The sequence below is a fragment of the Mesorhizobium sp. M0058 genome, assembly GCF_040323095.1.
Taxonomy (GTDB): domain Bacteria; phylum Pseudomonadota; class Alphaproteobacteria; order Rhizobiales; family Rhizobiaceae; genus Mesorhizobium.
Genome location: NZ_JAMYUQ010000010.1, coordinates 1 through 55,139, shown reverse-complemented (window position 1 = coordinate 55,139; position 55,139 = coordinate 1). Strand labels below are relative to the sequence as shown.

Annotated in this window: 62 protein-coding genes; 17 read left to right on the top strand and 45 right to left on the bottom strand. The window is 61.8% G+C overall.

Annotation, left to right across the window (positions count from 1 at the left end; all coding sequences use genetic code 11):
* Positions 1–318 precede the first annotated feature (318 nt).
* From NKJ75_RS18340 to NKJ75_RS18330, 3 genes are all read left to right on the top strand, one after another.
* Positions 319–666 carry a winged helix-turn-helix domain-containing protein gene (locus tag NKJ75_RS18340; RefSeq protein WP_352500020.1) on the top strand — a complete coding sequence of 116 codons (348 nt, stop codon included), beginning with the start codon at positions 319–321 and terminating at the stop codon, positions 664–666.
* A 2-nt stretch (positions 667–668) separates the two neighbouring features.
* Entirely contained in the window at positions 669–1,832 is a 1,164-nt protein-coding gene (locus NKJ75_RS18335) for a transcriptional regulator (protein ID WP_352500019.1), read from the top strand.
* A gap of 195 nt (positions 1,833–2,027) precedes the next feature.
* Positions 2,028–2,150 (top strand): hypothetical protein, encoded by a 123-nt coding sequence (locus NKJ75_RS18330; RefSeq protein ID WP_023825152.1) that lies wholly within the window; start codon positions 2,028–2,030, stop codon positions 2,148–2,150.
* 297 nt (positions 2,151–2,447) lie between these two features.
* Here NKJ75_RS18330 and NKJ75_RS18325 read toward each other — a convergent pair whose 3' ends face one another.
* Positions 2,448–3,452, bottom strand: coding sequence for a GlxA family transcriptional regulator (locus NKJ75_RS18325; RefSeq protein WP_245260153.1), 1,005 nt, complete (start codon positions 3,450–3,452; stop codon positions 2,448–2,450).
* Positions 3,453–3,565: 113 nt separating this feature from the next.
* On the opposite strand from NKJ75_RS18325, the gene NKJ75_RS18320 reads away from it, so the two are divergent.
* Entirely contained in the window at positions 3,566–4,972 is a 1,407-nt protein-coding gene (locus NKJ75_RS18320; protein WP_023716192.1) for an FAD-binding oxidoreductase, read from the top strand.
* Between the two features lie 263 nt (positions 4,973–5,235).
* Here NKJ75_RS18320 and NKJ75_RS18315 read toward each other — a convergent pair whose 3' ends face one another.
* On the bottom strand, positions 5,236–5,622 hold the full coding sequence (locus NKJ75_RS18315) for a hypothetical protein (RefSeq protein WP_023699225.1): 387 nt from the start codon (positions 5,620–5,622) through the stop codon (positions 5,236–5,238).
* 34 nt (positions 5,623–5,656) lie between these two features.
* Positions 5,657–5,986 carry a MoaF-related domain-containing protein gene (locus NKJ75_RS18310; protein WP_023699226.1) on the bottom strand — a complete coding sequence of 110 codons (330 nt, stop codon included), beginning with the start codon at positions 5,984–5,986 and terminating at the stop codon, positions 5,657–5,659.
* A 166-nt stretch (positions 5,987–6,152) separates the two neighbouring features.
* Between NKJ75_RS18310 and NKJ75_RS18305 the strand changes: the two genes are divergently transcribed.
* Positions 6,153–7,208 carry a LacI family DNA-binding transcriptional regulator gene (locus tag NKJ75_RS18305; RefSeq protein WP_023825156.1) on the top strand — a complete coding sequence of 352 codons (1,056 nt, stop codon included), beginning with the start codon at positions 6,153–6,155 and terminating at the stop codon, positions 7,206–7,208.
* 372 nt (positions 7,209–7,580) lie between these two features.
* Complete coding sequence (locus NKJ75_RS18300) at positions 7,581–9,761, top strand: adenylate/guanylate cyclase domain-containing protein (RefSeq protein ID WP_023716195.1); 2,181 nt, start codon at positions 7,581–7,583, stop codon at positions 9,759–9,761.
* 15 nt (positions 9,762–9,776) lie between these two features.
* Here the strand turns inward: NKJ75_RS18300 and NKJ75_RS18295 are convergent, their stop codons facing one another.
* The 5 genes from NKJ75_RS18295 to NKJ75_RS18275 form a co-directional block, all read right to left on the bottom strand.
* Entirely contained in the window at positions 9,777–10,280 is a 504-nt protein-coding gene (locus tag NKJ75_RS18295) for a YHS domain-containing (seleno)protein (protein WP_023716196.1), read from the bottom strand.
* Between the two features lie 12 nt (positions 10,281–10,292).
* Entirely contained in the window at positions 10,293–10,883 is a 591-nt protein-coding gene (locus NKJ75_RS18290) for an ankyrin repeat domain-containing protein (RefSeq protein WP_352463670.1), read from the bottom strand.
* Positions 10,884–11,244: 361 nt separating this feature from the next.
* The gene (locus tag NKJ75_RS18285; protein ID WP_155923635.1) at positions 11,245–12,657 is read right to left on the bottom strand and encodes a hypothetical protein; all 1,413 of its coding nucleotides are present in this window, start codon (positions 12,655–12,657) and stop codon (positions 11,245–11,247) included.
* Positions 12,647–13,852 (bottom strand): MFS transporter, encoded by a 1,206-nt coding sequence (locus NKJ75_RS18280; protein ID WP_352500018.1) that lies wholly within the window; start codon positions 13,850–13,852, stop codon positions 12,647–12,649. Before NKJ75_RS18280 ends, NKJ75_RS18285 begins: the two co-directional genes overlap by 11 nt.
* Before the next feature lie 106 nt (positions 13,853–13,958).
* Complete coding sequence (locus tag NKJ75_RS18275; protein WP_023829990.1) at positions 13,959–14,846, bottom strand: helix-turn-helix transcriptional regulator; 888 nt, start codon at positions 14,844–14,846, stop codon at positions 13,959–13,961.
* Between the two features lie 278 nt (positions 14,847–15,124).
* On the opposite strand from NKJ75_RS18275, the gene NKJ75_RS18270 reads away from it, so the two are divergent.
* Positions 15,125–16,120, top strand: coding sequence for a class I SAM-dependent methyltransferase (locus tag NKJ75_RS18270; protein WP_023694972.1), 996 nt, complete (start codon positions 15,125–15,127; stop codon positions 16,118–16,120).
* A gap of 11 nt (positions 16,121–16,131) precedes the next feature.
* Positions 16,132–17,067 carry a LysR family transcriptional regulator gene (locus tag NKJ75_RS18265; protein ID WP_023716199.1) on the top strand — a complete coding sequence of 312 codons (936 nt, stop codon included), beginning with the start codon at positions 16,132–16,134 and terminating at the stop codon, positions 17,065–17,067.
* A 56-nt stretch (positions 17,068–17,123) separates the two neighbouring features.
* Here NKJ75_RS18265 and NKJ75_RS18260 read toward each other — a convergent pair whose 3' ends face one another.
* The 13 genes from NKJ75_RS18260 to NKJ75_RS18200 all read right to left on the bottom strand — a co-directional run bounded on the left by NKJ75_RS18260 (position 17,124) and on the right by NKJ75_RS18200 (position 28,030).
* A complete protein-coding gene (locus NKJ75_RS18260) occupies positions 17,124–17,351 on the bottom strand; it encodes a DUF2274 domain-containing protein (protein WP_023716200.1) in 228 nt (75 codons plus the stop codon).
* 1 nt (position 17,352) lies between these two features.
* Entirely contained in the window at positions 17,353–18,597 is a 1,245-nt protein-coding gene (locus tag NKJ75_RS18255; protein ID WP_023694970.1) for a TraB/TrbI/VirB10 family type IV secretion system protein, read from the bottom strand.
* Positions 18,594–19,733, bottom strand: a complete 1,140-nt coding sequence (trbG, locus tag NKJ75_RS18250; protein WP_023829991.1) for a P-type conjugative transfer protein TrbG — start codon at positions 19,731–19,733, stop codon at positions 18,594–18,596. Before trbG ends, NKJ75_RS18255 begins: the two co-directional genes overlap by 4 nt.
* Complete coding sequence (gene trbF, locus NKJ75_RS18245) at positions 19,730–20,413, bottom strand: conjugal transfer protein TrbF (RefSeq protein WP_352463671.1); 684 nt, start codon at positions 20,411–20,413, stop codon at positions 19,730–19,732. The genes trbG and trbF overlap by 4 nt, the downstream gene beginning before the upstream one ends.
* A 2-nt stretch (positions 20,414–20,415) precedes the next feature.
* Complete coding sequence (trbL, locus tag NKJ75_RS18240; protein ID WP_286487420.1) at positions 20,416–21,777, bottom strand: P-type conjugative transfer protein TrbL; 1,362 nt, start codon at positions 21,775–21,777, stop codon at positions 20,416–20,418.
* A gap of 1 nt (position 21,778) precedes the next feature.
* Complete coding sequence (trbK-alt, locus tag NKJ75_RS18235; protein ID WP_023731538.1) at positions 21,779–22,174, bottom strand: putative entry exclusion protein TrbK-alt; 396 nt, start codon at positions 22,172–22,174, stop codon at positions 21,779–21,781.
* Positions 22,175–22,184: 10 nt separating this feature from the next.
* Positions 22,185–22,943 carry a P-type conjugative transfer protein TrbJ gene (gene trbJ / locus NKJ75_RS18230; protein WP_023825257.1) on the bottom strand — a complete coding sequence of 253 codons (759 nt, stop codon included), beginning with the start codon at positions 22,941–22,943 and terminating at the stop codon, positions 22,185–22,187.
* The gene (gene trbE / locus NKJ75_RS18225; protein ID WP_352463672.1) at positions 22,940–25,393 is read right to left on the bottom strand and encodes a conjugal transfer protein TrbE; all 2,454 of its coding nucleotides are present in this window, start codon (positions 25,391–25,393) and stop codon (positions 22,940–22,942) included. Before trbE ends, trbJ begins: the two co-directional genes overlap by 4 nt.
* Before the next feature lie 14 nt (positions 25,394–25,407).
* On the bottom strand, positions 25,408–25,674 hold the full coding sequence (locus NKJ75_RS18220; RefSeq protein ID WP_352500017.1) for a VirB3 family type IV secretion system protein: 267 nt from the start codon (positions 25,672–25,674) through the stop codon (positions 25,408–25,410).
* 29 nt (positions 25,675–25,703) lie between these two features.
* Positions 25,704–25,997, bottom strand: a complete 294-nt coding sequence (locus NKJ75_RS18215) for a TrbC/VirB2 family type IV secretion system protein (protein ID WP_352463697.1) — start codon at positions 25,995–25,997, stop codon at positions 25,704–25,706.
* A 35-nt stretch (positions 25,998–26,032) separates the two neighbouring features.
* Positions 26,033–27,049, bottom strand: coding sequence for a P-type conjugative transfer ATPase TrbB (gene trbB, locus NKJ75_RS18210; RefSeq protein ID WP_352463674.1), 1,017 nt, complete (start codon positions 27,047–27,049; stop codon positions 26,033–26,035).
* A 439-nt stretch (positions 27,050–27,488) separates the two neighbouring features.
* Complete coding sequence (locus tag NKJ75_RS18205) at positions 27,489–27,764, bottom strand: phosphatase PAP2 family protein (protein WP_352463675.1); 276 nt, start codon at positions 27,762–27,764, stop codon at positions 27,489–27,491.
* The gene (locus tag NKJ75_RS18200) at positions 27,761–28,030 is read right to left on the bottom strand and encodes a phosphatase PAP2 family protein (RefSeq protein ID WP_352463676.1); all 270 of its coding nucleotides are present in this window, start codon (positions 28,028–28,030) and stop codon (positions 27,761–27,763) included. Before NKJ75_RS18200 ends, NKJ75_RS18205 begins: the two co-directional genes overlap by 4 nt.
* A 2-nt stretch (positions 28,031–28,032) precedes the next feature.
* Here NKJ75_RS18200 and NKJ75_RS18195 point away from each other — a divergent pair, with 2 nt between their 5' ends.
* Positions 28,033–28,545 (top strand): DUF2127 domain-containing protein, encoded by a 513-nt coding sequence (locus tag NKJ75_RS18195; protein WP_352463677.1) that lies wholly within the window; start codon positions 28,033–28,035, stop codon positions 28,543–28,545.
* A gap of 140 nt (positions 28,546–28,685) precedes the next feature.
* On the opposite strand, the gene NKJ75_RS18190 is transcribed toward NKJ75_RS18195, so the two are convergent.
* The 17 genes from NKJ75_RS18190 to NKJ75_RS18110 all read right to left on the bottom strand — a co-directional run bounded on the left by NKJ75_RS18190 (position 28,686) and on the right by NKJ75_RS18110 (position 40,483).
* Positions 28,686–29,003 carry a helix-turn-helix domain-containing protein gene (locus NKJ75_RS18190; RefSeq protein ID WP_023707464.1) on the bottom strand — a complete coding sequence of 106 codons (318 nt, stop codon included), beginning with the start codon at positions 29,001–29,003 and terminating at the stop codon, positions 28,686–28,688.
* Positions 29,000–29,347, bottom strand: a complete 348-nt coding sequence (locus tag NKJ75_RS18185; RefSeq protein WP_502902893.1) for a type II toxin-antitoxin system RelE/ParE family toxin — start codon at positions 29,345–29,347, stop codon at positions 29,000–29,002. The genes NKJ75_RS18190 and NKJ75_RS18185 overlap by 4 nt, the downstream gene beginning before the upstream one ends.
* Positions 29,348–29,459: 112 nt before the next feature.
* Entirely contained in the window at positions 29,460–29,915 is a 456-nt protein-coding gene (locus NKJ75_RS18180) for a ribbon-helix-helix protein, CopG family (RefSeq protein ID WP_352463679.1), read from the bottom strand.
* Between the two features lie 7 nt (positions 29,916–29,922).
* The gene (locus tag NKJ75_RS18175; RefSeq protein WP_352463680.1) at positions 29,923–31,899 is read right to left on the bottom strand and encodes a conjugal transfer protein TraG; all 1,977 of its coding nucleotides are present in this window, start codon (positions 31,897–31,899) and stop codon (positions 29,923–29,925) included.
* A gap of 27 nt (positions 31,900–31,926) precedes the next feature.
* Positions 31,927–33,666: a relaxase/mobilization nuclease domain-containing protein gene (locus NKJ75_RS18170; RefSeq protein ID WP_352463681.1), complete on the bottom strand. Its 1,740-nt coding sequence runs from the start codon at positions 33,664–33,666 to the stop codon at positions 31,927–31,929.
* 243 nt (positions 33,667–33,909) lie between these two features.
* Positions 33,910–34,680 carry a lytic transglycosylase domain-containing protein gene (locus tag NKJ75_RS18165; RefSeq protein WP_031214327.1) on the bottom strand — a complete coding sequence of 257 codons (771 nt, stop codon included), beginning with the start codon at positions 34,678–34,680 and terminating at the stop codon, positions 33,910–33,912.
* A gap of 3 nt (positions 34,681–34,683) precedes the next feature.
* Positions 34,684–35,019 (bottom strand): DUF736 domain-containing protein, encoded by a 336-nt coding sequence (locus NKJ75_RS18160; RefSeq protein WP_352463682.1) that lies wholly within the window; start codon positions 35,017–35,019, stop codon positions 34,684–34,686.
* A 69-nt stretch (positions 35,020–35,088) separates the two neighbouring features.
* Positions 35,089–35,634, bottom strand: a complete 546-nt coding sequence (locus NKJ75_RS18155; protein WP_023715503.1) for a S26 family signal peptidase — start codon at positions 35,632–35,634, stop codon at positions 35,089–35,091.
* A complete protein-coding gene (locus NKJ75_RS18150) occupies positions 35,631–36,152 on the bottom strand; it encodes a DUF2840 domain-containing protein (protein WP_352463683.1) in 522 nt (173 codons plus the stop codon). The genes NKJ75_RS18155 and NKJ75_RS18150 overlap by 4 nt, the downstream gene beginning before the upstream one ends.
* Positions 36,149–36,391, bottom strand: a complete 243-nt coding sequence (locus NKJ75_RS18145; protein WP_023715501.1) for a hypothetical protein — start codon at positions 36,389–36,391, stop codon at positions 36,149–36,151. The genes NKJ75_RS18150 and NKJ75_RS18145 overlap by 4 nt, the downstream gene beginning before the upstream one ends.
* A complete protein-coding gene (locus NKJ75_RS18140; RefSeq protein WP_352463684.1) occupies positions 36,388–37,548 on the bottom strand; it encodes a replication initiator protein A in 1,161 nt (386 codons plus the stop codon). Before NKJ75_RS18140 ends, NKJ75_RS18145 begins: the two co-directional genes overlap by 4 nt.
* A gap of 18 nt (positions 37,549–37,566) precedes the next feature.
* The gene (locus NKJ75_RS18135) at positions 37,567–37,848 is read right to left on the bottom strand and encodes a helix-turn-helix transcriptional regulator (protein ID WP_023808373.1); all 282 of its coding nucleotides are present in this window, start codon (positions 37,846–37,848) and stop codon (positions 37,567–37,569) included.
* Between the two features lie 140 nt (positions 37,849–37,988).
* Positions 37,989–38,534, bottom strand: a complete 546-nt coding sequence (locus tag NKJ75_RS18130) for a DUF2285 domain-containing protein (RefSeq protein ID WP_352463685.1) — start codon at positions 38,532–38,534, stop codon at positions 37,989–37,991.
* On the bottom strand, positions 38,506–38,754 hold the full coding sequence (locus NKJ75_RS18125; protein WP_352463686.1) for a transcriptional regulator domain-containing protein: 249 nt from the start codon (positions 38,752–38,754) through the stop codon (positions 38,506–38,508). The genes NKJ75_RS18130 and NKJ75_RS18125 overlap by 29 nt, the downstream gene beginning before the upstream one ends.
* 134 nt (positions 38,755–38,888) lie before the next feature.
* Positions 38,889–39,149, bottom strand: a complete 261-nt coding sequence (locus NKJ75_RS18120) for a DNA -binding domain-containing protein (RefSeq protein ID WP_352463687.1) — start codon at positions 39,147–39,149, stop codon at positions 38,889–38,891.
* A gap of 175 nt (positions 39,150–39,324) precedes the next feature.
* Positions 39,325–39,651, bottom strand: coding sequence for a DUF736 domain-containing protein (locus NKJ75_RS18115; protein WP_023731557.1), 327 nt, complete (start codon positions 39,649–39,651; stop codon positions 39,325–39,327).
* Between the two features lie 610 nt (positions 39,652–40,261).
* Entirely contained in the window at positions 40,262–40,483 is a 222-nt protein-coding gene (locus NKJ75_RS18110; protein WP_352500016.1) for a hypothetical protein, read from the bottom strand.
* Positions 40,484–40,506: 23 nt separating this feature from the next.
* Here NKJ75_RS18110 and NKJ75_RS18105 point away from each other — a divergent pair, with 23 nt between their 5' ends.
* Entirely contained in the window at positions 40,507–40,776 is a 270-nt protein-coding gene (locus tag NKJ75_RS18105) for a hypothetical protein (protein ID WP_352500015.1), read from the top strand.
* A gap of 657 nt (positions 40,777–41,433) precedes the next feature.
* On the opposite strand, the gene NKJ75_RS18100 is transcribed toward NKJ75_RS18105, so the two are convergent.
* From NKJ75_RS18100 to NKJ75_RS18090, 3 genes are read right to left on the bottom strand one after another with little or no spacing between them, the layout of a single operon-like run.
* On the bottom strand, positions 41,434–42,747 hold the full coding sequence (locus NKJ75_RS18100) for a four-carbon acid sugar kinase family protein (protein WP_352463689.1): 1,314 nt from the start codon (positions 42,745–42,747) through the stop codon (positions 41,434–41,436).
* Positions 42,740–44,023 carry a RuBisCO large subunit C-terminal-like domain-containing protein gene (locus tag NKJ75_RS18095; protein WP_352463690.1) on the bottom strand — a complete coding sequence of 428 codons (1,284 nt, stop codon included), beginning with the start codon at positions 44,021–44,023 and terminating at the stop codon, positions 42,740–42,742. Before NKJ75_RS18095 ends, NKJ75_RS18100 begins: the two co-directional genes overlap by 8 nt.
* Before the next feature lie 45 nt (positions 44,024–44,068).
* The gene (locus NKJ75_RS18090) at positions 44,069–44,638 is read right to left on the bottom strand and encodes a putative glycolipid-binding domain-containing protein (RefSeq protein WP_352463691.1); all 570 of its coding nucleotides are present in this window, start codon (positions 44,636–44,638) and stop codon (positions 44,069–44,071) included.
* 135 nt (positions 44,639–44,773) lie between these two features.
* Here NKJ75_RS18090 and NKJ75_RS18085 point away from each other — a divergent pair, with 135 nt between their 5' ends.
* The 6 genes from NKJ75_RS18085 (at position 44,774) to NKJ75_RS18060 (ending at position 50,198) form a co-directional block, all read left to right on the top strand.
* Positions 44,774–46,132 (top strand): aminotransferase family protein, encoded by a 1,359-nt coding sequence (locus tag NKJ75_RS18085; RefSeq protein WP_023807799.1) that lies wholly within the window; start codon positions 44,774–44,776, stop codon positions 46,130–46,132.
* Positions 46,125–46,529, top strand: coding sequence for a hypothetical protein (locus NKJ75_RS18080; protein WP_352500014.1), 405 nt, complete (start codon positions 46,125–46,127; stop codon positions 46,527–46,529). Before NKJ75_RS18085 ends, NKJ75_RS18080 begins: the two co-directional genes overlap by 8 nt.
* A gap of 73 nt (positions 46,530–46,602) precedes the next feature.
* The gene (locus tag NKJ75_RS18075; protein ID WP_196814118.1) at positions 46,603–47,568 is read left to right on the top strand and encodes a TRAP transporter substrate-binding protein; all 966 of its coding nucleotides are present in this window, start codon (positions 46,603–46,605) and stop codon (positions 47,566–47,568) included.
* A 53-nt stretch (positions 47,569–47,621) separates the two neighbouring features.
* Entirely contained in the window at positions 47,622–48,143 is a 522-nt protein-coding gene (locus tag NKJ75_RS18070) for a TRAP transporter small permease (protein ID WP_023807797.1), read from the top strand.
* Positions 48,144–48,145: 2 nt separating this feature from the next.
* Entirely contained in the window at positions 48,146–49,429 is a 1,284-nt protein-coding gene (locus tag NKJ75_RS18065) for a TRAP transporter large permease (RefSeq protein ID WP_352463692.1), read from the top strand.
* 16 nt (positions 49,430–49,445) lie between these two features.
* Positions 49,446–50,198: a GntR family transcriptional regulator gene (locus tag NKJ75_RS18060; protein WP_081725514.1), complete on the top strand. Its 753-nt coding sequence runs from the start codon at positions 49,446–49,448 to the stop codon at positions 50,196–50,198.
* A gap of 393 nt (positions 50,199–50,591) precedes the next feature.
* Here the strand turns inward: NKJ75_RS18060 and NKJ75_RS18055 are convergent, their stop codons facing one another.
* Complete coding sequence (locus NKJ75_RS18055) at positions 50,592–50,981, bottom strand: universal stress protein (RefSeq protein WP_352463693.1); 390 nt, start codon at positions 50,979–50,981, stop codon at positions 50,592–50,594.
* A 42-nt stretch (positions 50,982–51,023) separates the two neighbouring features.
* On the opposite strand from NKJ75_RS18055, the gene NKJ75_RS18050 reads away from it, so the two are divergent.
* On the top strand, positions 51,024–51,296 hold the full coding sequence (locus NKJ75_RS18050; protein WP_352463694.1) for a hypothetical protein: 273 nt from the start codon (positions 51,024–51,026) through the stop codon (positions 51,294–51,296).
* A 660-nt stretch (positions 51,297–51,956) separates the two neighbouring features.
* Here the strand turns inward: NKJ75_RS18050 and NKJ75_RS18045 are convergent.
* The 3 genes from NKJ75_RS18045 to NKJ75_RS18035 form a co-directional block, all read right to left on the bottom strand.
* Complete coding sequence (locus tag NKJ75_RS18045) at positions 51,957–52,304, bottom strand: VanZ family protein (RefSeq protein ID WP_352500013.1); 348 nt, start codon at positions 52,302–52,304, stop codon at positions 51,957–51,959.
* A gap of 750 nt (positions 52,305–53,054) precedes the next feature.
* Positions 53,055–53,297, bottom strand: coding sequence for a hypothetical protein (locus tag NKJ75_RS18040; protein WP_352500012.1), 243 nt, complete (start codon positions 53,295–53,297; stop codon positions 53,055–53,057).
* 1,427 nt (positions 53,298–54,724) lie between these two features.
* Positions 54,725–55,135: a TadE/TadG family type IV pilus assembly protein gene (locus tag NKJ75_RS18035; RefSeq protein WP_023708223.1), complete on the bottom strand. Its 411-nt coding sequence runs from the start codon at positions 55,133–55,135 to the stop codon at positions 54,725–54,727.
* Positions 55,136–55,139: the final 4 nt, after the last annotated feature.

The window sequence follows — 55,139 nt, the reverse complement described above, 5'->3', positions numbered from 1 at the left end:
TTCAGAATTTCGCCGGTACGCACCGCTCCACATGCGCCATGATCCCTACAATCTAGGGAGTGGCCATCATGGAAAACGACGTCGAAAGGCTCCGCATACGGCAAGAGCTTTACGAGTTGTACTTCAGTGGGGTCAACAGCTTGGCCTGCGCGCCAATGCCCGGCACCTTCTTCGAACTTCTAGAGTTGGGCGCCCTGGCTCGCCATGAACCCGTGCCTGAGGGGGCAGAACCTGCGGCTGCGGCAAAGGTCTTGACCGTAAGCGCGGATGGCCCCTGTATGTCGACGAGCCCGGCTCGGTTTGGCAGAGCGCTTCTGAATGTCGCATACAGAATCAGGGAGCATAGCAATCGGCGAGTGCGTGTTTGACACTTCGCGCGGCTTGCTGTTGCGCCAGGGTCATCCCGTCAAACTTCGTCCCAAGACATTTGCACTCCTGAGCCATCTCGTTGGAAAAACAGGGCACGTCGTCAGCAAGTCGGAGCTGATGGAGTCCGTCTGGCCTGGGCTGTTTGTAACCGAAGACTCGCTCACCCAAGGCGTGCGCGAGTTGCGCAAGGCGCTGCGCGATGACTCACAAAGTATAATCGCACCGTCTCAGGCCGCGGCTACCTCCTTTCACCGCTTGGCGCGCCGGCGAGGCCGCCGTCCGACCTGCCTTCTGTAGCGGTGCTGCGCTTCACTAATGAAGGCGATGCGACCGACACGCCTCTGGTCGATGGTTTTGCCGAGGACATTGTCAACGCTCTGGCGCGATTTCGCACTGCTGTTGTCCTGGCGCGCAACTCAAGCTTTTCCTTTGCGTCGGAGGACCCCGGCAACTGGACCGAGGTCGGCAGGAGACTCGGGGCAACCTTCCTGGTTCGGGGACGCATGGGCCTTCGCGACGGCACCGTACGGGTGGCGATCAACCTCATCGAAGCGGCAAACGGCGCGGTCTTGTGGGGCGAGAAGTTCACAGCATCGGGCTCAGCTGTTTTCGACATGCAGGAAGAGATCGCGCTGCGTGTGACGAACCGTCTTGTCGCACGGCTCGACGATGCGGGCTTGACGCGCGCCCGTCCAAAGCCTCCAGCAAGCCTGGCGGCTTATGAGCTTCTTCTCAAGGGGCTGGTGCATTTGCGTGGCTACGGCGCCGACGATAATCAGGCAGCACGGAACTACTTTGCTGCGGCCGTCACCAAGGATACGCATTATGCGCTCGCGCGCTCATACCTTGCATTTGCCGACCTGATTATCGGCGATTATGGAATGGCTCCTCCGGAGGTGCTGGCCGACATAGTAGAGCAAGCCCGCTTCGCGGTAGGACTCGCACCAGAGGAGCCTCGCTGCCATCGGATTCTTGCCCAAGCACTGCTGTGCACGCGCACATACGATGCCGCCGAGCGGCACTTTCGAAGATCCTATGACCTCAATCCCTTCGATGCGGACACGATCGCGCAGATCGGCTATCTGCTTGCCATCAGGGGCAAGCCTTTCGAAGCCCTGACCTGGATCGACAAGGCGGTTCAGATCAATCCGATACATCCAGACTGGTATCATTCCGACCGTGCATTCGCCCAATACGCGGCGGGAGACTACAAGGGAGCCGTTGTCAGTTGGTCGATGTTGCCCATGACTTCGGCCGTAAGGCTCACATGGCTGGCGGCGGCACAGGCGAAGTTGGGCAACCAGGACGCGGTATCGCGGCTCGTTTCGGAACTCAAGCGTATCGCGCCATCCTACACTCCACTGGAGTCGATCCGGGCCAGCATGCTTTACGAGCATGAATCTGACGCTGACCATCTTCTCGACGGAGTCGCGAAAGCGCTGATGATGTGGAGCGCCGCCTGAACTGTTTGGTTACCGGCCGGACTGGCGGAGCTTTGGGCAACGTTGAAACATTACGACACCGATGTGTCGGATGGTTTGCATTCAAAGGTTTTTGCGACGCTATCTGAGAGCTCTCGTCGGTGATCGCGGGAGGAACTATGGAATCGCCCGAGCATGCTTTCGAAATCATCCGCTACAAGAAATTGGACCGTCCGCGTGCCGGCCTATAGCAACACGCTGACCTTCGCTTTCGAGGCAGAAAGCTACGCACGCTCCTATGCGGATGGCCAGGCTTTCCGCCTTAGCGTCGAGGTGGCTGAGCGCAAGAAGTGTGCGTGAAGGGGGCCTACAATCCTGGTCGTTTCGCCCCAGACGGCTGAACCCGACGATGTCCGCCACCAGGATTGCCGCAATCTTACGGCGCTTCGGTCATTTCTGCTGCCAAAACCGCCACAAGCTTTCGTTCTGGGCGCGCCACGATCCCCTCCGGCCCTACACCTGGGTTTGCTCTAACGTGGCACCCCTGCCTACGCGCAACCAGCTACCAGAGTCCGCTTCAATCGGCGGCAGAGCTCGGCCCAATGGCCGAATTGCGGCGCATAGCGGAATATGGCATCGCGCCTAGACGGTTGAGATTCAACCGCGGCTCAGAACTCGCCGGAGAGCACTGAAACGAATGCGATATTGCGCCGGCGTCAGCCCGACCTTGCGGCGGAAGAGACGCCCGAAAAAACTCGCATCCTCGTAGCCGACTTCATTGGCCACACCCTCGACCGCCAGGTCGCCGGTCTCCAGCAGTTCCTTGGCCGCTTCGAGCCGGAGCGCGTGGATGTAGTCGATTGTCTTCATGTCCGTGGCCCTTGCGAAGCGGCGCACGAAGGAGCGCTCGGACAGGCCTGACAGCTTGGTCATGGCGGTGACGGGCGAAGGGGTCCGGTAGTTGCGTTCGGCCCATTTCTGGCAGCGGTTGATCACCGCGTCGTCGGTCTGGCGAAAGCGCATCAGCGCTGCGAAGGGCTGCTGGCCCATGTCGTGCCACTGCAGCATGTAGACCTTGGCGACCTCCATCGCCTCCCTGAGGCTGACGAAGCGCGCGATCAGATAGAGGGCGAGATCCTGCCAGCTTGAGCCGCCCCCGGCCATGACGATGCGCTGGGCCTCGCCGCTCAGCACGAGCGACTGGCCCGGCTTCACCTTCACGCCGGGATAGTTGTTCGTGAGCGTCTCGACATAGCCCCAGTGAATGGTGGCCTCGCGATTGTCGAGCAGCCCGGCCTCACCGAGCAGCACCGCGCCCGAACATGCGCTGGCCAGCATGGCGCCGTCGTCATGCGCTCGCTTCAGCCACGCGGCTTCGGCGTCATACTGCCCGGCAACGCTTTCGCCCGGATTGACGAAGAAATCTGGAATACAGACGATGTCGGGTGGCGGGCAATCGGCAAGGCTGTGATCTGGGCGCACCCAGATGCCGTTTGCCGCGCGAAACGGGCTGCCGTCCCCGGCGACCACATAGGGCCGCATGCGTGGCGTGCCCGCGGCTCCGCTGGTGATGAACAGGAAATCCCTGCCGGGCGAGGAAAACAAGTCGAACATGCCGTAGATCGTGGAGGCGGTAGCCTCCGGAGCGGCAAGGATCGCCACATTCAATGGTCTCGCCTGTTCAACCATGGCAGAAATGACCGCCTTCCAGCATTTTCGACTTTAGCGGCCGTGCCCGCGCCGCGCTAGCGTGTGTCAAACGAGGAGACCGCTACATGGCCGCCACCGCTACCCTTGCACAATCGAGCATCGATAGCTTCCGTTCCATCTTGTGCGGCGAGGTGCTGGAGCCGTCGAACCTGTCCTATGACGCGACGCGGGTCGTTTGGAACGGCATGATCGACCGCCGTCCCGCCCTCATCGCGCGCTGCCGGAGTGCTGCCGATGTCGTGGCGTCGGTGAATTTCGGGCGCGAGCATCGGTTAGCGATCGCGATCCGCTCGGGTGGCCACAATGTTGCAGGCTACGCCGTCTGCGAAGGCGGCCTGATGATCGACATGTCGCTGATGAAGGGCGTGCGGGTCGCGTCCGGCCTCGACCGTGCCCTCGTCGAGGGCGGCGCGACCTGGGCCGATGTCGATGCGGCCACCACCCCGCTTGGCCGCGCCACGCCGGGCGGTCTCATCTCGGCGACGGGCGTTGCCGGCCTGACGCTTTCCGGTGGCATCGGCTGGCTGCGCGGCAGCCACGGCCTCAGCGTCGATAATCTGCTGGCCGCCGATCTGGTGACCGCCGATGGCCGGCTCATCCATGCCGACGCGACGCAGAACCCGGATCTCTTCTGGGCGCTACGCGGCGGCGGCGGCAATTTCGGCGTGGTGACGAGCTTCGAGTTCAAGCTGCACCCGATCGAACCGGAGCTGATGTTATGCGGTCCGGCCTATCCCGAGGAGCGCGCCAACGAGATCATTCCGCTCTGGCGCGACTTTATGCAGACCGCACCCGACCGCCTGAGCGGCCTGGCCGAGTTCTCCACCCTGCCCGACGACCCCTCGATTGCCGAGCATGCAAGGGGCCGGCGCGTCCTGGCGCTCGCGCATGTCTATGACGGACCGGCCGACGAGGGCGAACGGGTCGTGGCGCCGTTGCGCAGTTTTGGGGAACCGCTCGTCGATTTCAGCGGCCGCATGCCATATCGCACCATCCAGTCGCTCTATGACGGGCTGTTCCCGAAAGGCCGCGACCGCTGCTACTGGAAATCCACTTACCTTTCGCGCCTCGACGACGAGGTCGTCGGGGAGACCACTGCTTGGATGGCGAAGCGCCCCTCCGAAATGACCTTCGCCTCGATCTGGAAGTTCGGCGGTTTCGTCCAGCGCGTTGCAGCCGATGAGACTGCCTTCGGCGACCGCTCCATGCCCTTCATGCTCAGCCTCGACGCCATCTGGCCAGGCGCTAACGAGGACGATGCGAACATCGGCTGGGTTCGCAGCTTCTGGCAGGACATGCAGCGCTACTCGACCGGCCGCCTCTATCTGAACTTCCCCGGCCATGGCGAAGGATCGGATCTCGTCCGCGACGCCTTCGGCGCTGAGGCTTACGCGCGGCTCGCCAAGATCAAGCACAGATACGATCCGGACAATCTGTTCCGCCTCAACCAGAACATCCTGCCAATGCGCTGACGCACAATCAAAATCGGGTGTACGGTGCGACCCTCGTCTCGCCGTGGGAGCTTTGATCGCGCTGAGTCGCGAGCGACGACCAGCGTGGTCGCCGCGATGCCCGCTTTCAATCAGTGGCAAATCTGTCCGCAACGGCTGAGATGAAGCGCAAAGCTGTCGGGCAACCTTGGGGACCGCAAGCCAACTGGCAGCTTTAAGGCTTCAATCCGTCAGAAGTGGACGTTCAGCGTGCGCGAGTTCCGGTGGCCAGGATCACGTCTGCTTTATGACTTCATCTCGACACGGATACCATGCAGGGTCTTGCTCGAAGCGTTGAGCACGCGACCCGCTGGTTGGGGGGCCATATGCACCACGAGACAGCCTTGACCGTCCCATGCCTGAACCGCCTGGATGACATCTCGATTGGGCGGCATCATGGTTCCATCCGGCGCGAAGTCGTGGATAGGGCCTTCCACCTCATCGAACACGAATACTGAAGGCCAGCGGTGGTGATGTGTCGGCTCTTCCTCGTCGGGCTTGAGGATTACCTCAAGCACACGTAGCCGGTCATTCTCAAACAACACCTTATGGTTTCCGGGAGCCGCGATAACGGCGTCAAGCTTTGGATCCCACTGCGTAGGATCGGTCTGGTCGATCACCTTGGTAGTCATGGCGTAATTCTCCTCTCAGATAGACAGGCGGCCCTCACGCCGTCGTCACTGGTTGAATTGTGCCTTGGGCGCAGAACTGCTGCCCGTCCGCCAGTCGCGCATAGTTATGAACGATCTGGTTCTCGTGATCTTGAACCTGCACGACGAAGTTGCCGCCTTGCTCGGTCCAACTCATGATGAAAAGTCCGGGTCGAACGCCGGTCAGATTGCTCTGAACCACCTCGTCGATCTCGGTAGCGCCGATCGTCGCCTGCACCCGCAATTCGGTCGGCGACAGGACCGTCAACCTCGGTACGAACTGTCCGAATGAGCAATCAAAAGTCTTTCCGACGAGCGAGGTCGGAGCACCATTGGTGGTAGCCATCCTAATCCTCCTTGATGATTTTCGAAATCAGCTCGGCCGATGCTCGGGACAGATGCCGAACTGCCACTTTCAATTTTTGGAGCGCTCCAAGTGCAAGTTCCAACATTTTGGACCTAGCGTCAAGAAAAAACTTGGAGCGCTCCAAGAAATTGTCTAATTGAGGGAAATGAACGCTTCTAAAATGCCTACGCTCGCCGATGTCGGCCGGCTCGCTGGAGTCTCCCGCGGCACCGTCTCCAACGTATTCAACCATCCGGATCTGGTGCGATCCGATCTGCGCCAGCGCGTCGAGGCCGCGGCGCGTCAGCTTGGTTATGATGGCCCCGACCCGAGGGGACGCGTGCTGCGCGACGGCAAGTTCAACGCCATAGGCCTGATCCCCCCGGGCGCATACGCGATTGCCGATATGATCAGGAGCCCATATCTGCGCGAGCTGGTGCTTGGCGTTTCGCTTGCTTGTGACGAGGCTGGAGCGACATTGAGTTTGGTCAATGGTACGGACGAGACACGCACTTCCACCATTCGAGAGGCCTTGGTTGACGGCTTCATTCTGGGCCACAGCGCGGACATCGAGTTGATTGCGTCTTTACGGCGCCGGCGGCTGCCCTTCGTCATCCTCGAGAGCGATGCCGGTCCGGACGTCAATTCTATCCGGATAGACGGCAGGAGCGGGGCGCTGGCGGCCATCAGGCATCTGGCTGCTCTTGGACATCGGCGTTTTGCAATCCTTTCCATTCGGCGCACATCGGGGTCACCCATCGTCCATTTGCCTGGCAATTCCCCGCGCGCTATCTCTGCCGGTTTTCAACTCGATCAGGAGAGACTTTTCGGCTTCGCCCAGGGTTTGGCTGAGCTCGGTCTGTCAATCGACAATGTCCCGATCATCGAGACGACCCCAGGTGAGCCTTCGGCCGGAGCGGTCGTATTCGACCGGGCTCCGCAAGCAACGGCGATCTTGACTATGTCGGACTGGCAGGCAATCACCGTCCTGGACGAAGCGCGTCGGCGCAATATCAAGATACCCGAACACATGTCTGTCGTCGGCTTCGATGGCACTGCGGAGTCTTCGCGCACCACGCCCCCGCTCACGACAGTGGCTCAAGACATTGTCGGGAAGGGGAGACTTGCCGCCACGACGGTGTTTGCAAACGGCGCCCCGAGCCAGGTGATCATACCGGTCGAACTCTTGGTCCGCGGCTCGACCGCCCGACCACGCGGTTAGGCCGGTCACCTCATACTCGTCGTAACGCACAGTGCGCACTGCGAACTCCAGCGTGGTCGCCGTCAACGTCTGCTTTCAGAAGGTATCAAAGGTGGCTGCAACGGCCGAGATCAGGCGCATTGCGGTCCGGCAGCCTTGGGGCCGGGACCAGTAAGTCCGCTTGTGGTCAGTTAAGAACGACAGAGGCCGATCTCGACCCACATCAGCCATGCGGCAACATCCGGTTTCGCACAAGGCTAAGCCATGAGGGCAATGTCTTCAAAACGACGTGGTTGCATTATCGCTGTCCAGTAGGCCAAGCATGCTCGCATTCGAAACGCCAGTCGAATACGCTCAGCGAAGCTTTGAGCTAGGGAGGCAGGACAACCGCACATGGAGCGAAGGCTTACCGCGATCCTTGCTGCCGACGTGGTCGGCTACAGCACGCTCATGGGCGAGGATGAGGTCGGCACGCTCGAACGACTGAAGGGTTGCCGTCGAGAACTGGTCGACCCCGCGATCAAGGAATTCCACGGTCGGATTATCAAGCTCATGGGAGACGGGGCGCTGGTCGAATTCGCCAGCGTCGTTGATGCCGTCCAATGCGCTGCCGCGATTCAGCGCCGGATGGCTGTCCGAGACCCGGGCACCTCCGACCCCCGCCACATCCGGTTTCGCATCGGCGTCAATCTCGGTGATGTCATCGTAGAGGAAAATGACATCTACGGCGATGGCGTCAACATCGCCGCGCGCCTCGAGGCTATGGCCGAGCCGGGGGGTGTATGTATCTCCGGAACCGCATTTGATCATGCCGTTCACAAGGTTGATGTCGGCTTTGCCAGTCTTGGCGAGCAGCGCCTCAAGAACATCGCCGATCCGGTTCGCGCCTATCGATTGCTGCTGGATCCCGCAGCATCGGGAAAGGTCACGGCCGCGCCACACCGGCCGAGCTCGCGCGTCATCATCCTGGCAGGCGCCGCCGCCTTGGCGATCGCCGCGATTGCCGGCATTTTCGCATGGCAGAAGTTCTCAGTGCCATCGCGGCCATCGGTTGCCGTGCTGCCGTTTGCAAACCTCGGCGGCGATCCAGGCCAGGACTATTTCGCTGACGGCATCACCGAGGATCTGATCACCGACCTCACCAAGCTGTCCGGTCTGGACGTCATCGCGCGCAACTCGGTGTTCGCCTACAAGAACAAGCCTGCAGCGCTGGCGGACGTCGCGCGCGACCTTGGCGTCCGCTTCGTTGTCGAGGGGAGTGTCCGCCGCACCGGCGAGCAGATCCGCCTCAATGCCCAGCTCATCGATACGGCAACGGGCGACAATCTGTGGGCCAACCGGTTCGACCGTGGCATGGCCGGCGTGTTTGCCGTCCAGCACGAGATGAGCGGCGAGATCGCCAAGGCGCTTGGCATGCAACCTTCGGCAGCGGAAAGCGAGCGCATGGCGCGGCCGCCGACGAGCAATCTCGAGGCCTATGATTACTATCTACAAGCCGAGACGGCGTCACGCAGCGTCCTGCAGGCCGGCCTGCGGGAGGCGCTCACGCTCTACGACAAGGCGGAGGAGCTTGACCCCGCCTTTGCCGAAGCCTTCGCGGCCGACGCGCGCACCACAATCTATATCTGGCGGGAGGCCTTCAACGACGTCATCCAGAGCGCGCCAGCACGAAAGAGAGCATATGAGAAGGCGAGCCGAGCTTTGGAACTCGACCCTGACCTTTCGTCGCCCTATGCAATTCTTGGGATCATGCAGGTCGTGAATCGCCGCTACGAAGATGCGATTGCCTCTGCCAAGAAGGCTGTTTCAATCGGTCCGGGCGATGCAGAGGCGCAAGCAGCCCTTGGATATGTTCAGTTATACGCCGGCAATCATGCCGAGGCAGCCACTGCGGTCGAGACGGCGCTCAGGCTCGACCCCGACCTCTCAGCGATCAACCGGGAAACTGCTGGGCTGGTTTTTCTGCTCCAGGGCAATGTCGAGAAAGCGATCGAGACTCTCGAGCACACACGCGACGATGCGTCCACGGTTGGCAACTTTCGGTTTACGCTCGCTGCGGCGTATGTCCGCGGCGGCCGCCTACCGAATGCGAAAGCCGCAATCGCCGAGGGGCTCCGCCTCGTAGCAGGGTCCAGCTACGTGGACTCTTTGGCTGGGTGGGAGATGACTCATGCACATTTTCGGAATCCGCAGGATCTGGCGATACTCGTCGCCGCACTGCGCCAGGCGGGCCTCCCCCAATGGCGCTTCGGCTTTACCCCGGCCGAACAGGACCAGTTACAGGGTGCCGAGATCGCGTCCCTCGTCATTGGCCATACACTGCAAGGCCAGATCGAACCCGGTCTCCAACCAGCCTTCCTTCAGATCGGAAGCGACGGCAAGGCGGCCTTCCGCTCTACGACGCGGCTAGTCACCGAGACCGTCTACGTCGATGGCGATCTGTTGTGCGAGCAGAGCGAGAACCTGTTCGGTCGCCCCGACTGTGGTCCCGTCTACAGACGCAACGACGCAGCCGGCAAAAGCTACTCCTATGCCAATACAAGCAAGGTGTTTCACTTCACCGTGGTTCGGTAGACGCACACGCGCGTCTCAATGATAGTGATCGAGTTCCAAATTGGCCGCGACCTTCGGCCAGTTGGCATCGGCTTTCGGGATATTTTCAGCTGCATGCGCGGCGAAATCATCCGCATTGTCGACGTCGTAGATCAGGTAGAGCTTGCCGTCGATAATCTTGAATGCCTCAGGATCGACATTGACCGTGACCCCCCCGCCCACGACTTCGCCGGCGCAGTACCCGCCATATTGAGGAGCGTACTTGACCGGTTCGCTCATGAACATTTCCTGGTGTTTCTTGCTGGCGAAATGCCAAGGTGTCCCCAGCCATTCATAAGTGAACTCTTCGGAGCCCTTCACGGCCTTGCCGTCAGTGAAGTAAGCGACCGTGTCGTAGCCCATGATCGCCACACCACCAAAATAGCCGGTGTTTACCGAATCGTCGGCACATGCCGATCCCGCGCCGGCGACCACAGCTACCGCGACCAGGGCAGCCGTCCCCAAACTCCGAACCAGTCGTAGCTTGATCATCGTGCTCATCTGTATCCTCCGTTAATCGTGGATCTCGGCGCACTTCGCCGCGTTCGCCTCGCCAAGAATTTTGGCTTGGCAGGTAGCACCATGGCGTTTGAAAAGTCGTATGATATCCGTGTTGCCCTTCCAGAATGCGCGCGTTATCGGCATGTAGCCATGCCCCTCGGCATGGTTCACATTGGCACCTTTCGCAATGAGGAACTCGGCCAGTTGAATGTGGTTTTCCTCGCCGGCCACCAGCAACGGCGTAGCACCCGCCTTGTTGGCGGCATCGTCGAGCACCGCGCCTTTTTCCAGCAGCAGCTTGGCGATCGGCAGGCTGCCCGAGAAGGCCGCCGCATGAAGCGGGGTAAAGCCGCCCGAGTTACGCGCCATGATGTCGGCACCCTTGGCCAGCAAGAAGTCGGCGATTTCCGGCTGGTTATCGAGCGCTGCAGCGATGAGCAGCGTTGCCTGGTCGCGCGCCCGGCTGTCGACGTCGGCACCGCCTGCCAGGGCTTGCTCCACGGCACCCTTGTCGCCGGCGGCGATGGAGTCGAACAACTGCTCACCTGCGGCTGCTGTTGTAGCCGCCAAAACCAGCATTCCAAGTGCCAGCAATCCGCGCATTGTGCAAGGTAGCATATTAGCTTGTGGTCATACAAGCTGTCCTGGGCACATCAGGTGGATCCAAGGCGGACGGCGCGGCCAGACATAGCGAACGCGGCCCAGGGCGGGAAGGCGTTAGTGCTACTGGCTTCGTCAGTACGGCACCGGTCCAGGCTGAATTTTGAAGAGCGTCGATTACCGAGGCGCCGAGCGGCGTCGAACGTAACCGCCTGTTGCTCCGTTGGGATAGCCGGTAAGCGCAAAGGTGGCCGTTGGCGGAAGTGTCCGCTTTCGGATGCAACTATGGCTTGCTCAATGACCGACATGGGGCGCAAAGCTGCCATTCGTAACCGGCGTACACATAGGAAGTGCATAGGACATTTCAGGAAAAGGCCCATTCCGCATCGGACGGCGTGACCAACCCCTGCCGCAGTCGGCTGTGAAGTTCATTCCACGACGGGTCTGTCACGAAGCCTTTCATGCTTCCACAAGCCTCGGCGAAGGAAATGTCGCCCAAACGGCCGATGAGATCACTCATCGCGCCGTTCCTGCCCTTCAGGAATAGCTCGAGCGGATCATCATCACACTCAATTACCCGATGTCCCCAAGCACCCGGTACGTCGTCGCTTGCGAGAGCCTGCTGAAGATCTTCATCCACGCCTGTGGCCTCAAGCGCCCGGGAGACGACATAGCGCATCAGGGGGTAATAGATCGGCTGATAGCTGCCTCCAAGCGCGCGCACGCCGGGCAGGATCGACAAAACCAGAAACATCAGCAGGAGATTCGGGACAAGGCTGCGATTTGCCAGCCGCTCAAGGATATCGGGGGCTGTGAAGCACGCCACCTTCATACCGGTCGCGGGATCGATGAGCTCTCCGGCAACCAGACGCAGCGGAAGGCGTTTGCCATTTTCGTAGAGCCAGAAGAAGTCGGTACCGCGCGCGAGCCAGCCACTCCAGGGGCCGGACGCGAGCCCATCGATGCCGGCAAGGATATTGGAGGCGAACTTCGGGTCTTCCAGCAGTCTCATGCGTAGCCAGGAATTTTCGTCCGACAGATGGTCGGCCACCAAGTCGGCGATATCCTCGTCGTCGATCTGCAGGAAGGCAAAGCGGTGTCCGAACATTCTTGGCCAAAGGATGAGATTGGCTGCCTTGATGGCATGCGCCGGCCGGTCGAATTGCGTTTTCGGCAGAAGGCTACGAAGCAGCGTGAGCGCGTCTCCCCCAGTATTTGGCTCCCTCGGTAACAACTCGAACCTGTAAGGTCCCGGCCCGGCTAGCAGGCTGTATCCGATCATCCGGCTTCGGCTCAGGCCAAAGACGTTGACCGGCTTGCCGTCAACGGTGATCCAGCCTGGTCCCTTGCGTGGCTTTTCGACGAGATTCACCGTCGAAACGGCGTAGGAAACGTAGGTCGAACAGCCATGCGCCGAGAGACCAAGGAGGCTGAAGATATGCGTATAATAGGCTTCCGGCTCCAGGAGGAGAAACAAATGAGGGCCTGTCTGCAACACGCGGCGCCTTTGGAAATCCCTGCAGATTTCCAAGGCGGTATCGGCAGACAACCCGTTTCGTGTCGCTGCCTTCCTGATGATGTCGAGTAGTTTGGTGAAGGCTCGGAGCCGGATTTCTGGCATGGGAACCGAAGCCGGCGCCGTAAACAGGCGAAACGCATAATCACGGATCGGCCGGGAATGGTATGGGCTCATCCAGGGGTAGAGTGCCGTCAGCGACCCCAGGACTGCCTGTTTCGCATCTACGCCTGCTGTTAGCTCTTCCACCTCACGTTTCACCTTTTTCTCGTGTCTGAATTACACCCACGCTCAAACACAAAATACTGACGAGGAGCGCCACGCCAAAGCTCAAGAAAATCGTCGAAGGAAATGCTCGATCTCCGACAGCGGCGGCGATGCCGAAGATGAGTAACCCGAGCACCACGGCCACACTATGCATAATGCCTTTGGCCCGGCCCAAAAGATAAATGGATACATGCGACTGCAATGTGACTTCAACGCTGACGCGTCCAAGATTGTATAGAAATCCGAGCGCGACAAAAAGGATCACTGTCCAGGGCGTGGGCAGAGATGCCAGCGCCATGAGTACCAGCGCCGTTAAGCCCAAAAGCATGAGATGCCGCACGTGGGTACTCATCGCTCTTTCAATCCGGAACAGAGAGACCGCACCGATCAGTGAGCCCGCCGACCATGCAGCCTCAAGGTAGCCGAAATCCGCGGCAGTACCCTTCTGCTCCTGGAAGACGAAGCTAGATCCCATGACGCTGACAAGCACCGCGCTTGTGTAGAGAAGCGCGTAGACGCCGATGAGACGACGCAGGCTTGGATCTAATTGTGCTGCCGAGATTTTGGCGAAGCGGACATCACGCGAAACCGGTTGCAGCCGCATCAAGGCTAGGCAGCCCGATGAAAACAAAAAGAAGGCAGCAATAACGGTGAATGGCACGACTGGGGAGCGATCATGCAGCAAAGGCCCTGCAAGCAAAGCTGCGCCGAGATTGCCGACCTGCATGACGAAGAAGACGGCGGAATTCGAGGCTACAAGATCGCGGCCGTCAGCTATCACGGGGATCATTGATTGAGAGCTTGTAAGCGCGACACGGTCGCAAAACGAAAAGAGGGCCGCTGACAGACAGATAATCACAAACACGTCCATGTCGAGAAGCGCGCAAGCGGTAGCCAGCATAACGACGAAGCGGCTGAGGTCTGCCGCAACGTTCAAGCATCGCCTGTCAAATCGATCCGCCGCTACACCGGCCAGAGGGCTCGCGATGAATTCGACAACGCTGACGATCGCAAGGAACGTCGCCACGCCGGCGGTTCCGTACCCTCGCTCGACGAGAATCCAGGCGGATGCGATGTAGTAGCCGTTTCGGGCAACGGCCGCCGATAGCGTGCTGGCCAGGAATCCGAGGCAGGGACTGGACCGGCCGGCCCGTCCTTTGCCATGATGAACTCGAACCAGGTTTGACATGAGCGGCGTATCCGGCTGACCGCCGATGGATACCGTCTTCCGCCAAGCCTGCTTTACTGTGATGTTGGGGTTTTCCGATACTTGCTGAGAACCGACAAGCGGGGGGCTAGATTCTGCAGTTACGACGAAACTCCGTCGGGACCGCGCCGAATGCCCGCTTAAAGGCGGTCGTGAAATGGCTCGAGCTGCCGAAACCACATTCCATCGCGATTTCCGTCGCCGACAGACTGGTCGATCGCAGCATGTCCGCGGCCTGCTCCAGCCGTCGCTGCGCAATGAATGCGTGCGGCGTCATGCCTGTCGACTGCTTGAAGGCCCTCCAGAAATGGAACCGGCTAACCCCAATTTCTTTCGCCAGATCGGCGAGCGTAGGTCTGCCGTCCGACAACGTCTCGATCATGTCCACCGCCCGCTTGAGATCGAACGATGACAAACCGCCTTTTGCCGGCTCCTGATGGAAGCCGTTCAACCTCAACATTTGGCCGAGCAATTGCGTGGCGTGGCACTCCACCATCGTTGCGCTGATGGGGTCAGGCTGCTTGAGCTCCAAGGCAATCCTCTGCAACGCCAACTCTACAGTGCCGTCCCGAAACCCGATCGACGGCGGCAGCACTGCCGGGCGATGGCGAGCCGTTCCCGCAAACACATCGTCGGCGAACTCTTTTGCAATCGAGACTAGGAGGTAGGAAGCGGTCGCGTCCCCCTCGTCCCACCCATTCCAATCACTGCCGGCGGGCATGAAGATTATCGAACCGGCCCGGCGCGGCAAAAAGGCAATCCGGCGCCCATCCACGATGTCTTCTCCGCGGCACGCCGTGCCCTTCAGGTTCATCAGGAACAAATGGTTTGGCTGCAGGATTCTTGTTTCCTGGCGCTCAAGCCCGGTTCTTTTGACCACGTCCGCCCGCACGCTCCCCCAATTCTCATATTTGTGTGTAAGCGACTGGTGCCGGGAACGGCGATTCTGGGTCGGGTCGAGCGCAAGAGTATTCACGTATCCGCAGCCTCCTTACTGGCGAGCGGCCAGTCGGCGCATGATGTGGCGAACCATGGGTTGCTGAACAACACGCAAATAACTCTGGATTGGTAGAAGATGTGACTTTAGCGAAAAAATGGCAAACGAGTGAAAGCCGCCTGTATCCGGCAGGCCTACCAGTTGGCTCAGCCAATACTTGAGCCCGGTGAAATATTAGACCCCACTTATCTTGGTGGAATTTCCCCCATCGACGTATCGGCATCTCACCAATGGAACGGTGCTGGAGGCATACTGCGATGCGTGGACTCGACGACTTTCTGGCTGAGTGCGACCACGGCCCACGGATCAACGGACTGGCAGGCTTTTTCGCGGCGACCGCCGCTGGCAAGAGCGGGATGCCAATCCGCAAGCCCGTCGCCGACGCCCGGCTTCTGCCGAGCGATGAACTGCTGCGCGGCCTGGTCAGCCTGCATGCGGCACGACAAGGCTTTTTTGACCAGCATTATCACGGCAGCATTCCCTACAGATTGGAGGAGGAGTGCCGGACGGCCTACGCAATGCTGAAATACGCACGGGATCGTGGTGGTCCGCATTCGCTATACAGCCTTGGAACAGCGGAAGGCACGATGGCGAGGACACTGTCCGAACTGTCGGAGGGACAGATACGCACACTGTCGTGCAGCCCGAACGCGGAGAATTACAATTGCTTCATGGCTTATGGCGAACCGCCGCACGCTGACTTCTTCGTCGGCCCCTTTCATCATTTGACAAAGGACGTCCTGCGTTCAGATCCGCGACTGGCAAATTTTGCCCACGGGTTCGACATCATTCTCGAAGATACGACCTTTCAGATGTACTCGCCCAACAGAGCAAGCCAGATCGAATTCGTGACCCAGCACCTCAAGCAGGACGGAATCTTCGTCTTCGTCGAAAAGTTCCGGGCAACCGAGGAGCCGGACTACAGGCGTCGCGAATACCAGAAGGATTTTGGGTTCAAGGCGCGCTATTTTCCCCCAGATGAAATCGAGAAGAAGCAAACCCTCGTTCTGGATACGATGTTCGGCAATGAGGTGACTTTGGCACAGATGGCCGACGCCATACGCCAGCATTTCAGCTACTGCTCACTGACGTGGAACAGCGGAAATTTCTGTAGCCTGGCGGCGAGCAATAGCGAGGAAAACCTAAACCGGTACCTCTCCCAGATGGCCACTCCGGCCATTCCGCACGAGTACGTCTACGAAACGAGCTTGTGTCCGCCCCTGCCCGTTAGCGTCCCTGCCGCGCAGGAATAGGCTCCTGCGCCTTGGGACAGGTCGACAACACGCTCCGCCGTTTGGACCATGTCTTCGCAGCTGTCGACCATGGCAGCCTCAGGCAGGCTGCAAGAGTTCTCAGAGTGAGGGAATCCTGTGTCAGCCGCAACATCGTAGCTCTCGAGCAGTTGCTCGACATGCAGTTGTTTGACCGCGACGTCCATGGCGTTCGGCTGACCGAGGCAGGCCGGGCCTGGGTCGATCTTGTCCGGGCCCATTATGAAGGCTTGCAGGATGCACTGGCTGGAGGTAGTCGCGGTCACCAGGATGTCAAAACGCTCAGGATAGGATTATGCGCCCAGATGGGGCGCACGTTCGTGACACGTCTCATCGATCGTTTTGGCCGTTTACATCCAGACGTGTGCGTCGAGATCGAAGACGTTCCACTCGAACAGTGCCTGGCGGCTATACGCCGCCGGCGCCTCGACATCGTCTTCACGCACGGGCTTGAGAACGCCGCCCTGTGCCGAAGCGAGATATTTGCGCACGAGCGTTTGTTCGTTCTCCTGCCCTGCTACCATCCGCTTGCAGAAAAGCCTGCGGTCAGATGGGCAGATCTTGCAGATACGTGTCTGCTGGTTTCAGGCGAATCCTCCCGGGATCCGCAATTGCTGGAGCATATCGCTGCGAATGGTGGCCCCGCTATCCAGATATGTCGCGCCAGCGAAGCAACGGTCATCCTCAAGGTGCAACTCGGTCAAGGCGTCACTCTGGCGGGCGAGGGTTTTGCCAGGACAGTCGCCATCGACGCCACAGTGTGGAAACCGATCCGTGGGCAGAGCAGCATCAGTTGGATCAAGGCAGTGTGGCTTGAATCGAACCCAAAGCGCGCGCTCTTGCGGCTGGTTGGGACCGCAAGAAACATGGCGACAGCAGCACGACCCGGGACCTGTCAATGGAGGAGCTCGCCGCGGCGCGATTTCTGAAGTCACGCCATGAATGGGAGGCGCGACTGACCGGTTCGACTTCGGTCCCCAGGCCCTTAGCCAGCACTTTCCGAACGCTTTGCCCTGGCAAAGCCCCGATCCGTCGCAATGAACCGCTCCAACATCGCAACGATGAGGCGCGGCGCATCGGCGGGCCGGTGCCCCGCTTCGCGGCCGAGGATCTCGGCATAAGCGGTCAGGTCACGGTGCAATGCCGCGGGAAGCTCCACCATGACCTTGACAGGTTTGTCGTCAGCGATTGGCCCCAGTTTCAGCTTGGCCATTTCAGCCTCCATAAGGTTCAAGCACGAGATCGCGCGTGACGATGACGCGCACCGGGTATCCCGGTCGGATGGTGAGTGTCGGCGCTATATTGAGCTGCCGCTGCACGATCTGCTGGCCTGTCTGGCTGATGCTGTCGGAAGCACCCTGACGAAGAGCGCGCATGATGTCGCTCTCCTGGCCCGATGAGCCTGCCTGCGCGCCGATGCTCAGAACCGTGGAGAGCGCTGCAGCCTTGAAGAGCTCGCCCCAGTGATAGTCAACGCCGTCCTCGAGCCCAGCATAGCCTTCCGCGTCCGCGCCAGGCTGACGTTCCAGAATGATGGAGCGGCCGTTCGGAAAAATCAGTCTGGTCCAGACCAGCAACACGCGACGCTGGCCGAAGCCGACACCATTGTCATACTGGCCGATGAGGCGCGTCCCCTGCGGAATGAGACGGACTTGTCCGGTGGGGCTGTCATAGACATTCTCCGTCACCTGCGCGGTAATCTGACCCGGCAGGTCGGAGCGAATGCCGGTGATGAGGGCGGCCGCGATGACAGCGCCCGCCTGCAGGACGTTTTTTGACGCCGGCGCCGCGACGCGATCAGGCGAGACGGTTCGCTTGTCCGCCGGCTGATCAAGGAACGCGCGCTGCCGGTCCTGCGCCGAGGGCGTGGCCGGCTGCGGCGCGAACCCAAGGCTGGAGAGATCAGGCCGTGGCACGGTTTCTGTCGTGACTTGAGCGACGGTCGTGTCACTTGCAGGCCGCGTTTGCGTGGACGCGAACAAGCGCGCCGTCCTCGCCGCTTCCAGTTCCTGCTCCCGGCGCTGCTCCTCCTGGTCCAGTCCAACGGGACCTGTTGATAGCGCGGGGCCGCCATTCTGCGCGGCGAGGATCGGGCGGCCGAGATCGCCGGGAAGCGGTGGGCCAAGCTTTGGGACGCCTGCATAGTCCTTTGGCAGGCCGGCGAGCCCATCGGGCGTCGAGCGATTGTCGGTTGAGTACAGCTCCTGACCCTGGCCTTGTTGACGGTTCTGCAGCGCGTAGATCAGCGCACCGCCGACAGCGAGGCTTGCGGTGAGCCCCAACGCGGCCAGCGCCTTGCGGGACAGACGCGTCACCCGCGGTTGCTCGGCGCGCAGCCGCATGGCTGCGGCCGGCTCGCCTGTCAGGGGCCGGGCGTCATCCTCGACCGACGCCTCCGGCCGGGCGTCATCCGCCGGCCCCCGGCCCTCTTCCTTCCCTGGATCCAATCTGTCGCTCATGATGACGACCCTCCCCTGTTTGTTCGGAGGGACGTCGCTTGCGGGGTCTCACCAGGGCCACGCATCCATGAAAATCGACTGCTCTTCACCCCATCGGTGCGGGAGATGCGGATGCGCTGCTGGTTCTTGCCGGCGCCGAAGCGCAACTCGGCGGCGGCAAACAGCCGGTCGACGATCATGTAGTTGCCGCGCACGCGATAGTTGACCAGCTCGGACGTGTCACCGTCCGGCCCGACGACGAAGAGTGGCGGCATCTCGCCCTGGCCGATGCCCCGCGGGAATTCGATGAACACCTGCTTACCATCGTCGAAGGCGCGCAACGGCCGCCAGGGTGCGCGATCGCCAGTCACGTCGTAGCGGAAATTGACGCGAGAAAGATCGATGCCCGTCGAGACCGGCTGCACAGCTTCAGCCTCTTGGTTCTGACGCCGCAAAGCGATGAGTTGGTCCTGCGGATATTGCCAGGAAACCGATGCCATATAGGTCGACGGCGTCGAGCGCAGTTCCATGTGATAGGTCCGCCGATCGGTGTTGATGACGAGATTGGTGAGAAGGTCGGCGCGCGTCGGCTTGACGAGGATGTGGACCTGCTTGGCGCCGCCCGTACCGCTCTCGGTATCGCCGATGATCCAGCGCACGGTGTCGCCGGCGGCGACGGGACCGGAGCCGACGAGCTGCTCGCCGGGCTGCAGCGCGATGTCGGTGATCTGCCCCGGCGAGGCATAAACCTGATAGAGCGCGCCATCGACGAACGGATAGACCTGCATCGAGTTGATGAAGCCGTTGCGGACAGGCTGGACGCGCGCGGCCGCATTGGCCAGGTTCACGCGCGCGGCCGGATCGGTCGGTTCCGGGTCGGGCTTTGCGGCCTTGCCGACCGGCTTCAACTGGCCTGGAAGCGGCAGCGGCTTGGACAGCTCCACCACCTTGACGGGCGGGGGCGGATCGACCGCCTGCACGGCCGGGACCGGATCGTCATAGGAAATCTCCGGCGGCTTCTGCCTGGTGGCACAGCCCGCAAGCGCCGAGGTCAAAAGCAGAAGTGCTGGAAAGGCCATTTTGCGTAAGGCCGGCATTGCGCGAACGAGGAAAGCCGGACACCCCCGGGGGGCGGTGTTGCAGAGTGCGGGCATCATTGTCCAAGCTCCTTCGACCAGTTGATGGCGTTGATGTAGATGCCGAGCGGATTCTTCCTCAGCGTGTCGGCGTCGCGCGGGGGCTGCATGACAATGGTGAGAATGGCCGACCAGCGCTCCGTGGAAGCGAGTGATCCATCCTGATAGCGGCGTTCGATCCAGGCGATGCGGAAGCTCGCCGGCGATGCGCGGATGACCGACGACACGTCGACGGCGACCTGCTGTTTGCCGACCTTGGTGAACGGGTCATTGGCGCGCGCATAGTCGTTGAGGGCCAGCGCCCCGCTCTTCGTCGCGAAGTCATAGGCGCGCAGCCAGTTCTGCCGCACGATGACCGGATCGGCGGGGATCGACCTCACCTGTTCGATGAAGTGTGCCAGGTAGAAGGCAATCTGCGGATCGCTCGGCTGATAGTCGCCGATCGCGGGTCCCACGGCCTGCGCCTGGCCGAGACGATCGACCTGCACCACCCAAGGCACGATCGAGCCTTTCGCGGATTGCCAGATGAGCGCTGCGAAGAAGCCCGCGGCGAGCGCCAGGCAACCGAAAGCCATATACCGCCAGTTGCGCGCCTGCACGCGAGCGGAACCGATGCGCTCGTCCCAGACCTGCGCAGCACGCTGGTAGGGCGTCTCGGGTTGTGGGGATCTGCCGTAGTGCGTGGACGGTCGTTTGAACATGCTTAGTCTCTTTCAGAGAGGTTGATCGAGGAGCCGCCGCCATGGCTGTCGCCACTGCGGACAGCGTGGGCGGCGGCCTGGACGCCATGGGACATCTGTTGCGAGCGCTTCATGCGCTTCGCCCAGGCAGGCTGACTTTCAGTGGCGGAGGACGCAACGGGAGCGGAGCTGGCTTCGGGCGCGTTCGCGCCGATTGTGCCAGCCGTGGAGGATCCGCCTGTCGTCTGGAAGGCAGCGCGAGCGCCGGACTGGAAGCTCTGCTTCATGCTGCCTGCCGCATTATTTGCCGCTCGCTTCAGCGGTGAGATGGCGCCCTGCGCGCCGGCGCTGATGACACCGCCGAGCCCGGATGCGACGCCGGAAAAGCCTGACTGTCCCGCCGCGCCGAGGCCGTAGGCTGTGGATGCCCTGCCCGCGGTGGCGGCACCGCCACGGGCCGCCGTTGCAGCACCGCTGCTGACAGCCACGCCTCCGGACACGATGGCGCCGCCGGCCGCTGTGCCCACTGCTGCCATGCCGCCGGCGGCGAGCCCGGTGCCGACCGCCGCACCCGCGCCGAGCTGCGGGCCGCCGGAGACGAGACCGTTGGCGATACCAGGTCCAAATATGCCAAGGCCGAGCAGCGACAGCGCGGCCAGCACGATCGCCATGGCGTCGTCGATCGACGGCGTGGTCCCGCCGAATCCGGAAGTGAACTCGGAGAAAAGGGTTGAGCCGATGCCGATGATGACGGCGAGCACGAGCACCTTGATGCCGGACGAGATGACGTTGCCAAGCACCCGCTCGGCCATGAACGCGGATTTGCCGAACAGACCGAAGGGTATCAGCACGAAACCGGCGAGCGTCGTCAGCTTGAACTCGATCAGGGTGACGAAGAGCTGGATCGCCAGGATGAAGAAGGCCAGCAGCACCAGCGCCCAGGCGAAGAACATGCAGGCGATCTGGATGAAGTTCTCGAAGAAGGACCAATAGCCCATCATGTTCGAGATCGAGTCCAGCAACGGCCGGCCGGCATCGAGCCCGGTCTGCGCCACCTTGCCCGGGCGCATGAGATCGTTGACGGTAAAACCCGTACCCGAGGCCTTCAGGCCAAGCCCGGCGAAGCTTTCGAAGACGATGCGGGCGAGATTGTTCCAGTTGGAAATGAGGTAGGCGAAGACGCCGACGAAGAGCGTCTTCTTGACGAGGCGCGCCATGATGTCCTCGTCGGCACCCCAGGACCAGAAGAGCGCCGCCAGCGTCACGTCGATGACGATCAGAGTTGTGGCGATGAAGCCCACCTCGCCGCCGAGCAGGCCGAAGCCGCTGTCGATGTAGCGTGTGAAGACTTCGAGGAAATGGTCGATGACGCCCATGCCACCCATGTCAGCGCGGCTCCGGCCGAGGCGGCTCGACCTGCATCGCGGGAGCGGTCACATCCGTCCCCTCCCCTTCTTGCCGGTCGCCTGACGCGGGCACATTCGGAAACAGCGTTGTCGGCGCTACCGGCGCAGGCGCGGTTGCCGAGTCACGTTGACGGAGAAACCGGCGCCGGCTCTCTGCCCAGGCTTTCAGACAACCGGGATCGCGAGGACCGGCCTCGCCGATCCCGGAACAGCGGCGCAATTCGAACGCGAGCAGGTCTTGTGACGCGGTGGAACGGTCCCGTGTCCCAAGGGCGTCAGGCTCATCGTCCTTGCTGCTCATCTCGATCGCGGTCACTGTCAAAGCGACCGCGATGAAGACGACCGCACTGACACGAGCGAGGATCTTGCCATCCATCGCTCCGGCCTCAGTTCTTGCCATAGAACATCTGCGCACTGCCGGGTTGGTAGCCCGAGCCCTGCGTCAGGAAGCGGCGGCGCTGCTCCCGGCCCTGGTCGGCGGCGGTGGCCTGCTCGGCCGATTGCAACGCTTGCGCCCGACCATTCGCGGCGACGACAGCGGTGAGATCGGCAAGCTGCTGCGCCTGAAGCCCGAGGAGCTGGTTGCCGGCCTGTGTTGCCTGAAGCGCGCCCGTCGCACCCTGGCTTTGGCCGACCAGTGCCGACATCTCACTGCGATTGGTGTCAATGTTGCCGACGACGCCCGCCTGCACACGCATGGCATCCTGAAGGCCACCAACCGTGTTGCCCCAGCGCGAGCGCGCGTCGGCGACGAGTTGCTGGTCCGAAGCCGATAGCGAGACGTTGCCGTATTTCTGCTGGAAGGCCTGATCGATCTGCCGCACGTCATAGGCAACGTTCTGCGCCTGACTGAGCAGTTGCTGCGTACGCTGCACGGACTGCTGAAGCTGTTCCAGCGAGGAGAACGGCAGGCTTGCGAGATTGCGCGCCTGGTTGATGAGCATCTGCGCCTGGTTCTGGAGCGAGGTGATCTGGTTGGTGATCTGTTCGAGCGAGCGCGCTGCCGTCAGGACGTTTTGCGAATAGTTCGAGGGATCGAAAACGATGATGGCGTGTGCCGGCGTCGCCAGGAAGGGCGAGAATGCGGCGGGTGCGACAAGCAGTGCGGCGGCGAACCGCATGCCAAGGGAACGGCGCAGTTTCATGGGGACTTCTCCTTGTTGGTGAGGGCGGGGCTGGTTAGGGCGGGAACAAGTTCAGCGGCCCAGCCGACGCCACGATGGCTAAGCCAGGCTGCGAGGAATCCGTCGCGGCCGTGCTCGGCGAAGATGCGTGCGATCGCGGCCTGGTCGGTCTTCGAGGACACAGCGCAGAGCGCGAGCCCCACATCCGACAGACCGAGCTCGAACAGCCGGTTGCCGCGTCGGGACTGGCAGTAATAGTCGCGCTTCGGCATCGCCCGCGCGATGATCTCGATCTGCCGATCGTTGAGGCCGAAGCGACGATAGATCGCCGTGATCTGCGGCTCGATGGCGCGCTCGTTCGGCAGCAGAAGACGGGTCTGGCAGCTCTCGATGATCGCGGGCGCGATTGCCGAGCCGTCAATGTCGCTGAGCGACTGCGTGGCGAAGATGACGCTGGAGTTCTTCTTGCGCAGCGTCTTCAGCCATTCGCGGAGCTGGCCGGCAAAGCCCTCATCGTCCAGCGCAAGCCAGCCTTCGTCGATGATGAGGAGGGTTGGCGAGCCATCGAGCCGGTCCTCGATGCGATGGAAGAGATAGGACAGGACCGCGGGCGCAGCACCCGTTCCGATCAGCCCTTCGGTTTCGAATGCCTGGACCGACGCCGATCCGAGTTGCTCGCGCTCGGCATCGAGCAGGCGGCCGTAGGGACCCCCAACGCAATAGGGGCGCAGCGCCTGCTTGAGATCATTTGATTGCAGCAGGACGACCAGACCGGTGATGGTGCGCTCCTCGACAGGCGCGGACGCCAGGGAGCTCAACGCCGTCCAGATATGCTCCTTGACCTCAGGCGTCATCGCCACGTTCTCCCGCGTCAGGATCGACACGATCCAGTCGGCGGCCCAGGCGCGCTCGGGGACATGATGAATGCGGGCGAACGGCTGAAGGCTGACGCTGTCGATCGCCCCATCACTGAGATCGCCGCCGAGATCATGCCAGTCGCCGCCCATGGCGAGTGCCGCCGCGCGGATCGAGCCGCCGAAATCGAAGGCGTATACCTGGGACCCTGCATAGCGGCGGAACTGCAGCGCCATCAGTGCCAGCAGCACGGACTTGCCCGCGCCGGTCGGGCCGACGATCAGCGTGTGGCCGACGTCGCCGACGTGAAGCGAAAGCCGGAACGGGGTCGAGCCTTCGGTCTTGCCGAAGAGCAGAGGGGGCGCTGCAAAATGCTCGTCCCGCACCTCGCCCGCCCACACCGCGGAAAGCGGAATGATGTGGGCGAGATTAAGCGTGGAGATGGGAGGTTGACGGACGTTGGCGTAGACGTGACCCGGCAGGCTGCCGAGCCAGGCGTCAACGGCGTTGATGGTTTCGATGATCGCTGTGAAATCGCGGCCCTGGATGACCTTTTCGACCCGGCGCAGTTTTTCGTCGGCGGCGTGGGGATCATCGTCCCACACCGTCACCGTCGCGGTGACATAGGCCATGCCGGCATAGTCGGCGCCGAGCTCCTGCAGCGCCATGTCGGCGTCGGCGGCCTTGTTTGCGGCGTCGGTGTCGACGAGGACGGACGCCTCGTTGGTCATCACCTCCTTGAGGATCGCCGCGACCGACTTGCGCTTGGCGAACCATTGACGGCGGATCTTTGTCAGCAGCCTGGTGGCATCGGTCTTGTCGAGCAGGATCGCGCGTGTCGACCAGCGATACGGAAAGGCCAGCCGGTTCAGTTCGTCGAGCAGACCCGGCGTGGTCGCGGTCGGGAACCCCGTGACCGTGAGAATGCGCAGATGCGACGCTCCAAGCCGGGGCTCGAGCCCGCCGGTCAGCGGCTGATCGGCCAGCATGGCATCGAGATACATCGGCGTTTCGGGCACGCGGACACGGTGGCGATTGGCCGAGACGCAGCCATGCAGATAGGTGAGCGTCTCGGCGTCATCGAGCCAGCGGCACTCCGGCATGAAGGCTTCGACAAGGCGCAGGACGCGGTCGCTGCGGTCAGTGAACCCGGTCAGCACCGCATTGGGGTCGAGGCCCCTCTTCTCGCGGCCTTCGTAGAGCCAGCTTTCCGCTCGCGCAGTATCTTCGGCGGGCGCGAGATAGGTGAGCGTCAGGAAGTAGCTGGACTCGAAATGCGCGCCAGCCTCCTCGAAGCCCGCCTTGCGCTCCGCGTCGACCAGCGTCGAGGCCGCATCCGGAAAGCTGCTGTCGGGATAACGGGTCGAGGCATGGCGCTGCGCCTCGACGAAGATCGCCCAACCGGAGCCGAGACGGCGGAAGGCATTGTTGAGGCGGCCGGCGACGGCAACCAGTTCGGCCGGAACGGCGCTGTCGAGATCGGGACCGCGAAAGCGCGCGGTGCGCTGGAAGCTGCCGTCCTTGTTGAGGACGACGCCGGCGCCGACCAATGCCACCCAGGGCAGGAAGTCGGCGAGCCGGCTGCTACGGTTACGATATTCGGCAAGGTTCATCATCGGCGCGACCTCGCTTAGGCCGTGAGACGCGCGGGGATGCGCAGATGCCGGCGAACGACGTCGACGAAGAGCGGATCGCGCTTGGCGGCCCAGACGGCGGCAACATGGCCGATCGCCCAGATGACGATGCCGACGAGCCACAGACGCAGCCCCAGCCCCACGGCGCCCGCAAGCGTCCCGTTCATGATGGCAATGGCGCGCGGGGCGCCACCGAGCAGGATCGGCTCGGTCAGCGCCCGGTGCACGAGGACCGCATAACCCGGCACTGCGTAGTCCGGCATTGACCCGCTCTGTTCGACCGAACCCGCCATCAGACCAGCGCTCCGCCGCCGAACGAGAAGAACGACAGGAAGAAGCTCGACGCCGCGAAAGCGATGGACAGGCCGAACACGATCTGGATGAGCCGGCGGAAGCCGCCCGACGTGTCGCCGAAGGCGAGTGTCAGGCCCGTGACGATGATGATGATCACCGCCATGATCTTGGCGACCGGGCCCTCGATCGACTGGAGGATCTGTTGCAGCGGTTGTTCCCACGGCATCGACGAGCCGGAGGCAAAAGCGGGCGCGGCCATCCCCAGGATGAGCGTGGGAACGAAAACTGTCATGGCGAGAGGATGGCGAGCGAGGCGCAGGCGTTGGATCACGGATTTTCTCCTTCAGGGCTTTGGATGTGCAAGGTCGGGCTGTCGCCGCTCGCGAGGACGGCTGGCGCGACCTGGTAATCGCCGTCCGGGCGCAGGCCATCGACACGGGCGAGTTCGGACAGCCGGCGCGCGGAACCGCGGCCGGAAAGGACGGCAATCAGGTCGATCGTCTCCGCGATCAAAGCGCGCGGGACCGTGACGACGGCTTCCTGGATGAGTTGCTCCATGCGTCGGAGCGCGCCGGTGGCGCTGCCGGCGTGGATCGTGCCGAGGCCACCGGGGTGGCCGGTGCCCCAGGCCTTGAGCAGCTCGAGCGCCTCGGACCCGCGCACCTCGCCGACCGGAATGCGGTCGGGGCGCAGGCGCAGCGATGAGCGAACGAGATCGGAGAGCGACGCGACGCCGTCTTTCGTGCGCATCGCCACGAGATTTGGCGCGGCGCATTGCAGTTCGCGCGTATCCTCGATGATGACGACGCGATCGGCGGTCTTGGCCACTTCAGCGAGCAGCGCGTTGATCAGCGTGGTCTTGCCCGTGGATGTGCCGCCAGCGACGAGAATGTTCGCCCGGTTGGCAACGCCCTGGCGCAGCGCGTCCGCCTGCTGCGCCGACATGATCCCCGCCGCGACATAGTCCTCAAGGGTGAAGATGGCGACGGCGGGCTTGCGGATCGCGAAGGCGGGCGCCGCGACGACGGGAGGAAGAAGCCCCTCGAACCGCTCCCCCGTCTCGGGCAGCTCGGCCGAGACGCGTGGCGCGCCGGCATGGACTTCGGCACCGACATGATGAGCGACGAGCCGAACGATACGTTCGCCGTCCGCCGCCGACAGACGCTCTCCAGTGTCGGATAGTCCCTCGGACAGGCGATCGATCCACAAACGCCCATCGGGGTTGAGCATCACTTCGACGATGCCCGCATCGTCGAGATAGCGCGCGATCGCGGGTCCAAGCGCTGTGCGCAACATGCGTGCGCCGCGCGCCAGACCTTCTGAATTGTGAGGCGAAGCTGCCATCCTGTCCCCGTTTCGATCCGGGGGAACATGGGCGGCCCCTGGACGGGGATGATTAAGAGAGCCACATCTCGAGTGGTTTCAACACCTATGTCGAGGCGTAGTGGCGTAGCGTGCAAATACAGGCGGTCGGCGGGATGTCCGGCGACCAGCATTGACGATCTCGCCTCAAATCTCTTAGGCGTCACTTAGCTCTGGGCAATTCTTCTGCTCGGTTCCAGCATCCAGGTAATCCACTGCCGGTCCCTCCTTTCCTGCCAAGCTCTCCAGATTGGGACAAAGCTTCGGCTCGGAACCCGCCATGGGGATCCGCCAAGCCGCGCCAATCCGCCTGCCAGTTACGTGTCTGCATTGCTGCCCTGGCTGACCAAGCGACACCATTGGAGGTCAGGAGGCGCTTCAGGCTTGCGCCTCTGGAGGAAGGGAAGCTCCTCCCGTCGATCTAAAAAATGTTGGTCACCAGTTTGTCCAACCGGGAGTTCTCGCGGTAAGCCAATCGCACCACAATGGCCCCAAGGACCCCAGTGATGGCACCGCCGATCACGTCGGTGACATAGTGGGTGCCGATATAGATTCTCGACCAGCAAATCAGGAATGCCATAATGATGAATGCCAGCGCCCGGCGCGGCAGAGCTTGCATCGCGAAGGCTGCAACGATCGCAAAGCTTGCAGTCGCGTGGTCTGACGGGAACGACCAATCGGCGCTGGGCGCAATCAACAGATGCGTGACTCCGGCATCGTAGGGCGTACTCGATGCACGAACAGAAGAATGAGCTGGTTGATCGCGAGACCCAGCAGGAACGCCAGACCGGTCGACAAGGCCGCGTGTCGAACGTGATAGCGGTCGACTTTCACCCACCACTGCAGAACCACAGCCAGCACCATGACCGGAACGCCTATTTGTGAGACGCCGATCATTGCCCTATCAAGCACCGGGTGAAGCCCGGCTACCGCGTTGATCCAATGGGTGAGAGTTGCATCCATTCTTGCTTGCTTCCGTTGTTGTCGATCGCGAGGTGAATTTTGTCGACGAACGTCGCATTCATCAGATTTTTGAAGTCAGCGTCTGGCTCAAGGGTGCGCACGCCCTGATCGAATGCCTTGGCGGGGTCCTGCTTTATCTCGTCAGCACAAACACCATTGCCTCGTGGGTCAATGCCTTCACCCAAGACGAATTGATCGAAGATCCGAATGATTTCATAGCTGGCTATCTGTCGCAGATGGCACGCCATTTTTCGATCGCCAGCAAGGAGTTCTACGCCTTCTACCTCCTTAGCCACGGCCTGATAAAGCTGCTCCTGGTCGTTGGGCTTTTGCGAGACAAGCTGTGGTCGTATCCGGCTTCGCTCGCGGCGCTGGGAGCGTTCATGATCTATCAAGTCTACCGCTATTCCTACACCTACTCTCCGGGCCTACTCGTGCTGACCGTCTTCGACGCGGTCGTCATGGTGCTGATCTGGCACGAATGGGGTGTAATGCGGCGGCACAGGCTCGCATAACAACGGGTTATCCGCCTTGCCTTGTTCACGGTGATTGACCGCAGACCAGCAAAGAATGGCCGAGGCGGGCCGACCCACTATGCTGCAAGAACGTCGGTGGGATAGAAATCAATTGTGGGCTCTTCGGCAAAGCCGTCTGTTCAAGCGGCCTCAGCACGAGTTGACCGTCGAGGCTTGTGGCGAACCACCACGTCGACCTTGTAGTCGAGCCGGTCCAGACACCTAACCAGCCTGTCTATTGAAAACTTCCCCGTTCGTCCGGTGACGATCGCGGAGACGTCCGGCTGCTTCATTCCGAGCAGTTCAGCCGACTTCGCCTGGGTCAGGCGCCGGCGCTTGATAATGGCGCGGATCTCGCGGGCCAGCTTGGCCTTGAGCAATTCCTCTTCGGGATTGTCAAAGCCGAGGTCCGCAAACACGTTTCCGCTGCTCACTTCGGCGGTGATGTCTTCTGTCATGACTTTGTTCCTTTCCCATAGTTTTCGCGGTAATGCGCCTCGGCCGCCTTCAATCGCACTGTCACGAGATCGATTTCTTGCTTGGGCGTCTCCCTGCCCTTCTTCGACTTCTTCTGGAAGCAATGAAGGACATAGATCATACCAGCGAAGCGGACGGTGTAGACGGCGCGGTAGGTATCTCCGTCGAAATCGTCGACCACCTCGAGGATGCTGCGGCCCCCAAACCCTTTCAGGGCTTTGACAGCCGGGTGCTCCTCGCCATTCTGGGCGTCGTTGATTGCGACACCCATCAACCGGCGAACATCGACCGGAAACTCGCGCAGATCATCCTTCGACGACCCCATCCATACTGCGGGCTTTTGGTTTTTCATTCTTCCTTGCCTTATAGCATACAGACTATAATTCTCAACGAAAAATCCTGATCGAGGTTTGCAAAATCGCGGTCCGCCCGCCCATTTATCCCACGGGCCTGCCGGGCTGGTTTGCGTCCACGCCGCCATCGATATCCTCGGAGATCTCCTGTCGGAGCTTTGGACCTCTCGCCAGGCGCCGGCCGAGCGCGGTGACGAAGGCATCATAGCGCTCGCCAGCCTTGGCGTGGGCGGCCTGCGCCGCGGGCTCGGGCAAAGACGGCGTCGTCGCCAGCCAGAAGCGGACGAAAACTGCGAGCGTCTCCACGGCAATCGCGACATCGCGCTCCTGGCGTGTCATACGGCGATCGAGCTGGTCAAGCCGCTTGGTGATCGCCGCCTCCTGCCGCTCGGCGGCATCGGGTGAGAGAAACGACTCGATGGCCGCCTCCGCGACGAGCGACCGTGAAAGATCACGGCGCGCCGCATGTTCGGCCAGCCTGCTCATGACCTTCGGATCGAGATAGACGGACAGGCGTTGCTTGCGAGGTGGCTTTACCATGGCAGCCTCACATATCCACGCCGTCGCCGGGGTCGAGCGACGCCTGCCGCGCAACGCCTTGCATCAGGCGCGTCAGTCGACGGTTGCGGGCAACCTCGTCCTCTACATCGTCCAGGTCGATCTCGAATTCATTCCCGGTCGAAGGCTTCACGACCTGCTCGACGCGACTGAGCTCGGGTTGCCGACGACGCTCGGAATCAGTTGTGTCGTCATCCGTGGCCAACGGCGCCGACATGGCTTCGGCAATCTGCGGACGGGAAGGCAGAGGCAGTCTGGTCCAGTCGTCGGGCCTCCCCTCCGCCGCCGCTGCCAGCACCGGCGGCGGCAGGATACGCTCCCGGAGGCGAGCATCCTCATGATAGCGCGCCTTTTTGGCCCGGATCGGCGGAGCACCCGCGACCATGACAATCTCGTCGGTCGCCGGCAGCTGCATGACTTCACCCGGCGTGAGCAGCGGGCGAGCCGTCTCGGAGCGGGAGACCATGAGATGACCGAGCCACGGCGACAGCCGGTGGCCGGCATAGTTCCTCATGGCCCTCATCTCGGTCGCTGTTCCCAGCGCATCGGACACCCGCTTGGCGGTGCGCTCATCATTGGTCGCAAAGCTTACCCGGACGTGGCAGTTGTCGAGGATCGAGTTGTTGGCGCCGTACGCCCGCTCGATCTGGTTGAGCGATTGAGCGATGAGGAAGCTTTTCAGGCCGTAGCCGGCCATGAAGGCGAGCGCCGACTCGAAGAAATCGAGGCGGCCAAGCGCCGGGAACTCGTCTAGCATCAGGAGCAGCCGTTGCCCTTTCGCCCTCACCTGCAGATCTTCGGTCAAGCGGCGGCCGATCTGATTGAGGATCAGGCGAATGAGCGGCTTGGTCCGGTTGATGTCGGACGGCGGCACGACGAGGTAGAGTGTCGTCGGATGCTCGTCGATAAGGTCGCTAATGCGCCAGTCGCAGCGGCGCGTGACCTCGGCCACGACAGGATCGCGATAGAGGCCAAGGAAAGACATGGCGGTGGAGAGGACGCCAGAGCGCTCGTTGTCTGATTTGTTCAACAGCTCCCGCGCGGCGCTGGCGATGACCGGGTGCGGACCGGCTTCACCCAGATGCGCCGTTTTCATCATCGCAGACAGCGTCGATTCAATCGGACGCTTTGGATCGGAAAGGAAACCGGCGACGCCGGCAAGCGTCTTGTCCCTCTCGGCGTAGAGGACGTGCAGGATCGCGCCCACCAGCAGGGCATGGCTGGTTTTCTCCCAATGGTTCCGCCGCTCGAGCGAGCCTTCCGGATCGACCAGAATGTCGGCGATGTTTTGAACATCGCGGACCTCCCATTCGCCGCGCCGCACCTCGAGCAGCGGGTTGTAGGATGAGGATTTCGGATTGGTCGGATCGAACAGCAGGACACGGCCATGCCTGGCACGGAAGCCCGCGGTGAGCTGCCAATTCTCTCCCTTGATATCGTGAACGACGGCGGAGCTCGGCCAGGTCAGCAGTGACGGGACGACGAGGCCTACACCCTTGCCGGAACGTGTGGGCGCGAAGCACAGCACATGCTCCGGTCCGTCGTGGCGCAGATAGGCGCCGTCAAACCGGCCGAGCACCACTCCATCGGAGCCGAGAAGGCCAGTTGCCTTGACCTCCTGCTTGTCGGCCCAGCGGGCGGAGCCGTAGGTCTCGACCTTCTTGGCCTCGCGAGCCCGCCAGACCGACATGCCGATAGCGACGGCGACGCAGGCGAAACCGCCGGAAGCAGCGATAAAGGCTCCCTCCACGAAGATCGACGGCGCGTAGGCATCGAAGCCATACCACCACCAGAAGAAGGACGGCGGAAGGTAAAACGGAAAGCCCAGGACATGGAACCAGGGCCTGCCGAGCTCGGGCTGGAATGCCAGGCGCCAGGCCACCCATTGCGTCGCGCTCCAGGTGGTGATCAGCACGATCATCAAGACCGCGAGGATCTGGCCCCAGAGAATCTTGGTGGCGGACATAGAAGCGGTCCTTTCTTCAACATGAGGTTAGAGGCCGAGGCCTCGCTTGCGGCCGAAGCTCCAGTCGATGCCGCCATCATCGCGAGCGGTGCCCGAGACGTGGCGGCCAAGATGTTTTTCGAGGGACGGCGTCCAGGGCACCAGTTGGAACCCGAGGCCGTCATCGATCGCGGCGAAGCGGCCCGACGCGAGCGTGAAGCGCTGCCGGTAGGAACCGGTGACATATTCGCCGCCGCGGGCGCGGTTGAAGGGCTGGCCGGTTTCGGCCGAGAGCTTTTCGCCGAGCGTCTCCAGTTCGCGGCGACGCAGCGTGTCGATGAGGCTGCGGGTGAAGGTTGTGCGTTGGCCATGCCGCTCGCCGAGGCCCCGTTCGACCAGATGGTCGGCGCGGCGCTGCATCGCCTGCCGCACCTCGGCGCCGAAGCCGCCTTCCGACAACGCAGTCGGTTCGCGGGCGATGTTCTGGCGGTCAAGCCAGGTCGCGCCGGCGGCGGTGACCTGCCGCTCAATATCGAGATCGGAACGGACAGCGAGTGCTGCGCGCCCATGTCCCTGCGCGTCATGGAACTTGCGCAGCTCAACGATGGAACCCGGAGCGCTGTCGCCGGCGGCATCGAGATCGGACAGCTTGATATGATGGGTGCGGCCGTCGGTGCCATCGACCACGGCGTAGGCACTGCCCTTCAACTCGTCATCGAGACCGCGGTCGACCAGCCGACCGACGATCGGCGTGTCGAGGCGCTCCGCCGCCAGCACATAGGTCGCCGAGCCGCGCTCGATGCCCTGCTCTGTCAGGGCGCGGTGCATCCGCTTGATGATGTCACCGCGCTCGCCAAGCTCGCGCAGCGTTGCCTCGGCCTTGTCGTCGATCATCCATTGGCCCGGGCCGACCTGTTCGGCAAGGCCAAGGGTTTCGAGCTTGCGCACCCGCCCGACCTTCAGCACGTGTAACTCATCGGGCTGAGCGTTCGCCGGGGACCCAAGATCGACAACGCCTGTGTCGCCGCCGTCGCGAACAAGCTGCCGGTCAAGCTGGGTCCAACGTTCGGCCTCGACCTGACGCTGCAGATTGCGGCGGATGTCGAGATCGGTGCGTAGGCCGAGCTCCTGGGTGACGAGGTCAGCGGCGCGGGCGCGCATCCCCTCCTTGATGTAATCGCGCGAGATCACGAGATCCTGCCCGTCATCAGTCTGGCCGCGCAGGATGATGTGAAGGTGCGGGTTGTCAGTGTTCCAGTGATCAACGCCAGCCCAATCCAGTTTCGTGCCGAGGTCCTTTTCCATCTGCCCCATCAGATCGCGGGCGAAGGATTTGAGGTCCGCCATGTCGGCGGCATCTTCCGGCGAGACGATGAAGCGGAAGTGGTGCCGATCATCGCCGCACCGCTCGGCAAAAGCACCGCCATCCACCTCCCCGGTCTGCGGCCCGAACAGCCTGGCCTTCTCCCCGTCACGGGTGACGCCCTCGCGGCGCAGATAGGTGAAATGGGCGGCAAGCGGCGCGGCGCGCGCGTGATGGCGCACCAGCCGTGTCTTGATGATCACGGCGCGCGAGCGGCCGGTGAGGAGACGATTGGCGCGCACGCTCGCCGAGCGGCCACGCCCGAAGGTCGAGCGATTGCCCGGGCTGATCCGGCCGGAGCGAGAGATGCGGGCGCCGGCCTTCTGGGCGGCGGCAAGCGCCTGCGCGATGAAGGGTCTGGCGCGCTGGGCACTGGGCGAGCGGATGCGGCCGGGCCGGATGCGGAAACCATCCTCGTCAGTCATCGTGAAGATCCGCACATCGTCTCAAGGCACCGAAATCACAGGTGAAACGGTGTTCCGGCGAGGCGCGCGAAACCTTCGCACCTCGCGGAAATCCTGCATAACCTATTGAAACAGCAAAACCGATCGACGCCGCACCTCGCGGCCTTTTATCTCGCCATCTTCCGGTTGTTCTGCCCACCTTCCGCCTCCACCCACGCCATGGTGCGCTGGAGCTTGCGGTTGCGCGAAGACGCCCATGTGCGCTCATGGCTGTATCCCTTCGCCCGCTCGCGCCACGAAGAGGCCTTCGGACAGCGGCACGATGGCGGACACATCGCGCACGGTGGGCGCAGAGCTCGCGTCATTTGGTGGTCGCTCGGTTGGCACCCGAGCGACAGCTTGTTTGCGATCCGGCTGACCGACGAACAGCGAGCCGCGCTTCCAGGGAATGGCCTCGACAGACGTAACGGCGAAAGGGCGCATACCCTCGCTTTCACCGATCAGGGGCGCAAATGCGGCGACATAGGCGCGGGTCTCGGCCGGTAACGGACGCCCAGTGAGGTAGGCCTGGTAGCGTGCAGGTCCCGCATTGTAGGCGGCCAGAAATCCCGGAGAGCCGAAGCGATCGTGCAGTTCGCGCAGGTACGCCGTTCCAGCCAGGATGTTGTCCCGGGGATCGAATGGATCGCGGCCAAGCGACCAGCGGGCGCGCAGATAGTCCCATGTTCCGGGCATGATCTGCATCAAGCCGCGGGCGCCTGCGCTGGACACGGCGCGCATATCGCCCGCACTCTCCTTGCGCATGATGGCGCGGATCAGCGCGGTCGGGACGCCGAAGCGGTGCGAGGCTTCTGCGATATGCGCGCCGAACGGATCGCGTTGAGAAGACCGGGCAACGGCCAGGTCCTGCGCCACTGCCGCCGGCATGACGGTCGCGACGGACAGGCCGCAAAGGAGGAGCAGAGCCATGCGCCAGGCAGCGCGAAGCGGCCCGGGCGCACCGCGATGGCTCGTCGACGGACGGCGAGCGCGCATCGTTCAATCCTTCTCGCTGCGGTCGCGCGGCCGCGCCCAGTGCAGCGACCAGGACGTCTTGTCGTCTCCATTGCGAAAGAGGTTCGCGCGTATTGGCTGCGCGAAGGTCGGGTCGTCGAGCTGGATCGAGACATAGTCTCCGGCCTTTTCGCTGGAGCGTTTCCAGCCGGCGCCGATCTCGGGGCCGTCCTCGCTTGCGGCGTGAACGCGGTAGTCAGGCGCATTCTCCGTTTCGCTCGCCTCTGCCGCCACAATGGCGATATCCAGGTTGAGACTGAGCGTGTGGATGCGCCCGCCATAGCCAGTCTTCTGGCGCGTGAATTCCCCGATCTGTTGCATGTCTGGCTCCTGTTTTCAGTTGTGCGGTGATGAAGACTGGCGCCACGACGCGCGCCGTTGGTCGCGCGCTCACCGCGTTGGCGCGCGCCATTCGAAGCGGCCGTTGCCGTCCTCGTCTGTCCACAGCGGAACGGCGCGGCCGATGATCCGTCTGGTGGAGAGGAGGCCGAAGTAGCGGCCGTCGAAGCTGTCGCGGACATGCCGGTTCATCAGGAAGACTTCGCCGCTCGCGATGCGGCGGCAACCCTGCCAGACCGGCAGGTCACGACCGGCCCGGTCACGCGTCAACGCCATCCCCGCCTCGTTTCCATCGACCGTGATGGTGAGGTTCGAGCGACAGACCCGTTGCCCCGATACGCCAAGGATGCGCTTCAGGAGTGGCACGCCCCTCGGCAGATAGCCGCGATCGGCGAGGAACGCCGCGAGCGGCTCGGGCGCGTCGACGGCCACAAGATCGGTGACCTCGAAGGGTCCGTCGAAGTCGATCGTGTAGAAGCCGATCGGTGCGCTGGCTGACGCATTCCAGATGAGCTTCGCGGGCATGGAAGTGAGGCCGGGATAACCGACGCCCATGGTTGCGATAACGCTGGCTAAGATGATCCCGGCGCGCGTCACGGCTCAGTCCTCTTGCGCAGCAGGAAGGCACGATGTTGGTCGAGTGTGTAGCTGCGCGGCGCATGGCCGGCGGTTTTCCGGTTGTGGATGTGCCGCCAATGATCAGGCGACACCAACTCAGGCTCGATGCCGAGGCGCTGGATGGCGTCAATCGCCTGCAGCACGCGTTCGACCTTGGGCCAGCTCTCGACCTTCAGCAGGATGTCGCCGCCGGGTCGCACGAAGGGCAGCGTCTGATAGGCTTCGCCAGACGCGACCGCACGGACGATATCGATGCGTGAGAAGATCGTTCCGAAGTCGTTCGCGGCCCAGCGCACGAATGCGAAGACCGTGCCGGGGCGAAAGGACAGGATGCGCCGGCGACGATCAACGATCTGTTCGCGGGCGTGCGTGCCGAAACGGATCCAGTTCTCCTGTCTCTTCTCGACCCAGGTCAGTTCGACATGGACGAGATCGTCGCGAGCGTGGTGCGTGGCCGGGAACGCGTCGCGCATGCGGGGAGCCGCGATGCCAATCATTTCGGTTCTCCTGATGTGGTGGGAAATTCGCGCGCGAGCCTCGCGCGCAGCGTGTCGGCGACGATGATGTCGTGCTGGAGAGCGGCGATGCGGTCGCGCTCCTGAGCCGTCAGCTCGGTGGTCGGGCGCACGACGAAGGTCGCGAACTTATTTCCCTTGGAGGTCAATTCACGGGCGAGATGCAGCGTCAAAGTTGCATTGCCAACACGGCTCTTTTGATTGAGGGGTGCGGCGCTCATCGGGTGGCTCCCGAGCGCGGATCAAGCGGCGGAGTCGGACCTTCGGAAGCGCTGGTTGCCGTGATGCGACCGCCAGAAACCGATGGCGCATTGGAGGTCTTGTCGGTCTCTATCCCGAGTGCGTCGCTGGTTCGGCGGATCAGCCTCTGCACATTGCGCGCGCGCTCTTCAAAGTTAGAATCTGGGTTAGAGTCTAAGTTAAGGGCACGATTTCGGCTTTGCTTTCCTAGGGTTAGGCCCCGTTTCGGTTCCTGATAGCACGAGCCTGCGGTTCCCGATGGCACGATAGGTCCGGTTCCCGATAGCACGAGGCCGTCCACAGGCCTTCCACAGGAGCCGATCCGCTCGAAGGCAAGCAGAACCCGGCCGCCCAGCTCCACTTCGAGGAAGAGCGTGTAGCCGGGCAGCGGCTGGCGGCGGATGATGTCGCGCAACTCGAAGGCAAAGCGCTTGTAGGGCGACAGGCTGCCGGATTTTTGGTGAAGGTGGCGGAAGTCGAAGCGCCAGCCATCGCGCTGGCGTCCGCCATGCTTGCGCACCAGCCGATAGAGCCAGCGCTCCAGCCCGCCAGTCAGGTCGAAATAGGCGCGATCGATCGTCAGCACGAGCGCGTCATCGAGGACTGCCTGGTAGAACCAGTCGGGGACGATCAACTCGATCCCCGCGGGTTTGCCATGGCGATCGATGCGCTCCTGCCACTCATTGATCCATGAGAAGCGGTGACGCCGGCCTTCGGCGGGCTGACGAATCGTCGTCGAGACGGTGGTCGACTGCAGCCGGTCAAGCCCCGCCTTCAAGCGCTGATAGTCGCGCAGGCTCTTGCCCCGGCCCACGAACATGAGGATCTCATAGGGCGTGGCGGCCATCAACCGCGAGGTGCGAAGGCCGGCGTCGCGCGCCTCGACGATCTGGCTTGCGGCCCAGATCAGGATGTCGGCGTCCCAGATGGTCGCCATCCCATGATCGGGTACGGCTTCGACCCGGATCGTGACGTTGCCGGCCGTGAAGTCGATTGGCGCGGCTCGATGGGTCTTGGAAAGGGAGAAGAACGGATAGGCCATGAGATCCTGCGCGTCTCGTGGGGCGAAGTCGCCAGGCAGCGCCTGGAACAGGTCGAGTTGCCCGCGCTCCGAAAGGGATTGGTTTCGCGCCACCATCTGGAAATCCGCGCGCGGTCAGCGTGCGTATCGTCCGCCATGCGCCGGCGGCGTCGGTGTATGACGCTTGGCCGGCAGGACCGACCCACGCGGATCGGATGTCGAGGTGACGGCGCCGCGTTCGGCCCAGGCCTGAAGGTCGTCGACGGCATAGACGACGCGGCCGCCGAGCTTTCGGTAGGAAGGACCAGTGCCATAGGTCCGGTGCTTTTCGAGCGTGCGGGCGGACAGGCTGAGGAAATCCGCAGCTTCCTTGGTGCGCAGGAAGCGCGGCGGCAAAACGGCGATATCGGGTCGCATGGGTCGAACCTCCGTGGGTTTTGGGCAGCCGCTGGCGTTCAGCGGTAGACGGAGACCACGGTGGCGGAGAGTAAGCTTCGTCAGGGATGGGGAAATTGAGGGGGGTTAAAACTCCACCCCTTTTGCGCGGCCAGACCCCGCTAGGATCGGCGGCGATGACGCAGGATTTGCAAATAGCCGCCGCCGATCATGGCGGTGGCGCCTTCGACGAGACCGATCACCGCATCGCGCAGCGCGGAGGTCTTCCAGGGATCAGCGGCGACGCGCTCAGACCCGTATAGGGCGACGCCAATGTCGCGGTAGCTCGCGCCGTTGGCACGGGCGTCTGCGGCCTGCATCATCAGACGAAACCGGCGGCGCTGCTGTACTGTCATACGGGTGTCCGAATGTGTGGGGCGCCCCTGCAAGGAGCGCCAGAATCGGGTGAGTGCTTCGATCCGTCCCAACGTTTCTGCATCCAATGGGATCAGCGCCGCCAGGTCGCCGTGCGGGTCACTGCCGGGCAGAAGGAGAAGTTGGGTCGCGACACCTGCACTGTGGACAGTGTGACGTCCTTCCGGGCTGTCGCGGAGCACGCCCAGGGCGGTCAACGGCGCCGATCGCAAGGAAGACAGGAATTCCGGCGCCGGCACGAGAGAAACCACAGCTGGATCGATGTCAGGCGACCAGAGAATGTCTTGCGCCAAGGCGGACAAATCCGGCCTGGCCGGGAAATCGTAACCCCCACAGCCGCTGTGTCTCAGGCTGGAAGGGTGCTTTTTCGGCTCTTGTGGTCAGGAGCGCTTGGTAGTGCCGTTGATAGGGTTCGTGACGCCGCAGACACTCCCAGGCGAGCCCCTCGATGGGCAACGTATCGAAATAATCATAGCTGTCATTGTCTCGCCAATGCGACGTATCCGGCCTCATCCAAGAGCTCCTCGCAAACAACGCATAGACCCCGCCTGCAAACGATTCCGGGTTGTAGCGATTGGCGGAAGACCCTCGCCGGGCATCGGGTGATGCCGCTCCGGCATCACCCGGGAACCGCAGGCGCTGTGGTGCTAGTTGCCGGGCCGACGCAAGAGATGACGGTAGCCTGCACGCGCCATCCAGCGCGCTCGCGCCAGATGGCTGTCATGGATGCGCCGGGCGCGTTGCGGCTCCTTCGTCAGATCAATGCCGAAGAGAATTTCGACCACCTCGCGCCAGTCCGCGCCGTCATCGGCGGCGTCAAGCAGGCGCATATAGAGCTTGACGTGTTCCCGATCGTATTCGGTGAGTTCGTCACTGGTCGGCGCGGTTTCGCCAAACGGCTCGATCATCGCTTGCCTCGATTCCCAGAGTGAAAGCCTGCATTTTACAGAACAATTCTGCCAACGGAGGCCGGTTGATCAGCATCAGGCGATGCGGCTTCGGCATCGCTCTCGGCTTGAGTGAACCGAACCGGACCGTCCGCGGAAGAGGCCCCGGCCTTCCGGCCGGGGCCAGCGCGGGTCCTCAGTCACCCCGCCGCGCGTTCGGGCGGGACCAGATGAGCGAGAAACCCTCACCTTCCTCGTCGTCGAAGAGGTTGGCGTAGATCGGGGCGTTGAAGCTCGGATCGTCGAGCTTGAGGCCCAGGTAGTCGCGGCCCTCGTTGGAGGTCTTCGACCATGCGGCGCCGATCTCGGCGCGGCCGACCAGCACCCGGTGGCTGGGAGCGTTCTCGCCAGTGGCGCGGGTGTCTGGGACGATGCGCACGTTCTTGGCCTGGACGCTGAGGGTGACGATTTCACCGGTGAATTCGTTCGAGGCGGACTTCTTGAAGGTGCCGATGGTAGCCATTGTAAGTCTCCGTTTTCTGTTCCGAGCCCGCACCATGCGGCCTCGATGGCGATCACTTGGCCCGAGGCGACCGACGACGCATCGCTTGCGACCGGAGCAAAGCGGAGGACGGCGCAGGAACGGCTTTCTTGTCTCGCGAGGAATGGCGGCGCTCGGGGTCCCCATGCGCTTGCGGCATGGGGTGGGCGCCGGCAGGGGAAGAAAGTCGAGACGCGCCGTTGCGGCTCAGGCGGTCGAGGCTTCAGCCGTCCTTCGGCCAGATCAGCCCATTGAAGAGGCCGTTTGGAGCGCTCTTGGGACAGATTGGCAACGGAGACGTTGGCATGCAACGCGCCTCCTGCACTTCGCTACAGGCTTCACCGCATCGCCCTCGCATTCCAGGCACAGATTCCGCGCACCTGCAACGCCGCCGCGACCGCCCGCTGCCGTCCTGCTACCGACTGGTCGGTCTGCCATGGGCATCGACTGAAGAAAGTCCAAGGCCATAGACGGGGCCGCGCCGGCACGTGGCCGTTGCTCGATTCTGCCCTGGAACCCGATTGCTCCAGCCACCGATAATGAGGTGGCTAGGCCTTCCTCGGTCTGGTCCATCCGCCTCGTCCGCGCGGGTCTAGGCGCGAACCACGTTCCTGCCGGATCCGTCGGCGGCTGTCATGCCCACCACCCGGAGATATGCCGTGACGCCGACGACGGCGGTCGCGCCAATGACGGAAAAGACGACCTGCCAGGTTTCCGAAGTCATTATGTGCTTCGCGATGCCATGGGAGGCATGGCAGCCGGTAACGATCGCAGGCGCGATGAAGACCAGCGTGATCGCCACCTTGGCCCACATGGGGCTGACAACGCCAAGGAGGATTGGCCGACGCCGAGCGTCAACCCGGCTGCGAGGCTTCCGACGAGGATCGCGTCAAGCCAGCCGGCACCGGTGTTGAATGCCCACGTGCCTGCGCTGACCCCGACGAACAACGGAAGGACGAAGATAGCAAGGTGAAGAGCAACCAGCACAGGATGCCGATGGCCCGCGGTACAAACGAACATGCCGAGGATCATCATGGTGGTCTCTCCGAGAGAATAGCTCTGGCGATTGCGCCTTCCACCACCACCTCGGCGCAGCGCAGAGCATAGCAACGAAAAGCACCGGCGAGATGCCAAAGCTCTGTTTCGCCAGCGGCAATGTTCGCCCCGTCCTGGGGCGAACGGTCGATTTCGCCGACGATGGCGGTGTCGTCGCCGTCATACTCGTCCGTGGGAACGACGAGAGAGTGCCATCGCCGGCACGAAAATGACGATGGCTACCATGAGGTGGCAGCGAGGCTGAAGGCGAAGACCGCAATCACCGCGAAGGCGAAGCCGGAGCGGCGGCACGCTTCGCGCAGTCCGACCCCTTGCGGGTTGATGGCGTCAGGCCGTCGGCTGAACCAAGGATCAGCGTCGTATGGCAGGGGTGGTGCTGTGCTCCTGGAAGTGAGGGCCGATCTCTCGAAGCCGCCCGCCCCATTCCTCGCGCACGAACGCTGCACCTCGGCTCGAAGCGTGTCGAAGACTGATGTCCCTGTTCGGCGGAAAGCCGTCCACATTGCGCCTGGGGTGGTCATCGGGCGCCAGTTTCGAATGACCGAAGTGGGGCCGAAACCAGACTTACGGCTTCGAGGCTCGGAATGTCAGGAGCGGACGTTCAGCCACCCTGCGTCATCGACCTGAGCTGACCAAGCTGGCACGAACGGAGTGATACGATCGCGCCAGAAGCGATCATTTTTCTTGCTTATCGAGCTGCACAAAATGTCAGAGATCCCTCACCCGGCAGAAAAAGTCGTCCGCGCCCATTTGACCGCCCTTCAACGCAAACTCTATGCGCCCGCCCTGGCGGAGCAGACCGTAGCAAAGCGGCGCACCGGGAGAGATAGGCGCAGCAATCTGCAGCGCGGTGATGCCAAGCGCTCGCGTTACAGTCCCGGAGGTGTCGCCTCCAGCAACTGCAACCCTGGTGAGCTTCAAGGAATCTACGGCAGCAGAAAGTATGCGCCCCAGTCCGACGCCAATCCGTTCGGCTTCCGAGCGCAGGTTTATGTCGCCGTCGCCAGGGAGCAAGTCGGGCTCGCCATGTGCGGTATAGACAATCGCGGATCTTCCCCCTGCCAATGCCGCCAGTGCGGTGTTGGTCGCCTTAGTGCAAGCCTCCTCCCAGGCTTCCTGATTTGCGAGCGCTGCGGCTGAAACTGGAATCGGTGTAAAGCCGGCACCAACCGCGACGTCGATCTGGCGCGCTGTAACTGGCGAGCAACTGCCGGAAACCACAAGGATCGGTCCGCGATGGCTTGGGTTTTCCGTCGGCGCTGGCGCGACGGATCGAGTCTCCGCCGACATAATTGGCGACAGAGCTGTTTCTACGGCGCTCGACCCGATACAAAAGACGGGTGTGTCCCGGCTTTGCTTGCCAAGCCAATTCCCAATCGCAGTGAGTTGATCAGCAGAAACGGTGTCGAACAGGATTGCCCTCGTATCGCCATCGATGACTGGCCAGTTCCCCGCCTCCATATCGATTATGCTGATATGGTCGATCGGGATCTTCGTCTGTGCCTTGAGATGCAACCGGAGATCAGCCTCCTTCATAGGAGTTACGGGGTGCCGGGCCATGACCGGATGACGATCGATCCGATGAATGGTCGGCGCCGACCCTGCGCGAGCGAAGAGGTTGGCAAATGCCACGAACCTACCCAGACGCGGGGCGCCGACCACAATAGGTACGCTGCCGCCGCCTAGCGTTGTCAGTCCGATTTCCATGGCCCTGCCAATGCTGCCCGTTTCTGGTGAGGAATCAAAGGTCGAGCATACTTTGTAGTGAATGATACGGGGCTTCAGATCCGCCATCCACCGGAAGGCCTGCGGCAATTCCTTATCCATCTCGGTAGGGGACATGGCGCGGGTGGTCCCTGCCAGACCAACGGCCTGCACACCGGGAAATTGAGACAACACATCCTGCGACGGATCGAGAATCAAGACCGCGGCGACACCGGCAGCTGTCAACGCATCGAGTGCATCAGTGGAGCCTGTGAAGTCGTCTCCATAGAAACAGAGGTATGGATTGGTGTCAGCCATTGCCAGTTGCTCTCATCTGCCTGAGATTTCCGAAAAAACCGATCGAGCTTGCCAGCGCCTCGTGTGAGCGGGCGTAGTCAACAAGGTCTATGCCGAGCCTTGCCGCCTCCCAGGCCTCACTTATGGCGCGCACGCCAGCCGCAGGACCGAGCGGGTGCCCAAGGATTCCACCGCCGGCCAAGTAAATGACATCGTCACTGCCGAATGCCTTGAATGTGACGGGTGCCTGGCCGCCCCATTGGCCTGACGAAATCACCGGCATGATCGGCGCGTGATCGCCGAATGGGCCAAGACACGCTCGTGCTGATTGGGTGACGGTAGCATCTACTTCGGAGAACTTTCCTTGGATGCCACCGATATGGATCTGGTCGATGCCGGCTAGGCGCCACAGCTTTTGATAGGCCGTAAAGCTCAATCCGAGGGCGGGGTGCCTGGTCAACATTCCCCAGCCGGCTCGATGGGCATGGATCGGCAGCGAGGCGTGGCGCCGCAATTGGGCGATGGCGGCAGGGCCGCAGGCGTTGAGCGAAACCATGACGCAGGTTCCACCGCTGTTGGCGACCAGGTCATGATTGCGGCACATGCGGTCACCGTCGTCGCTGATGTTGAACGCGTACATGACTTTGCGGCCGTGCCTGTCGGCCAGGCGATCGAGAACCGGGGCGATCGCCTCGACGCGCTTCGAGAACGGCGCGGATGGAGGATCGGTCATGCATTCGTCGTCCTTGATGAAATGGATTCCGGAATCGCCGAGCATCTGCACCAGATCGGCGATGGCTGCGGGTTCAAGTCCGAGTTTCGGCTTGACAATGGTGCCGATGATTGGGCCCGAGACGATGCCACTCAATCGACGCGTTCCGGAAATGCCGAAGGCCGGCCCCGGAAACCGGTCGGCAAAGCTCGCGGGGATATCGACATCCTCAAGTCGGACGCCGGTCAGTTCCTGCAGCTCGAAGAGGTTGCCGAGCAGGATGGCGAAAAGCGATGGAAGGTTCGGGCCGAAATTTTCGACAGGGAACGATATAGTGGCTATCGCCCGGCTGCACCGGGAGCGTTCGTCGATGCCGGGCAGCGATGTTGTCAAGCTTGGAGGCGTGTCCTCGGCGACGACACGCAACTCGTCCACACGGCCGCCGAAGCGTTCGATGATCTCGTCTGTCTCTCCGGCGACCCGGGTGAAGGAGCCGATCGACTGTTCGCTTGCCAGCAGCTCGGCGGCCCTGCCGATGTCGATTGGAGATTCCAGCAGATAGGTGCATCGGATACGATCGGGCACAGGCTCTTCTCCGCGGCAAAAGCCGCTATTTGAGTTCGTTGACAGTTAGACTTGCGCCGAGCCATCGCCCGGGGCGCACCGCTTGAAAAGGCTCGGATAGTCGCGGACGAGGCCGTCCTCATCGACATCGAGCTCGGCTTGGAAGTTTCGGAAAATACCTTCGTAGCGGTAGCGCTCACGGGGCTTCAGGCAGGTATAGGCCTGCTCGGCCGCCGCCACCTCGAGGGAAGGAATGGCGATATAGGCGACCCGGATCGGCCGACGCTCGCCTACAGCGAGCCGTAGTCGCCGGATCGGCAAGGTGTTGGTGAAGGGTGTCGCGGAAATGTCGACATCGATGCATCCGGCAAGATCGGCACGGATGATCCCGTTGGCGTCCCGCCATTCGCCGCGGCCATCCGCTTCGAGGCGTATCTTGCCGCCTCCGACGATGTCGATCGCCACCTCCCGAACCGTCCAATCCATTGCGCAGCGGAGGCGGTAGCGCATGCCATAGGCTTGCCCTTGCCGCTCTCCGATCACTGTGCCGTCAGCGGTAACGCCGGCTGCGTCGCGATCGAAGACAAGGTGTTCCAACCCCAGCCCATTTTCCGATTTCCAGCGAATGACACCCACATGAATCTCCAGTCTCAAACCTGAAACATATAATAATTAATTATTTTCTATTGACAAGAGCGCCCTCTCGCTTTCATTTGAGGATGACTTGGGCAATCGGCCCAGGTGCATCTCAAAACGAACCAGGGAGCGGCCATGACCGTATTCTCCAGGGACTACTCGGTTGCCCCGATACGGATATCGCGCGGCGAGGGCGTGTTCATTCATAGCGACGACGGCCGGGTTTACCTTGATGCGATGGGCAGCGCTGGGGTCGTCGGCATCGGTCATGGGAGAACTGAGATCGCCCAGGCTCTTGCCGACGCCGGCGACAGCGTCACCTTCGTCTATACAGCGGGGTTCACGCATCCCTGGCAGGAGCAGCTCTCGGCGTCAGTGCTCTCGGTCGCGCCGAAAGGCATGGCTTCGGTGTATTTCGTCTCGGGTGGCTCGGAGGCCAACGAGACAGCGGTCAAGCTCGCCCGCCAATATCACCTGGAGCGGGGCGAGCCGCGACGCCACAAGATCATCACCCGGTGGCAGAGCTACCATGGCGTTACCCTCGCCACGTTGGCGATGTCGGGTCGAACCAGTTGGCGCAAGCCCTACGACCCGTACATGTTGCCGGTCATTCATATCGCACCGCCCTACGAATATCGTTGCGCATACTGCGCCGACAAAAACGGTTGTTCGCTCGATTGCGCCGACGAGCTCGAGAAAACGATCAATCTCGAAGGGCCGGAAACGATCTCGGCCTTCTTCGCCGAGCCGATCATCGGAACGACGTGTTCAGGCGTCGTGCCCCATGCTGGCTACTACAGGCGCATCCGCGAAATCTGCGACCGCTATGGCGTGCTGTTCGTCGCCGACGAGGTCCTGACCGGCTACGGCAGAACCGGCACCCCCTTCGCCATCGAGCAATGGGGCGTGCTGCCGGACATGATCACCGCCGGCAAAGCGATCGCCAGCGGCTATGCGCCACTTGGCGCAGTGATCGTCAACGACAAGATCACCGAATTCTTCCGCTCGGGAAAGCGCCGCTTCGTCCACGGCTTCACCTACAGCGGACACGCCGCCTCATGTTTCATAGGCCAGAAGGTCTTCGAGATCATGACGAACGAGCAGTTGTTCGCTCGCCCCGGAATCATCGGACAATATCTCTTCTCCCGTCTGGATGCTCTGCAGCAGCGCCATCCCTGCATCGGCGAGGTTCGAGGTCGCGGCCTCTTTGCCGGCCTGGAGTTCGTGGCGGATCGCAGTTCGCGCGCGCCCTTCCCGGAAGATGCCGGCTTCACAGCGATGCTGGCATCGGAGATGCGCAAACGCGACGTCATCATCAACCCCGGCGTGCCGGGCGTCAATTTCGGACGTGGTGGCGATCACATCCAGATCAGCCCGCCCTTCACCATCAAGGAATCGGAGATCGATCAGATCGTCGACGCGCTGGACGACGTGCTGACCGCAATGCCTGACGCCTTTCGCGAGAAACCACCGCAGCCCAAAGGAGATGTCTGATGCTGAAGAGCGAGATTGGAAGTGGCGTTGGCGGTCGCGTCATACTCATGGATTCGATCACCAAGGTGACACCCTGGAAGATGAGGGCGCCATCGTTGTGTCCGCCTCTCATGGCGGAGCCAGTTCGGGGGAGTTTGCCCTGGCCGTGCCGCTTGGTGGCGTGTTTTTCAACGATGCCGGCGTCGGCAAGGAAAATGCGGGCATCGTCGCGCTCGACATGCTGCAGACCAAGGGCATTCCGGCAGGCGCCGTCGCTCACATGAGTGCGCGCATCGGCGACTCCCAGGACATGTGGGACAACGGCGTCATCTCCTATGTAAACGCGGCCGCTCGCGCGCTTGGTCTGGCGCCCGGATCGAAACTTCGGGCGGCCTTGGATGACCTCATTTCGCGTTGAGACGCATTACGCAGTGCAGGCCGGCAACGCGGACAAACCGCTTGCCGGAAACATCAACCAAAGGGGAACCACGATGAAAGCAATTCTCAAGACTGTCATAGCCGTATGTCTCATCTCGACGGCGAGCATCGCGTGCGCCAATGCAGAACTCCATATCCGCGTCGGCGGTACCGGCACCCCGGAGTCGCCCGATACGAAGGTCATCGAGCTGTTCAAGCAGCAGGTCGAGGCGGCGCTCGGGAAAGATGTCACCGTCGAGCTGTTTCCGGCATCACAGCTCGGAACCTGGAGCGAGATGGTCGAGCAGGTCAAGGGTGGAGTGCTTGAATGCCTTTATGAAAGCGTCGGCGACCTTGGCGACTTTGCTCCGGCGGCCAACATCGAAGGCGTGGCTTATCTCTACCGCGACGATGACCATTTCTTCCGCATCTGGCGCGGCCCCGTCGGACAAGAGATCCTGGACACAATAGCGAACGAAGCCGGCTTCCGCGTACTCGGGCCGGGATTTCGCGGCTTTCGCCAGTTTCTGGTCAAGAAGCCGGTCGACAGCCTTGCCGACCTGCAAGGCATGAAAATCCGCGTGCCGGGAATCCCTGCCTATGTGACCTCCATCCAGGCGCTCGGCGTCAGCCCGACTTCCGTCGCATTCGAGGAAGCCTATGCAGCGCTCCAGCAAGGCGTCGTGGACGGGCTCGAACAGCCTCTGGTCGCGATCAAGGATCATCGCTTCTACGAAGTGGCCAAGCATCTGGTTATGACCAACCACATGGCCGAAACGATGGGTTTCATGTGCGGTGAGCCCTGGTACCAGAAATTGGATGCCCCAACCAAGGCAGCGATCGGCAAGGCTGCTGACGCTGGTGCCGACTGGTATCGCAAATACACCAAGGAGAACACAGACCAGATCATCACCGAACTGAAGGCGGCCGGCGTGGTCGTGCACACGCCAAACCTTGATGAATTCGCCGAGCGAGCCAAGACGGCGACGTTCGATGCGAAACTTCAGCCGATCATCGACAAGATCCGCGCGGTTCAGTGAGCGATCAATGCCTGCCCGTCACTCGTGTGGACACCGTTCCATCGGAGAAAATCATGTCGAACATGCTGCGCCGGCTCGGCGACGTTTTGAGATCGGTGTTGGGCCACGCGGTGGCTGCGCTTCTGGGCGTCATCATCATACTCGTCTTTGTCCAGGTCCTCGCCCGCTACATCACTCACAGCTCGACCTTCGAATTGGCCGAACTATGCAGGATACTTCTCATCTGGCTGGTGTTCATCGGCGCCGCTGTCCTGGTCAGTCAGCGTAAGCTGATCGTCATTGATCTCATGCATGGCCGGCTGAGCGGACGGCTATCGAATAGTCTCGGCATTGGGGTCGACATTCTCACGGCCATACTTCTGGTCGCGTTCGCCATCTACGCGGCGCAGCTGATCGACGTCGTGAAACTCAAGATAGCGCCGGCCACCGGCCTTTCGTACCGCTGGTTCTACATGCCGCCTATCGTGTTCAGCGTTTGCGGCCTGTTCTTCATCGTCGAACGCCTCGTTTGCGGCGCTACCGATGATGCCACCGAAGTCGAGGATTCCGTCGCTTACGCTCACAAGGGATTGTGACAATGGTAATGCTTGCAACGCTTTCGATCGTATTTTTCGCGCTGACCATGTTCGCGGTCCCGATCGCCATTGCCATGGCGCTCGCCGCACTCGTCGTCATCCAAATCTGGGGCATGCCCGGCTTCCTGTTCGCGCAGAAAGTGGTCAACGGCATGGATTCATTTCCCCTGCTGGCAATCCCGTTTTTCATTCTGGCGGCGTCGGTGATGAACAGTGGCGGTGTCACCACCCGAGTCATAGACCTGTTTGCCGGTGCCCTCGGCAGGGTGCGTGGCAGTTCCGGCATCGTCAACGTCGGAACCAACGTCTTTCTCGCCGGAATATCCGGGTCAGCCGTCGCCGATGCGGCGGCGAGCGGGGCGTTGCTCATCCCCGAAATGAAGAAGGAGGGCTATTCCGGCGCCTTCGCGGCCGCGTTCACCGCCGGTGCCGCAATCATCGGCCCGATCATCCCGCCCAGCATCCCACTGGTCATCTACGGGGTGATAGCCCAGGTCTCGATCACACGGCTTTTCGTCGCTGCCTATATTCCCGGCCTGATCATTGCCGCAGTGCTGACGGCCTACGTTCTTTATGTTGCGCGCCGCCAGAACCTGTCGTCGCGCGGCAGCATGGCCTGGTCGGAACTGGGTTCCAAGTTTCGCGTCAGCGCCTGGGCCTTGAGCATGCCGATCTTGTTGATGGTGGGCGCCAAGGGCGGCCTGTTCACGGTCACCGAACTCGGCGCGGTTCTGGTGTTCTACGCCATCTTCGTGGGTTGGGTGATCCACCGCGAATTCAAATGGCGGCAGCTACCGGGGATGCTCACCGATGCCGCCCTGCAGACTGCCAACATCATGCTGGTCGTTGGCGTGAGTTCGTTCGTTGCCTATCTGATCGTCATCCATGGAATTCCAAAAGACATCCAGTCGGCATTGCATAACAGCGATCTTGGGCCGATCGAATTCTTGCTCATCGTCAACGTGGTTTTCCTGATCGCGGGCATCTTCCTGGATTCGACCCCGGCGACAATCATATTAGTGCCGATTTTCCTGCCTGCCGCTCTCAGCTTCGGCGTCGATCCTACCCATTTCGGACTCGTCGTGGTTCTCAATCTGATGATCGGTCTCATTCATCCGCCGATCGGCCTCAACCTGCTCATCACCCAGGCTATCTCACGGGCTCCGATGAAGGAGGTGGTCTGGGAGAGCCTGCCAATCATCGGCATCATGCTGGTGGTTCTCGGCGTCATCACCTATGTGCCGCAAACGGTGTTGTGGTTGCCCGAACTGATGGGGGTAAATTGATCTGTCATTGTCTGTGATGGCTGGCGGAACTTGCCAGCCCTCCACATTGTTGATTATTCATAATCATCGGATGATAAGGGACATTATGGTTCGTGCAATTGCTGCAGACAGGCCCGGCCTGGACGTTGTCGTCGCCGACGGCATCCGTGAGAAGATCCTCAGCGGTCAGCTTGCCGCCGGTGCTCATCTGGTCGAAGCAGATTTTGCGCGTGAGTTCGAGGTGAGCAATGGCACCATCCGGTCAGCCTTGAGACATCTGCAAGGCGAGGGACTCGTCGAATTGAAGCCACGCAGGGGTGTCTTCGTTTCTGCAATGGACCCCAGCGACGCCTTGGAGCTGTGCACCTTGCGTGATGCTCTTGAGGCGCTGGGGGCTAGCTTGGCCGCACAGAATGCCACCAAGTCAGAAAAAGATGCGCTGCGAAAGCTCATGACGGAAATGCAGGGCGCGGTGAAGAAGCGTGACCGGACTGCATGCATGATGCTTGACCTGTCCTTCCATAGGCTTGTCGTCGAGATGTCAAAGCACAAACGCCTCATACAGACGTATGGACTTTTGGAGGCACAGATACGGTTGTTCATGGCGCTGACCGAATCCATGCATGTCGATCTTTTCGCGGACATGATTCCGATCCACGAGCCTATCGCTGAAGCGATATTGGTGGGCGACGCAGAAACCGCTGGCCGTTTGTCTGCCAGGCACAACCAGGTCGACGGAGAGGCACTGGCACGGAGCCTCGCTCAAGAAGCTCATTTGAAATCGGCATAGTCGCTATCATCTCGACTGGGTAGGATTCGCGGGCCGCCAGTTTGCGGGTACTTGCGAAAGACGGCCGCGACCTCCGGCGCGGACGCTGGTAATGTCCGCTTTAAGGCCGTCGCAAACCTAACTGCAACGACCGAGATTGGGCGCAAAGCAGACCTTCCGGTTGGCTTCCCAATGCGGACAGAAGGCTTCGTCTCTTTCCTCCCTAGTGGGACTTTGTCGCATCACGAGATCGGTCACATATCGAGAGTTTATTGCCGAGAAGAGGCCAGCGCTTGACACGCGGCGACTCCCTCTGGCCTGCCGGCTTTCGTCATTCAGAAAGCCGAGCAATTGGCTTTCTGTCCGCTACGCGGACCACTCCTCAACCCCCTCAAGGGCCCCTCAAGGGGGAGATCAAGCTCCACCCGTTCCCGACCGCAGCTCTTCCCTGCCCTCGTCATCACGGCGCAGCCTGGAATCGGAGATCAGCACCACCGGGCACGGGCAGCGCTGCAGCAGGCCGGTGGCCGTCTCGCCGAAGAAGAGCTCCTCGCCGGTGCGCCGCGCCACGCCCATGACGATCAGTGCCGCTCCCCTGCCCGCCTGGCGGGGAATGGCATCGGCGGCGGCGACGCGGCTGCGGATGGCGGTCTCGATTTCGACGCCAAGCGGTCGGCAAGTGCTACGATATCCTTCAGCACCGCCTCCCTGCGGCGATGCGATATGAAGTCGCGGCCGCCTCGTCCGCGAGCACCTTGGCAGGCGCTTTCTTTTCGCGCGATATTGCTTCGTTTTCCTTTCCATTCGAGGGGGCTCAGCGTGTGAGGCGCAAGCGGGAGGGTCGGGATGCAGATTTTCGATCACATCGAGGCGCTGCTGGATGCGGGTAAAGTCTCGACGGCACTTAAGGAAGTGCGGGCGCTGGTGCATCAATTTGGGCCCGGGTCCAATGTCTTGGCGGGCGCGGTCGGTGACCTCATTATTGACCTGTCGACGCTATCATTCGTCGCCGATGCTTACGGAGGCCGCATCGCAGAGGCGGCGCGCATTTTGGCCCGAAAAAGACTATTGAAAATCAAGTTGCTCGCACCTCGTCAAAGCGTTGAAGCGGTCAGCTAGAGATTGGTGGTCGCTACGAAAAACGTGTAGACCTGCTCGGTGCTCCGACGCATCGAAACCTCTCGCCATCATCGGTTCCGTACGGACGAAAGAGCCGCCTGACCCTGCGACCAGATGAAAGCTTGGACTTGCGGCAGACCGCAAGCAGTTGGAGCTTGAATTGCCGACACACTCTCAGGAACCGTTGCCGGGATCGCACTCCATTGGTCGTCGGCCCAGATCCGGCGCGCCTCGCTTAAGGTGCCGGTCGAATATGGCCAGCTTCTCTTCGTAGCCGAGCCGCACTCTGGACCTGCAGCTATCGCATTTGAAACCGGCAATCGTTTTCAGCCAGGATCCCCTTCTCACCATAGGGCGTGAACAGGAGGGGCATTGGAATTCTAAAGGTACGTCGCGCAGTTCGTTTGATAGAGGCACTGTGCATGTTCTCCTCAGCGGCACGGCCACTGCAACAAAGTAGAAGGAGAAATGTTTCCGGCTTCGGCCATTTGCGCGAAAGAATCGGACCTAAGTCTAAATGGTGAGCGGCCTGAAACCCATTCGCCTTGCCATCGGCCTTTGCGTCGGAAATTGAAATAGCGAGGGTGATCGAAGGCGGCCCCGGGCGTGAGGCTGGCAAGTGGGGCCAAGACAGCGGCGGTAAAGCGGAGCCTGTGACGATCAAATAACCGGTTTGCCCAGAATCTCGTTCACCCAGCTCATAGTTCTCAGCCCGTATGCCATTCCGGCGCAGTCGGCAAACCAGTCGAAGACACTCATGTCACGGCCTGTGACGCATTGAAGGATTTCGATCGCTGCGCCCGTTAAAGCAAGTAGAACCGCCAGCCGGACCACCTGTTGGGGCCAGCCGAGGCTACCCAAAGCCGACAGGGTGGCGAACGCGGCGGCGTGGTTGAGCTTGTCGTGATGAGACGTAAGGGCCAATCCGAGGGCGTGCAGCAAGTGGTCTGGCAATAGCGCGAGCAACAGGACGACCGCCAACGTGGAGAGAAAGGCAGCCCTTGCCATGCGCTGATAAAAGCTCCACTGCGGCAATCTATCCGCAGCACTCCCGGTTCCTAGTTCTCGCTTCCGATACTGGTGCACTAGGCAGAGCTCCAACCTGCATCTGAGCTACGAGCGCGAACAACTGGCATGCTTAACAGGCCTCCTGATGTCATCAGGAAGTTGCATGAAACAGCCTATGTCACTCTGGATGGTTCCATAGGGCGCTGCGAATGTCGCCCTCCATTGTGATGAGGCCGAGGGTTTCCTGCCGAAAAGACGCGGCGGAATAGGCGAGCCATTGGTACCGCTTGCGGCCAGGTGCGATGCGTATCGTGCTGGGCGGGAGCGGAACTCTTCCAGCCTTGGCCCGGCTGTCTGTGCACCCTGATGTTGGGCAGCCGGGCCGACGCCCTTCTGAATTCAATTATCGCCGGCGTCGCGGCTAACAGACGAAACCGTTATTTAGTCTGGTCATCCCTGCCTTGGTGATCTCGCCTTTACAGATTCCAATCCTGGACGCTAGGCCAGCAGCGGCCACTCGCTGCTGTCCAATCACCAAGCCCCAAACATCAGGGCGCGGTTATATACAAAAAAGCCGGCCACCTTTCGGCAGCCGGCCAGTGCAAACAAGGAAGGGAACGTTGCACTGATGGGGCAGTGCACCGTCCGAAGCGTTTCCAGGCGACAATGTTCCACCGATGAGAGAACAAAGAAGGCTTCACCGCCAGCGCACATTCCCCTTAGCCGCGCTGTGTTGCCGTCGCCTGGTGTCTAAAGGCCTTTAACCAGCCACGGATCGGTGTCGTATCCGAGGCGCGGCTTTTCCGGCGTTCCATCGGCCGGCAATTTGGCGGTTCCGGTCGGCCTGCAGTCCAGCTCGAGCACCTGCTTCTTGGCCGACTGCTTCGTAGAGCAAAGGTCCGTGGCGTGACTCACCACCACCTTCTTCTCCTTGGCAACAGCGACACCAGTCCCAGCGATCACGATCGCCGCGCAAAACACAGCTAATCTCATCATACTCCCCACCGTTGCTCCTCCCCAAAAACGCTGAGCATGACGTTACGGCACATTTAAATTAGCGCAAGCGAATATTAGCTGCCTAGTCCCTTCACATCGGCTCTGGTCGCCTCCCCCTTGCTGCCGGCGCCTTGCGATACCGGCAGCGCGATATGGTAGGATGGGCGCATGCCTGCTCATGATCGGAGGGCCGATGTACATGACTTGACCTACATCGCAGAGGGCTGCAACCGTCAAGTTTCCCAAGTCGTCGTGGCGATGAACGATCGCGTCGAGGATCGCTTACTAAGCGGCGTTTACTAGGTTCCGCTGGTCTAGCCCTGCGCGATCACACCATAACCACGTGATGACAAATCAGCCATGTGTGTGGCGCGGCGGGCTTGTTCCACTTGTGGCCGGCGCCTACCCACCCGGGTTCCCCAACCATGGCGTCGGCCATTTTCGTTCTCTCAGCGAGTATAGGCCTTTGCTATCGGCCTATGTGTTGGCCTTGGATGGCGAGATCGCGGTTAGATCGCCTCGTTCGTTTGGATGTTTCGCTGGCGTTGGCAGGAGGCGCATATGTTCGCCAGCCGGCGGATACCACACCGCCCCACCGGTCAGGCCCAGCGCGTCCGCTGCAAAGTCCCCGCAGACCGCTGCTGGGCCGCTGGCGGGCAGCGGCTACTTGCTGACGATCCAATCCACCAAGCCAGTTTCGATCAGCTCGCACCCAGTGAAATCGCGCACCAGGGCCTTGGCTAAATCGCGCCATTGACACTCAGGCGTACCCGTTTCCCCTACTAGGGCTCGGAATGCAGAGCGGAGAACGTCGGCTTGAAAGGCGGAGACGGCAACAGTAGACGGGTCGGCATCTTCCCAGCCTAGCGCCACGTCGCGACGACGTGACCAAGGCGCTTCAGAAGCTCGCGTGAGGCTCGGATGGCCCTGCGCGATTGATCCATGTCCCGGCGAAATGTGGCGGGTTCCGCCATGGACTTCTGGCGCATCAGCAAGGTGGCCGTAGTGGCCGCTCGAGCGATATCTATGGGCGTTGCAACCATCGCAGCCTCCCAGAAAAGGCAATGGCAAACGACACATTAATAAGCTCGCCGAAACTCTCTCCGCAATGAAAAGAGTTGTACGAATTTTACCAACCCGCACCCTTTCAGTGATGCCGGGCCGCTGCTGTCCTCGCTCTTGTTCTGTCATCGTAATGAAGGACGACATCTCCGAGCACCCGTAGCACACCTGTTGCATGGAAAAAGCTGTAGGCGTTTATAGGTGCCCGGGCACTCCGCCATTTGTTTGCGTTGTGGAGCGGGACAAAGCAGGTTTCCTCACTCAGGCCGCCTACCGTGAAGCGGGGCACAAGCCCGACTTCGACGCATTGCCTTGGGAAGCTGAATACAGGGCCGCCAACTCAATGAAAGCCGGTCGTACGCCTAGCTAGCAACCAGGGGCACCGTGACGGTCGTGGCGTAATTTATCGGATACTGGTCGAAATACGGGAAAGCGATGACGAAGGCATAGCTGGCGGTCAGATGCGCCATCTTGAAACCGCCGCTGGCAGGGTCGGTCGCGATCGTCACAATGACGTTCTTCAGACCCAGGTTCACCAATTTCTGCGTGGCGATAGCCTGGATGTCGCTCTGCGAAAGCGTGTTGTTCAGCTGCAGCGCCCGGGAAGAGGTTTCCAGTGTATAGCGGACGGTCGACACGGCATTCATGGCCCAGCCGAAGGCGAAGATTCCGAACAAAAGCATCACCAGGAAAGGCGCGATCAAGGCGAATTCCAGCCCGGCTGCGCCGGAGCAGTCACGGCGCCACCTGGATCCGATCCTTTCAGCGGACACGGAT

Bases quoted from the DNA above. Each gene is read 5' to 3' on its own strand.
- NKJ75_RS18340 (WP_352500020.1), top strand. From the start codon at position 319: ATGTCGCATACAGAATCAGGGAGCATAGCAATCGGCGAGTGCGTGTTT.
- NKJ75_RS18320 (WP_023716192.1), top strand. From the start codon at position 3,566: ATGGCCGCCACCGCTACCCTTGCACAATCGAGCATCGATAGCTTCCGT.
- NKJ75_RS18315 (WP_023699225.1), bottom strand. From the start codon at position 5,622: ATGACTACCAAGGTGATCGACCAGACCGATCCTACGCAGTGGGATCCA.
- NKJ75_RS18310 (WP_023699226.1), bottom strand. From the start codon at position 5,986: ATGGCTACCACCAATGGTGCTCCGACCTCGCTCGTCGGAAAGACTTTT.
- NKJ75_RS18305 (WP_023825156.1), top strand. From the start codon at position 6,153: ATGAACGCTTCTAAAATGCCTACGCTCGCCGATGTCGGCCGGCTCGCT.
- NKJ75_RS18300 (WP_023716195.1), top strand. From the start codon at position 7,581: ATGGAGCGAAGGCTTACCGCGATCCTTGCTGCCGACGTGGTCGGCTAC.
- NKJ75_RS18295 (WP_023716196.1), bottom strand. From the start codon at position 10,280: ATGAGCACGATGATCAAGCTACGACTGGTTCGGAGTTTGGGGACGGCT.
- NKJ75_RS18290 (WP_352463670.1), bottom strand. From the start codon at position 10,883: ATGCGCGGATTGCTGGCACTTGGAATGCTGGTTTTGGCGGCTACAACA.
- NKJ75_RS18280 (WP_352500018.1), bottom strand. From the start codon at position 13,852: ATGTCAAACCTGGTTCGAGTTCATCATGGCAAAGGACGGGCCGGCCGG.
- NKJ75_RS18270 (WP_023694972.1), top strand. From the start codon at position 15,125: ATGCGTGGACTCGACGACTTTCTGGCTGAGTGCGACCACGGCCCACGG.
- NKJ75_RS18260 (WP_023716200.1), bottom strand. From the start codon at position 17,351: ATGGCCAAGCTGAAACTGGGGCCAATCGCTGACGACAAACCTGTCAAG.
- NKJ75_RS18255 (WP_023694970.1), bottom strand. From the start codon at position 18,597: ATGAGCGACAGATTGGATCCAGGGAAGGAAGAGGGCCGGGGGCCGGCG.
- trbG (WP_023829991.1), bottom strand. From the start codon at position 19,733: ATGATGCCCGCACTCTGCAACACCGCCCCCCGGGGGTGTCCGGCTTTC.
- trbF (WP_352463671.1), bottom strand. From the start codon at position 20,413: ATGTTCAAACGACCGTCCACGCACTACGGCAGATCCCCACAACCCGAG.
- trbL (WP_286487420.1), bottom strand. From the start codon at position 21,777: ATGGGTGGCATGGGCGTCATCGACCATTTCCTCGAAGTCTTCACACGC.
- trbK-alt (WP_023731538.1), bottom strand. From the start codon at position 22,174: ATGGATGGCAAGATCCTCGCTCGTGTCAGTGCGGTCGTCTTCATCGCG.
- trbJ (WP_023825257.1), bottom strand. From the start codon at position 22,943: ATGAAACTGCGCCGTTCCCTTGGCATGCGGTTCGCCGCCGCACTGCTT.
- trbE (WP_352463672.1), bottom strand. From the start codon at position 25,393: ATGATGAACCTTGCCGAATATCGTAACCGTAGCAGCCGGCTCGCCGAC.
- NKJ75_RS18220 (WP_352500017.1), bottom strand. From the start codon at position 25,674: ATGCCGGACTACGCAGTGCCGGGTTATGCGGTCCTCGTGCACCGGGCG.
- NKJ75_RS18215 (WP_352463697.1), bottom strand. From the start codon at position 25,997: ATGACAGTTTTCGTTCCCACGCTCATCCTGGGGATGGCCGCGCCCGCT.
- trbB (WP_352463674.1), bottom strand. From the start codon at position 27,049: ATGGCAGCTTCGCCTCACAATTCAGAAGGTCTGGCGCGCGGCGCACGC.
- NKJ75_RS18200 (WP_352463676.1), bottom strand. From the start codon at position 28,030: ATGGATGCAACTCTCACCCATTGGATCAACGCGGTAGCCGGGCTTCAC.
- NKJ75_RS18190 (WP_023707464.1), bottom strand. From the start codon at position 29,003: ATGACAGAAGACATCACCGCCGAAGTGAGCAGCGGAAACGTGTTTGCG.
- NKJ75_RS18185 (WP_502902893.1), bottom strand. From the start codon at position 29,347: ATGGGGTCGTCGAAGGATGATCTGCGCGAGTTTCCGGTCGATGTTCGC.
- NKJ75_RS18180 (WP_352463679.1), bottom strand. From the start codon at position 29,915: ATGGTAAAGCCACCTCGCAAGCAACGCCTGTCCGTCTATCTCGATCCG.
- NKJ75_RS18175 (WP_352463680.1), bottom strand. From the start codon at position 31,899: ATGTCCGCCACCAAGATTCTCTGGGGCCAGATCCTCGCGGTCTTGATG.
- NKJ75_RS18170 (WP_352463681.1), bottom strand. From the start codon at position 33,666: ATGACTGACGAGGATGGTTTCCGCATCCGGCCCGGCCGCATCCGCTCG.
- NKJ75_RS18165 (WP_031214327.1), bottom strand. From the start codon at position 34,680: ATGCGCGCTCGCCGTCCGTCGACGAGCCATCGCGGTGCGCCCGGGCCG.
- NKJ75_RS18160 (WP_352463682.1), bottom strand. From the start codon at position 35,019: ATGCAACAGATCGGGGAATTCACGCGCCAGAAGACTGGCTATGGCGGG.
- NKJ75_RS18150 (WP_352463683.1), bottom strand. From the start codon at position 36,152: ATGATTGGCATCGCGGCTCCCCGCATGCGCGACGCGTTCCCGGCCACG.
- NKJ75_RS18145 (WP_023715501.1), bottom strand. From the start codon at position 36,391: ATGAGCGCCGCACCCCTCAATCAAAAGAGCCGTGTTGGCAATGCAACT.
- NKJ75_RS18140 (WP_352463684.1), bottom strand. From the start codon at position 37,548: ATGGTGGCGCGAAACCAATCCCTTTCGGAGCGCGGGCAACTCGACCTG.
- NKJ75_RS18135 (WP_023808373.1), bottom strand. From the start codon at position 37,848: ATGCGACCCGATATCGCCGTTTTGCCGCCGCGCTTCCTGCGCACCAAG.
- NKJ75_RS18125 (WP_352463686.1), bottom strand. From the start codon at position 38,754: ATGAGGCCGGATACGTCGCATTGGCGAGACAATGACAGCTATGATTAT.
- NKJ75_RS18120 (WP_352463687.1), bottom strand. From the start codon at position 39,149: ATGATCGAGCCGTTTGGCGAAACCGCGCCGACCAGTGACGAACTCACC.
- NKJ75_RS18115 (WP_023731557.1), bottom strand. From the start codon at position 39,651: ATGGCTACCATCGGCACCTTCAAGAAGTCCGCCTCGAACGAATTCACC.
- NKJ75_RS18110 (WP_352500016.1), bottom strand. From the start codon at position 40,483: ATGTGGGCCAAGGTGGCGATCACGCTGGTCTTCATCGCGCCTGCGATC.
- NKJ75_RS18100 (WP_352463689.1), bottom strand. From the start codon at position 42,747: ATGGCTGACACCAATCCATACCTCTGTTTCTATGGAGACGACTTCACA.
- NKJ75_RS18085 (WP_023807799.1), top strand. From the start codon at position 44,774: ATGACCGTATTCTCCAGGGACTACTCGGTTGCCCCGATACGGATATCG.
- NKJ75_RS18080 (WP_352500014.1), top strand. From the start codon at position 46,125: ATGTCTGATGCTGAAGAGCGAGATTGGAAGTGGCGTTGGCGGTCGCGT.
- NKJ75_RS18075 (WP_196814118.1), top strand. From the start codon at position 46,603: ATGAAAGCAATTCTCAAGACTGTCATAGCCGTATGTCTCATCTCGACG.
- NKJ75_RS18070 (WP_023807797.1), top strand. From the start codon at position 47,622: ATGTCGAACATGCTGCGCCGGCTCGGCGACGTTTTGAGATCGGTGTTG.
- NKJ75_RS18065 (WP_352463692.1), top strand. From the start codon at position 48,146: ATGGTAATGCTTGCAACGCTTTCGATCGTATTTTTCGCGCTGACCATG.
- NKJ75_RS18060 (WP_081725514.1), top strand. From the start codon at position 49,446: ATGGCTGGCGGAACTTGCCAGCCCTCCACATTGTTGATTATTCATAAT.
- NKJ75_RS18055 (WP_352463693.1), bottom strand. From the start codon at position 50,981: ATGGAAAGGAAAACGAAGCAATATCGCGCGAAAAGAAAGCGCCTGCCA.
- NKJ75_RS18050 (WP_352463694.1), top strand. From the start codon at position 51,024: ATGCAGATTTTCGATCACATCGAGGCGCTGCTGGATGCGGGTAAAGTC.
- NKJ75_RS18045 (WP_352500013.1), bottom strand. From the start codon at position 52,304: ATGGCAAGGGCTGCCTTTCTCTCCACGTTGGCGGTCGTCCTGTTGCTC.
- NKJ75_RS18040 (WP_352500012.1), bottom strand. From the start codon at position 53,297: ATGAGATTAGCTGTGTTTTGCGCGGCGATCGTGATCGCTGGGACTGGT.